This window comes from Calothrix sp. CBUCES-K 9914, assembly GCF_059640475.1.
The window spans coordinates 1-57,671 of sequence record NZ_JBXXZH010000015.1; the positions used below are offsets into that span (position 1 = coordinate 1).

Here is a 57,671-nt window from a genome sequence, read left to right on the forward strand (position 1 = left end):
TTGCAATATACATTTTGGCAGTTTTTGACCCCTCTTTCCTAAAACTTTGTGAGAAATCCGGGTGTAGTACTAATTAAGTGAAACAACACTATACTGAACTTCTATATCTAAACATGAGGGGACTTACCCCACAAAAGCCCAGCTATTATAACTGGGCTTTTTGCTTAATATTTCTTTCTTAGTACATAAGTATGTTAACATTGATGGATCAGCTATCTGCCATTTCCTCAACCTGTTGCTGACCATCTTTAATAAGTTTGATCAACTCTTTCTTCGACTTGCCGACCATAAAACCCTGGTCTTCCAGAACGGTGGGGGACATTCCTTGCTCCAGCAGCATTTTGTTCAACACTAGGAACATTATAAGGCGCCCGTTGGCATCTTTGAAAGGGTGGATGATACCAAGCCCTCGACAACAGTCTATAATGGCGCCGATGATGGCATCTTTGTTTTTCCCAGCAGCTTTGATCTGCTCATAAGCCTTTTCGATAACATGATTCATCAGCATCTCAACAGTGTCCGCTAGCTCTTTTGGCGACTGTTTTGGATTCCCTGCCCTCCACTGTACTACTGTGTCCGGATCGGAAAAACGCGCCATGTCCTCAGAAAAGTAGCCACCTTCAATCAATTTATCGAGTTCTTTCCGCAAAGCTTCGAGTTCCTTCATACCAGCATCTGTGTACTGCTTGGTAACCCCCCATGCATTCGGGGTTTGCTTGATCCCCGTCTCCTGAAAGTTACGTGTTTTAATTGCAAAACCATCTGGAATAACTGACTCATTAGTAACAAGCTCGGTTGCACAGAGGTGGAGTTCCTTAACAAAGTCGGTATCCAGAGGGCGATCTATTTCTTCCACAATCTGTGCAAGCCCCTTCATCATCGAACCCATGTAGCCCTTGGAGCGATCGTAGATGTGTTTGTTGTCGTCCTTATGCACTTTGCTGTCGATCAGAATTTTCCAGTAGTTTTCTTTCCCCAGGTTTTTTAGGCTGGAAAGCTTAGGATTCTCGGATGATACCATGCCCTCAATCAAATCTTCGAGGATTTCGGTTTTCTTCTCAAAACAAATCTGATGGGTTGCCACCATGAGCGGCGTTTGGGAAAAAATCTTACCGTTAGTTTCCGCAGCATCCTGGCTTTGTGCAAGTATGTTTTCGATATCCTCGATAGTGTCGTGGGTTTCTTTAGTATTGGGAAGTTTCTCAACAATCTTGCGGAATGCGTCCGGGTTAAGAAGAAGAACTCTGCTGATCGGGTTGTCAGTGGACAGCAAAGTCGAAAATGCCCCAGCAGAATTTTTATGGTCATTCAACATAGTGTCAAGGTTTTGCCTCAACCGCTTGAGCTTGGACTCCGTGAGCTTATAAAGATTAGTCTTCGCCTCACTCGCGTCCTTTATCGAACAGTCGAGGTCGTCAACAAGAGTTTTGAGCATCAGTCGAATCTGATCCCGACGACCCTTTAAAAAGGGGTTCGGTTTGCTAAAGTGCAGCAATATCTCCAGATCTATTTCTTTGTCTTCTCTAGAGGGCGGTAGTGCCTCCCGATCCGTTTCTGTTCCGCTTATATTGGATAATTCATCAAGCTCCTCGTCTTCGCTCTTTTCGCGAGTTAATCGAGATGGAGGCTTAATTTCACTTTTGCGATCGCTAGAAGATTCGTCGGACTCGTCGTCTTTTCGCTTTTCGCGAGCTAGTCGAGATGAGGACTTAATTTCACTTTTGCGATCGCTAGAAGATTCATCGGACTTTTTGTCTTCGCTCTTTTTGCGAGCTAATCGACGAGGTTCACCTTCATTCTTTTTGCGTGCCCGACTTGGTGCATCGCTTTTCTTTTTCCCTGCCGTTGTAGTTTTTTTATGTGTTGATTTCATACTGCGGTAGTATATTTTAAGTATGGTTGTGACTGTGTTAGAGTTGATTCGTAAACAAAAGCTTAAGAGGCTAATTAAGATTACTTTAGGTATTAAAGTATGAAATTATCATCGTGCGGTCTGGGTTAAGGATGAGTCGAAATGCATAGTTACGGTTCTGAGTCGCCCAGTTATTATTGCGATTAGGGTCTTGCTCCATTTCAAGCGGGAACATTTGATTAATGCGGCTGTTTAAGTCTAGTATTGATTGTACGATATCGAACAGTTTAGAGTACGGAAGTCCATGATCGGCATTTTGAATCAACCAATCGACTATAATTTCAGGCCCGATCATAAGTTGTATTTTGTTGCCGTTGCCCCAGCTTGTATTACTTACCCCAATCTCGATGTGCGGCATCAAAACCTGAGTTCCTCCAGCAATATTGCCTACTCCATCTCTTGTACGTGGCCATCTTTGTAGATCCCAGTTAGTAACTTTAGCTCCTTGGATTAACGTGTTCAAACGTGTTAGTGAGGCTAGTGAGAACTTATTTATCGGACCATTTGCGTCTTCTACAACCGCGTGAGTTAAATTGAGATTCTTGTACGTTGCCCGAGCTGCAAGTCCAGTTCCATGAACAGTTTGTAAGTTTGCAATAAAGTTTGTTGCATCTTGTAATTTTGTATCGTTATCCGCAATTTCCTCCGAGATCGTATTAGCATACTTTAATATATTGTAGAGTTCGCCTGGGCTTGGAAGATTTAAGGGTTGGAGAGCTTGACTATGTTGTGTGAGAGTTTGTTGAGCAGTGGTAATCTTTTTTCTTACTTCATCAATGTCTGTTATGTGCGTTGTTAAGTTGGCTGGAGCGTCCATAGCTAAGTAATCTCTCCACTGAATTAATTGTTGCTGGAGATTTGTACTTGTTGTTAGCTGATTCGTAACTTGGAGAAGCAATGGATTCACTAGCTGTCGAGTAGTTTCCATGCGGTCGTTTGGAATTTTTAATTGTAACTCTCCTAACTCTACTATTTGCTGCCTTTTCTGTTCTAGCTTGATAAACTCTTGTAGTGTTTTGTCCTTTGCCTGTTTTTGTTGTTCTTGCTCACGATCTACTCGCGCTTTTAACCGATTTGCTTTTTGGCGGAGTCTGCGCTCCTCTACTAATTGCCTCCTCTGCTCTAGGCTGGTATGATCTACCTGATCGGTGTTTAAGTGTTTTTCATCCCGCTGCTGTTGTCTTTGCTGTCTGAGGCTGGTTCTGCTTTTTTCTGTTTCTCTTTGCCTTTTATTATTGATCTTGCCCTGTTCTCGTACAGTGCTTTTCTTTTTCCCTGTCTTTGTAGTTTTTCTGTGTGTCGTCATACTACGGTGGTATATATTTTGAAAATTTATAATGTTGTTTGTTGCTATGTTTGAATTTTTGCTAAAGAATTATTTATCCAACAATAGCTTTGTAGCTTAATACAAGACCAATGTTGTTAATAATTTCCTTGTTGCCATTCAGGCTCAATGTCCAATCTGAGCCATTGCTACCTATGCTTAATCCATTTGTCAGTAGGTATTTTCCGTCTTTTAAAGTTAAACTTTTATCGTTATTTAAAACCATGCTTACTTGTCCTTGGTCAGTTAATTCATACTTTGTGTAGATACCCGCTATTTTATTGCTGCTCATATTGGGAAACATATCGCGCGTGAATGTCAGCACAAGTTCGGGGTCGTCATTTTCCAAAAATTCTTCCCATTCATCAGGAAATTCATTCGCCACGTTAAAGAAGCGCGCGGTTTGATAAGGTTTAAGCAGCCCTTTGACAGCATTAGCAAACACTGTTCCACCTTGCAAAGCTGTATACTTAATATTAATTGTTACATCTTGAAGTTGATTTAAATTGTAAGAACCCTTTTTGCCATTAAGCTCCAGGCGCCAGGTGGATACAGCACCAGTCCCTTCAAAGGGGAGGTAACGGTCGTCGTCAAATCGCAACTCGAATAAACCGTTGTTGTTTTCGTTCTCATTGACATGGGACAGGGCAATTTGTTGGTTAGTTTTCCAGTCGCTGCGTATCGAAAGGGGTGGCTGATCTTTGGCGTTAAGGAGGTACTTGACGGCTTTGGCATCTGGTTCCAAGATGGTTTTATGGCTCAACTGCGTCAGCGTTGCATTTACCGTTTGACCTTCACCTGCATTAAACGTTAAGGAAATTGTTTTGACTTGTCGGCAATAATGTCCCTGAAAGTCATAGTCAAATAGCGCTTCAGTCAACGAAAATTCGCAGGCACCCTTGGTTTTTAATTGCAACAAAGCAACCGGGTCAAGGTCAAGTAGAGAAATGTTCTTCGAGATTTCAAATCGGCGGCTATTGGTTTCGATGTAAGCCTTTTCCATTTTGTCAATATCCATGCTCAGGCTTTCACCGGAAAGTAGTCCTTTTTTCAAGTTATCCCAATAAAGAGGCTGGATATAATTAACATCGCTTTCTTTATACCCCTGCTCAAATTGGAAGGCTTTTTCCGCCGACTTCGCCATATCATAAGCCATGTTGTAGGTCTGGAAATACATACCCGAAAGTTTGCTGACCATCCATTGATAGAGTTGAGCACTAGTAAATTTATCCTTCATAAATGTCTTGATGGATTCGTTATGCTCAATTTCTTTTTCCAAGATGTCTATTTCGCGCTGGGCAATTTTTTCCTGCCACCTAGCACCATTTAGTTGAGCGGTTATCTGGATCACATCGCTTTCAACCGCAACAAGCTGTGATTGCCAATCTTCCTTCATGCGATCTTGGCTTGCCTGCATACCAATAATTTCGCCGGTCATACTTAATGCTTCTCCCAAGATTTCCGTTGCTTCAGCAGCACTGGATACAGAATCACCTAAATGTCTCCCTCCTGTTTCAACACCTAGAGAGAACGGACCCAAAGTAGTTTCAGGAACTACGTATATAATCCCCGACGCGATTTTTAAAGCAACAGAAGCATACATTAAACTAGCCCCTGCTATCATCAGATCGAGTTGAGTTTTCTCTTTAACTGACAAGCCTGCTGCTATCAACTTCTGATAGTATCCCACCTGACTTTTGGCATGACGAAGACTCTCTTCCAGCACTTTGACTGATTCGCGAGCTTCTTCGAGTTGCGATTTTTTAATGTCGCGCGTCATTGCTAAAATCACACCGTCCTGCCTATTTTGCAGCAGGTTAAGTTCTTCTGCGTCTTTCTTTTCCAGGGCGCCTAGCAGATCGTTGCCAAACTGGTTCAACTTTTGTACCAATTCCTGTGCTTTACGCACCATGAAACTGAAGCGATAATGTGGAACGGAAATATTCATACTTGCCAATGCAGCGCTTAATGCCGCACCAGAACTCACAGCTTGTACTATTGCCATTGGGTCAATGGGTGGCTGGAATAATGGTAATGGCTGATTAATCCCCATGATGTTCTGGCAATGCCTGATTTTATATAAGCGGTCTTCGACTCGATCCCAATAATCAGCAAATAAGGAGTTGTCCGGGATAAAGAAATAAGGATTAGCGATACTATCGTTCGGTGTTCCCGGAATGATTGTAATTGGCTGACTTCCAACATGGGGAGTAGTTGCTGGGGAGATCAAGAAATTATAGTCATCAGACGGATTTGTTAATTCGCTGTATTTCTTACTTGTTGAGAGTACTTTTGTACCTAAATTAGCAGGTTTTTGACCGAGAAGGTCATATGCCAAAATATACAACATACGAGCTTCATTAATGCTTTCTCTTGTATACTGACGAAACAGCATATCTCCCCAATCGATTAAATTATCAACGTAGCCCATCACAATCGATTTACGATAAACAGTTGTACGTAAAGACGCGATCGCATGTGGGTCGAAAGGGTCATTTAAATAGGCATTAATTTCAGCGTCACCAACTTGCATCAGTTGATATCTATACCAAAGCTTCTCAATTACCCCTGTTAGTTCACTGAGTTTATTGATTAATTTACTAACTTGTTCGTTGTCCGCGTTCAAAGAACGGACTAATTCCTCCAAATCATCTCGAATGTTTTTTAAATTCAGGGATTTAAGATATTCGCTTTCCGTAGCTGATAATTGGCGAAGGTACTGAAAAACATCAACTAACGGTTCTAACTTAGAAAATATAGTATTAAGGTTGGTCTCAACTTTGGTTACATTAATACCCAGTGCTTTTAGCTGTGCGATCGAACTTCTACCTGAGTCAACAATCGCTTGTATATCTACCGCTAAGAATGGTAAAAATTTCCAATAGTTAGCAGGTTCAGTTGGGTCAAAAATATATTCGTACCACTCTTTAGCTTCTTCAAATTTCTGACCAGTATTCAGTGATTGGGCAATCAGGAATGGTGCATGAAAGAATACTTCCCAATAATAGATTCCATTAGCACTGTTAAAATCAAGATGCGAACTAATCGGTAGATTTTCGATTTTTCCTGTTTTCACCTTAATATTTGTCGCGGAAGATTCTTTATCACTAAATGAAGGCAATTCATCAGTCTCCTGTGTGCTGATGTTTAATAGTGCCTGTACACCACCAGAAAGTAATTTTTGATTCAATTTATAAGCCGTGCTTGTGGTTAGCCGGACAATTTCATAGTTGACATCCCCTAGTTCATATGGTTTAGCACGACGAGCGTCAGTGATATTTTCATACTTGATGTATCGATTATTTTTGAAGAAAAATAGCTCATTTCCTCGATGAAACGCTGCATCAAATCCTGTCCTCAACTCATAAGGTAAGTTGCCCCAGTTGCCTTGAATGTATTTAAATTCAGTCAGCGTATCAATTTCGTTTGAACCCTCCAGTTTAAAATATCGGTCATTCGAGAATAAATAAACTTTGCCGTTAAGACTGAAGGATGCATCAATCTTACTAATTCCCCATATATTTGTTACTTTTTTAGGGTTTTTCCAGTCAATATCATTAAATGTTGCAGGTATTTTACTTGATTCTATGTATTCATTACCTTTAAACAGGTAAAATTTACCTCCCGCTACAAACGCTGCATCATAAGGTGAGCTTGTTGCTTTTTGCAAGGCGCCTGCTTCATTTACATAAGCAAGCTGAAAAGAGTTGCTAGAAGTATCGAGGGGTGTAATGCGCTTATCGGTTAATGAACACGCTAATACATAACCAGGAGAATAAATGTAAAGTACCTGGTTATAGACATAGGCGCCATGAATTTGTAAGTTCTGGTAATCAGGAGGAACATTTGCAAAGCCCATGTCGTTCAACAAGGCGCCTAGTTTACCAGTTTCCCTCCTGCCCTCACTAAAGACGCGATCGTCAACTTTGGTAAATTTTAGAAATCTGTTTTCTCCAACAAGATAGGTTATTTCATTGTAAACAAAAGCCCCATAAACTTTTGTTAAGCCCAGTAAACTGAAATTTTTGTGATAATCCTTATCAACAAATTCACCGGGTTCATTCCCGGAAGAAAGCGTATATCGAATGAATTGGTTAGCACTTGTTAGAAATAACCTATTGCCATTAATGTAGGCGGAATCTACAATTCCAGTTTCTGTGAAATTATTTCTGACGATTCCCCATCGTTCCTTAGTAGATTTTCTTTCACTTAATTTGCCAGACTCTACAAATTGTTTGGCTGCATTATCAAAAAAGTAAATCTTGTTATCTATAGTTTTAAATACTGCATCAATTTTATTCCAGGCAGGAAAACCTTCACCATTTGTTATAATTGGTTTTGGGTATCCTTCATCTGCCAAATCGTAGTTTGTAGAATAAACCAGATATTCATTTCCACTAAAAAAGTAGGTTTTACCGCTATGAACAAATGCGGCATCAACTATACCTTGTTCAGCAATACGGTTGCGTATTCTTCCCCATTTTCCACTATTTGCTTTGCTATCAGCCCATTGATTAATCTTATTAACTATTACTTCCGTATTAATTCCTATATTTGGAAACACTATGTATTCTCTATTTCTAAAGATGTATATATTCCCATCTTTTCCAACCAATGCTGCATTTACAGAAAAGTTTAAAGGAGTTGTGGTTTCTCTACCATTTGATACAGATAACCGATTCTCCTGAAATATGTATTTAGTATTGCCTATTGCAAAAGCAGCAGTCCAGGCGCCTGTAATATTTGTCTCTGATATATTGCCATTGCTAAATTCATAATTCTTGCGACGATTGTTTTGGCTATGTACACACGAGAAATATACAGTTGACCCCATATCCAGGGCGGCAGTAATATCTTCATCTCTATATAAATTATTGTTGTTTCTACATCCTAAGTCTTCTAATACAGTATAAAGATTACTCGGTTTAGGATAGCCATTTTCAATAAATTGGTAGTCACTATTTGCATATTTAATAAACTGCTCTTTATTTATTAAATATGTATAGTTGCCAAATACAAATGCTGCATCTACTGATGGTTCGACTAGTGAAGAATTAATCCTGTAATCAGGTGCAGTAAAGGAATTTCTTATTTTCCCCCATTTTGAATTGGTCGCAATTGGTTTGTTCAAATTGCTAGATTCTACAAATTCTTTTCTTGTTTGATTAAAAAAATACGTTTTCCCATCAGTTCCTTTAAATGCTGCATCAATTTTATCCCATTGAGGTAGACCTTCTGTATTACTATTTAGTGTTTTAGGATAATCGGAATCTGCCAGTTCGTATCCATTTGTATAAACTAAGTATTGATTCCCGCTGAAAAAGTAAGTTTTGTTACCATCAACGAATGCGGCATCAATGATTCCAGTTTCGGCAATATTATTGCGTACTTTACCCCATCTATACTGAGTTTTAGATGTAGTTAGCCCGTTTGGACCAATAATGGCGTAATTTCCTGAATTATTGAAAAAATAGGATTTGCCATCAGGTGCCTGAAACGCTGCATCAATTTTGTCCCATGTAGGTAAAGAATCTTTATTATCACGCAAATTCTTCCAGACATAGTTTCCCAAAGGAGTAACATCAGGCTTACATAAAAAGCTACCCCCTTTATGATCGAAACTAAACCATAAGCCTTCAGACGATTTTTCTGCGGTATTAAACATGACCACATTGTTATCATCTATGATTTCCGTATCATCAAATATAGCGTTGAATACTTCTTTACCATTGTTATCAAATTTTGGTTTATTGGCTTTTTCGGTGTACAACTCAGGTGTTAGGCTAAACGCCTCATTAAATTCTTGTTTTTTGACTTGATAAGTACAATTAATAATGATGTTTTCGTGTTCTTTAATAATTATCTTTTTGTCTCTTTCATCCTCAACTGTAATCTGCAATCTATCAGAATTTTCAACGAATAACTTAACATTTTCAATCGCAGTTTGCTCTTTGATTTCAGCAGTCAATGTTTGTGCCGGGAGCCACTCTTTGTTTAGATTGTAGAAAGAGTAATAAATTTTTATAATATATGTTGCCTGCGAATTTGACGCTATCGTTTGGGTATCGTTACTCTGCTTAGTTGTAATAGTGGTACTAGTCGAGGTATCGACAACAGTTTCTACCTTTGTCCAGAAAACAAATACTCGCTCAAAGGCGAATACCGGATAGACCTTATCAGCATCGATTTGGACATTCACATTCAGCCAAGGACTCCACGAAGTAGAACCCTTTTCTCCACCAAAAAACTCAGCTAGACGATAGTAAAACCGTGCTGGGTCTGTTTTTGTTCGTCCAAACAACACCAAACGTTTATTTTTGCCGTTTGACCCAGGTAAATCATATACATAGCCTCCTGCTATTTTTAATCGAGATACTTCGGTATATTCATCAAGGTACTTTTTGTAAACCCTTTGCACTGTTAATGCGTTTATCTCTCCTTGCAGCAAATCTTCTTCTAAAGTTTTAAATGCTGGTGTTTTAGTATCACGAAGTTCCGGACGAATATAATTTTCTGGATATAGAAAAACCTTACGATTGGCTTCCCAAACGCGATAGTTCTTCATCCATTTCCACCAGTTTTTTAGTTCTTTCCTTATCTCATCAGGATTTTTGCCTTCTTTAACAGAAATTTCTTCCAGATTTACAAAATATCTGTGAATATACAATTGTACTGCTGCAATAGCCTCTTCAATTTTAGATGTCGTGCCGCAACTTCCCATCTCCACGTCGAGCAGGAACTGTTCATATAAGTTCCGAGCATTCTCTATCCCATCTTCAACCGATACGACATAAGGCACCAGAGCATCTCGCTTAATCACATTAAGCTCATCGTTCAGTTGTTTTGAAAGAATATGCCAGTTTTTTTCGTTATTTAACATTGGATTTTAGATTTTGGGATTTTAGATTTTGGAGTGTTCAGATTTTACTATTAGCTGTTGATCAACCCAAGGAGCTTGTATAATGTATCGGATGCGGCGCCTAAGTCATCGGGTGGATACATCTTCTTCCAAACTTGTTTGTACAATTCTGAAGGGAATGTGCCCATTTTTTCAGTAATAGAAAATACCTCAAAGAACTTAATCACCATTTCCAAGTTAAACCGGACTTCAAAAAGGTTGTCAGTCATTAAAAACCCATTGTTCCGCTTTAACCATTTGACTTCATCAATATCCCAACCAAAAATTTCAGAGAGCATTTTGTAGGGGTCTTTCACCGAACCTTGCTGAGTATATAAGAAATCGGTTAAGGTATATTCTGTGTTGCTATAAGTTTCCTGTAACTGCTTAAACCGAGTGATTGTTTTGATATCGCTTAAGAGATAATCAGCCCAGTTGCCCCACCTGTATTTGAATTTTTGGGGATAAATACTATCTATGTGCTGATAGCTATGATCTGAGTATCGCACATAGTCATCTACTTTGAGCAAGTAAGTTTTTCCTTCAAAAACAAAACCTCCATCGATAGATTTTTCAAAGTTGACGGGTAAGTTACCCCAGTTGTCTTTGATGAATTTTGGAAACCCTTCGTCTACAAATTCTTGTTCAGAATCTGTATATCTAATATATTGATCTCCCTTAAAGACGTATATCTTCTTGTCAGGGGAGGCAAAAGCCGCGTCTATTGAATCAGGGTTACTGATGAAATTGTTTTTAACTTTTCCCCATTTATCTTTAATTAATTTAGGGTTAGAATCGGCACTCAGGTAATTTTTATCTTTAAATAGATATATATTACCATCAGTCCCTCTCAGCGCTGCATCAATGCCATACTTGAAAGTATCTGGAATGTTTTGTATTCCAAGTTCATTAGAAAGCACAGTTGAGATAGCTTTCGGGTAGCCGTCATCTACATATTCGTATGTATCATTGGAATACCTAACACACTGATCGCCGGAGAATAAGAAAGTTTGCCCGCTATTATTTACAAAAGCAGCATCGACTTTATTGTTTTGAACAATATTATTCTTAATATTACCTATGATATCAATATCATAAACAAAGTCTAGGCTTTGCGATACGATGTAACAGTGACTACCTATAAATACATAGATATGACTGTTGTTGGAAATGACGGCATTGATAACAGTATTGACCTTATTTGAAATCAGGTTAACTATAGTATCTTCAAATTCTTCAGGTAGATTTTTAAAACCCGCTTCTGTTCTCAGATTATTTGCAATGATTTTAGGATACCCCTCATCTACATATCGGTAATTCTTACCTGAATAACGTACATATTGATCGCCTGAAAATAAATAAGTTATCTCCTTTTGGAAGACAAAGGCAGCGTCTATCTTGTTTCCCCGGCTATTGTTAACAAAATTATTATGTACAATTCCCCAATAGTCCTTAATAGGCGCCGGAGCATTAAATGTGTTATTTTCATACTTAACGTAATATTCATCAGAAAAGAAATAAGTGGCGGCATCACGTCCAGTGAAAGCCGTTTCGATACTTTTAAATGAGTCCTTATTAAAGGGTATGCCACGCCATATTCTGTCAATTGGTTTTGGGTATGCCCACTGATTTTCTTTAGCATTAAATTGAATATAGCGATTTCCACTTAAAAGGAACATATTGTCTCCTTCCACAAGCACAGCATCTACCTTGCTGAAGCCATCTTCTGTATAAACAGAAGGAATTTCCAAAAAATTACTATCGGCAATTTGTGGAAATCCTCGGTCTGGTTTGGAGTAATCTTCAGTTGAATAGCATACGTAACGAAACTTTCCTTCACTGTTTGGTTTCTCAAATAGGAAAGTTTTTTCATCCTTTACGAATGCCAAAGTAACACTGCTTAATCCTCCCCAATGCTCTTGAATAAGTTTTGGAATACCATCGATTTCAGCATTAATATAAGAATTGCCTGAATAAGTGAAGTATTGCTCACCACTAAATAAGTAAGTCTTCCCGTCAAGTCCAACAAATGCTGCATCAATTGTGCTATGAATATATATGTTATTTTTTTCCCTGCCCCATTCTTCGCTTAATGGATATTGTTTATTCAATAAAACATTAAAGCAATCTTGACCTTTAAACAAATAGGTATTGTTATCAATTCCCTCAAAAACCGCATTCAGCCCAGTTTTAAATTTGGTAGGAACATTTCTTAAAACAGGAGGTTCTACCAATGTTTTTTGTACTATATGACCTTCTAAGCTGCTATATCGGTTCCAGATTGTATTTTCTTCCAGAAATAATGCACCGTCATCAAGGAAGGCACAACTTGCTGTAGTAAATCCTAGGGCTGCATATTTTTTGTATAATACTTCGGAAACTCTACAACATTTTGCATCTTTAAACAGATAAATATTACGCTTGTCGGCAAATGCTGCATCTATACCATTATCATAGGAAATTTTCAGGTTTTTGAAACGTGGTTCTTCTTTGAGAGAACTCACAATGTACTTTGGATACCCTTCTTCGACCGCATTATATTGATTGCTTTGATAACGGAAATATTGATTGCCAGAGAAGAGATAGGTATGTACGGTAGACTGCTCAATACCATCTTTGATTTCGTGAGATTCTACAACAATAGCTGCATCTACTTTTCCAGTTTTAGCGATGTTATTAACCACATGACCCCAATATCTATTAGTAATGTTGGGATAGCGATCTTCAATCTTACTGTAGTTTGAACCAGAATACCTAACATATTCTGTGCCAGAGAAAATATATGTTTTGCCATCTCTTCCCGTAAAAGCATCATCTACTGAAGCAAAAGGTATACTATCCCATCGAGTGCTTAACTCTTCTGGTTCAGACCACCAGCGCTGCTGATTATCAAAATATATAAACTTGTTACCAGAAAAAAGGTAGGTTTTGTTGTCACTGCCATTGAATACTGCATCTACTTTATTAAAATCGGCGCCTTCCTGAACCAGGTTAAAGGGTAGGTTCCACCAATTATCGTTAGGCGCCTTGGGATAACCCTCATCCTGTTTCGTATAGTCATTTTTGGAGTAGCGAACATAGACGACTCGACTAGTATCTGTAGCAAGTTTGCCGAAGAGATAGGTTTTACCGTCAAGAACAAATGCAGCATCAACGGTATTTAAACCACCCCAGTCATCTGCAATAGTACGAGGGAATCCCTCATCCACCTGGGAATAATCACTACCTGAATATTGAAAATACTGGTCGCCGCTGAAGAGATAGGTTTTACCTTCGAGACTAACAAATGCAGCATCTACCCTGCCATTCTCAATGATGTTATTTTTGACAATGCCCCAACGCCCCTTTACATCCTCCAATGTCATTGAAGCATTGGTAGATTCAAAATTCGCAACCTTAGCATCTTTGAAAAGGTAGATTTTTCCATCCTGCCCCTTAAAGGCAGCATCCACCCCATCTTTAAACTCAACTGGCAAATTGGAATAATGTGATTTTAAACTCTTTGGAAAACCCTCTTGTACCTTAACACAATCATTTTCGATACTATCTTGGTAAAGAATCACCTGGTTTCCTACGAAAACAAAGAGGTTGCCACCATCAGTATAAGCAGCATCAACTTTCTTTAACTCCTTAAAGTTATTTTTTACTTTTCCCCAGGTTTGATTAATGTCCATCTCTTTGGACATATCGGAACATACATATTTACTGTCTTTGAATAAATATGTTTTGTCGTTTGTACCTTGGAACGCAGCATCTATAAATTTTTGAAATTTATTAGGCAAGAAAGCATTGCTCAATTCATTTTTCCAATTTTCCTCAATCTTTAAGGGATATCCTTCATCTACTTGGCTATAATCGTTACCCGAATAACGGATATATTGTTTGCCAGAAAAGAGATAGGTCTTACCTTCCTCATCTTGAAAAGCCGCATCAACTTTTTCAGGGTTATCAAAGTTACTTTCCAATTTGCCCCATACTCTGTCTTTCTTTACCCACCTGTTGCTTCCTTTTTCTTTATAATAAAGATTATTTCCAGAGACAATGAATGATGTTCCCTTGTTATCTGTAAAAGCAGCATCTACCTTTGATAGTCCTGCAAACTTATCAGAAAGTGAGGTAATGTTGTTGTCTTTGGTCTTAAGTAGGTTATAAGTTTCCGCTGAATAAGCCCAATATTTGCCGTCTTTAAAGAGGTAAATTATATCTTCAGTTTCTAGTAAGGCATCAAACCTATCAATTTTTTCTGGAAGTACTAATTTCTCAGAAAATTTTTCAACTAAGTCTTGCTCGTAAAAAGCGACCTCCGTCTCTTTTTTGTCAAACCTCAATTTAGAAGCCAGCACAGCAAATTGTTGTATTCTTCTATATGCTAAATTGAATTTGTGATTATTTGGCTCTACCTTAATAGCATCATTCGAGTCAACTACAGACAAAACAGGCACTAAAAACTCTTCTACAATATTTCCGGCGCCTCTAAAAACATGTTGACAAATTACTTTTACAATTTCGGTCTGTATGCCAAAAGCATCTTGTAAAGCATCAAGTAGAGTAATTTCTTGTTGTTCTGCCAGTTCTTTCATCTTTCCTGAAATCTCACGCATACTGACATCTATCTCTTTTACAATAGCATGTAGCACAAAGAAGATGTCTTTATTGTAGTCTTCAAATGAATCTAAACTAAAATCAAGAGCATTGTTAATATTGAGGAAATATGCGATTTTACCTTCAGGTATTTTTCCGTTTTCGAGAATGTAGCCATTTGTTTCCAATACTTCAATTAACTCTTCTTTCTCTTCGAGATTAAAATCTAGATCGTCGAGAACCGTGGTTGTCATCTGGTATTTTTGAGAAACACTGATAATATTACCAATGGTATTGAATACTATTTCAGCATCATTGCTTGTAAAATAGGAGCTAAGTCTGAACTCTCCCACATTCTCTTGGTCGAGGAAAAAGTCTTTTTTATCCTGTTTTACTATTCCATTTTGGAGGTATTCAGCTTCTATGCTTTTGTAGACCCGTTCAGCCACAATTTTATCGGCTATTTCAGCAATCGATTCCTTCGCTATAGTATAAAAACTAACTTTAAACTTATCTATCAATTGTTTGATTGCATTGAGTATTTTATGCCGATATGGATAGAACGCTAAGGCGAGCTTAAATGCTTCTACCTTCAGAACTAAAAATTGAGATTTATTAGTAAATATATACTCTTGATTTATATATCCGTTGAATTTCAAGTTCTCAATCAAGTCATTGATCTCAAAGTCTTTTAGCGGTAGTTCCGAGAAAATATCTTCATCAAGAATAAGACTCTCTTGATTAAACTTGTTTACTTGTGAAAATATGAGGTTGAAAACATTAGTCGAGCAAGCTGCTATATTAGCATTGACTTCAAAATTAGAAGAGTTCTCTGTCGAGGTAAAAAAGTCAGGTTGTAATATATTGCCTTCCTCATCAAGATAGCCATTGAAAATCAAATTGTCGTACAACTCATTTCGATGCGCTTCTGAAATTTCAAATACTTCTAAATCGGAAGGGTAAACTGAAATTTCCAGTTCGGTTTCTATATCTTCATCTTCATCAGTCAATAAATCATAGATAAGGGTGAAAAGCTTTTCTTGATAAGCACTGAAATCAGTTTCTAGTTGAAAATCCCCAGATGACTGAGGAAACTTTTCTTCTTTCAGGCGCCCTTCAGCAGTTATGTACTCTTTAATTATAAGATTATTAAAGATTTTATCTAATATCTTTTGTTCAAGACCTAAATTGATAAAATCTTCTTTGCTAACAACTTCTAGCTTGTGCAAAGCTTTGTATACCAATTGTTCTGCAACGCTTTGGTCATATGTCACCAGTCTAATATCTTTTTTTGAAACAAGTTTGCTATCTGTTTGGGTTAATGCAAAATGAATTACCTTAGTCGCACGACTATCAAATAAATCAGACCGTAATATATCTGCACCAAACATCACTGATTTAAAGCTTTGATAAAGATTGTTCAAAAAATTAATCTTTTGTTGCCTGTTACTTTCCTCTTCTGTTGGGTTATTATACCTACCTATTAATAATAGCTTCAGTTCCTCACTTGTAAAATCGTTGGAGCGCATCCAATTCGTGACTGCAAATAATACTTGCACCAGCCACATTGAAGATTGTAGATTATTTTCCTGAAGAATTTTGTAACAATTATGTTCCTGAGTGTTATGATTGATTAGTATATTGAAATTGCTACGTGTTCTAATTGAAGGGTCTTTTTCTAATATATCCAATAAATTAAATAAATCGTGATATGATATGTCAAGAATTTCAGTTAGCTTACTAACACGAAATAATAATGATAAAGCAGGTAGACCTATATCCCGACCACTAGCCAATAGTGACGTATTAGATTCATCAATTGCTCTTTCCCTAAATTTGATGACTATATTAGTCAAATCTTTGTCAGAAATATTTAGGGTTTTACTCAATCGCATTCTATATTCTTTATTATTTAAAGACAGTAGGTCTCCAGAACAAACAAGTTGTGTATAATTGGAATATTTTTCAGATATAAATTCAGAAACAAGGATATATTTTTTATCAAAGTTTGCGAATTTTGAATTAAAAATTTTATTGAACAAATCTTGAGGTTCGTCGTCGTTTCCTATCCCTAAGATATTAATGTCACTGAAAAAGCTACAAACTACATCAAAGGGTAGTTCATATAAATCATGAAGCTGCTTAATTACCGCAATATTTCTAACCGCTTCAGCATCCAATTTATTATTACAGCAACTCCGAAGAATAATATCTAAATCAGTAAAAGATATTCCTATTTTTTTGGCTATCCTGATAAAACGATTTACCCGTTCATACCAAGAAACAGGTATTGGTATCGTAATTTCGTTTTTATCTAATTCTTGCCATACTATATTTTCTTCATTATCATCTAATTTTGCATAGCCATTTAGTTGATAATTAATGAAAAATTGAGAAGCTTTGACTTTTTCTGGCTTTGGCTTTGAAGCAGTATCTTTAGTACTCTCACTTAAATCCTGGTATAGAAGTTCCCTTAACTCTTGACCCGACAGTTCAGTTATACTTAGTAACTGTGTCACTTTCTTTAAATCATTAAATGGTGTATCTTTATAATACTTTTTTAAGGTTTCTTTATTGATAACTCGTATCATCAAATCATATTCTTCCAGAGAACGCCCTAAATATTCTCTTGCAACAACATCTGGGTCAACTTGGAGAGAAAACAGTTTATATAGCTGTTCCGATTTAATATTTAAATAATTAAGAATTTTTTTGATTCTTTCATTATCAAAGTTAAAAGGTAAATTAAACGGATATTGTGCAGTTTTCATCTTGTCATACACATTACCGCCTATTTCCGGGTTATTTTTTAACGCATTTTCTAATACCTCATTTACAATATTGAGGTATGGAATAGAGGTGTATGTATTCTCGGCATCAAGAAGTAAATTTTTTATATCTGCTCTTCGTTTTACTTGATCAAACTTTGCATTTTTAAACTTATCATCTAAAAGTTGAAGTAAATCTGCTAGATAGGCTGCTGGTGAATATACAGAACGAGCATCATTACCTTTTTTAAAGTCTAGTTCTCCAAATAGGTCTTCATAACTTGGTAAGTCTGAATTTGTGTTCATAGGGATTGACCATTTATTTAGATGATTGTAAACATAAGCTGCTTACACAGTTACGAAAAGCTGACACCTGGCGCCAAAAAGAGACTTTAACTATAAAAAATAGAAAGTCATGCAACTTTCTTGCGTGGCTTTGTACTACTAAAAATTAGTTCGTAAGGTTAGACTAGATGTCAGTTCTCACTAGAGCTTTCGGCGCAAGCAATATATGAAAAAAAACGCAATTTCTCAAAACATTTGTTCTATAAGGGTTTTCAACTGTGTTTTTCTTCATAAAGAAGTGTAATTTATAACCAAAGACACAGAAACTTATTTTAATAAATATTTACCATAATTTGTCATAGGTCTTATAAATATGAATTGCATTTGCCTGAAATCAAAATCTAATCGGCTTCTCGTCAACTCACGTAGTTTATTTAACAGGGAACTTAAAATCACCACAGGCGCCAATGCCAAATATAGAGATAATGAGCAAAAACCCAATGCAGTACAAAAGTGTTTAATAGTACATAATAATTTTGCTCAGTTAATACCTGCACTTCTTGATCGAGGTGATAAAAACGCGCGTACACTCGTAGAGTTTTTCATGAGCTAATTCCATGAGCTAATTCTAAAATTCCAGTTTGTGACATAAAGCTGTTTTAGCTGTTTTCAATATAATATATTAGTACTATGCCAAATATCTACTTTTAAAAAGGTTTTTAATATATGGTGTATTAGTAAGTGAGGCAAAATATACAATAAGTAAGTTGAAACATAATGGCGCCTGAATCGTATGAGCCAAGCTGAAGTTGAGACCAAAAGAAAAAGAGCGCAGCTAAAAGTGGTGTACGAAGAGTTGCCCATGAAGGAGAAAAAGGTGGTGCAGCTGTTTTCGGTTATTTATCACCCGGTAAGCAAAAATTTCTTCTTTCTCTGTTTCACCAAAACAGGCGCCCTTTTGAACGGTTCCGAGAAAATTAATAAATCTTTGACAAAGAAAACTCTAGATGTATATATAGATGAGTTAGTAAGAGCAGAATTATTAATCAAAGATGAAAGCTTGGAGCTTCAATGTAATCCACTACTGGTAGAAATTGCTACTCGTGATGCAGTGTTAACAGGAAGTTTTGAGGTTTTTGCGACCACAGTTGAGACGGTGATACCGATAGACACTCTTGTTGAACACGGACCAAGGTTTTTTGAAGATAATACGGAGTTTATACGGCAGGTTCGCATCGGTCTTTACCATCATGACCTTGCTTTTATCAAGCAACAGATTACTGATTATAACCAGTATAGTTCGATTAAAGAGAAGATATCTTTACAAGATGTTTTTTATTTGGTATGCAATAACCCGTTTGACTCACGGTGGTTTCAAACTTTACCACAAGAGTTATATGAACATTGTATGCCTGTAGTTTTGTCTCATTCCATGCTACAGCTATCTCCTGCTTCGGAAGCGTTTGAGTTGCTTCGACAAGAGTGTTTTAGTGGTAGTACACATTCTTCAAATTATTTAAGGTTAATTTTAACAGAAGAACTATTACTGCGAGGTCGTTTACAAGAAGCGCAACAGTGTTTAGGTTCTTTACCTAAATCTTATCAAGATAATACTTATGTTTTTTGGGGATGGCTGAGTTTTTTACGTGGTCATATTAATGAAGCAATAGAGTACTATACTAACGGACTCAAGGCTGTAAGGAAAGCTAGGGGTAGACGTTATGGATATTTTAATACTTTGGGTGGATTATTTTTTATTCTGGCTTTAATAAAAGAAGGTTCCCAGAAACGTTTAGAAGAAGCTTTGGAATATACAAGTATAATGTCGCGCGAGTCAGGTCATTGGTTACGCATGGTTTACTCGCAGTTAAAAATGTTACTGCAAGTTCGATTAGGTGATGTAACACAAAAGCAGTTTATTGTAACTACTGGCTTATCTTTTCCTGATAAAAATACTAGCATCGAAACGTTATTTTCTGCACTTTGCCATTACTGGGTAGATGTGGATAGTGCGAAAAAGTATTTACCCAGTTTGATAGACAACTTATATACGGAGGCTTTACTAAATGATTATAATTGGTTTGCAATGGAAAGTGCTGAACTTTTGTTTCGTCTGACTTCAGATGCTGATTATAATAAGCAAGCAGAAGCAATACGTCAAGAAGCTATTAACAGTATAGTTGGATTAATCGAACCTCAACCCACTTGGGAGTTATGTTTGAATGCGCTTGCCAGTTTAAAAAAAGAAGTACTGGTGCCTACAGTTAAAGACACTAGCACACGTTTGGCATGGTTTATTAATTATCATGCAAACAAATGTAATTTACAACCGCGCGAACAAAAGGTCAATAATAAGGGAGAATGGGGTAAAGGGCGCCCGATAGCTTTGAAGCGTTTAAAAAAGGATTTAGACGAGTTTAATTATTTGACATCTCAAGATATTAAAGCTTGTAGCTATATACAAGCTTACGATACGCATTACTATGGCAAAGTTGAATATATATTTAACGATAAAGCATTATTAGCCCTAATTGGACACCCTTTAGTATTTTGGGATGATGTTTCTGCAAACCGTGTAGAAATTGTTAAAGGAGAACCAGAGTTAATAGTCAAGAGGAATGACGGACAGTTGAGTTTGGAATTTTCTCCGAGTATATCAAACAAGCAGGGCATTTTAGCAGTTAAAGAAACTCCAACGCGCGTCAAGATAATTGAAGTAACCCCAGAACACCGACGCATTGCAGAAATTTTAGGTTCTGGTCAGTTAAATGTACCCGCAACTGCTGAAAAACAAGTTTTGGCAGCTATTGAAGGAGTTTCAGAAATTGTCACTGTACATTCAGATATTGGTGGTGGTACGATTGATGCAGAGTTCGTTACAGCACAAACAATTCCTCACGTTCATTTATTACCATCGTATGAAGGGTTAAAAGTCAGCTTTTTATCTTGTCCGTTTGGTAGTGGTGGTTCTTACTATCGTCCAGGTTCGGGTGGACGAACGGTTATTGCCGAAATTAATAGTCGGCGCCTGCAAACACAGCGTAATCTAGAAGAAGAGAAATTACTCACAAATAACGCTATCGCTGCATGTCCAACTTTAACTCGCATCTTCGATAATGATGGAGAATGGCAGGTAGATAACCCAGAGGACTGTTTAGAACTTTTATTAGAACTGCAAGCATTAGAAGATAGGGTTATTATAGAATGGCCTGAAGGCGAAAAGTTACGAGTTCGTCATCGCGCCGATTTGAAAGACTTCCAAATGTCAATTCAACGTTCGTCTGATTGGTTCGGTGCCACTGGTGAGTTAAAATTAAGTGATGATTTAGTGTTAGATATGCAGCAGTTGTTGGAACTGCTCGATAAAACTCCTAGTCGGTTTATTCCACTGGGTGACGGTCAATTTTTAGCTTTGACACAAACCTTCCGCAGGCGCCTTGACGAATTACGAACTTTTTCGGAAAAATCAGGTAAAGGTGTAAAGTTTCATCCGTTAGCAACATTAGGGTTGGAAGATTTTGTAGACGAAGTAGGTCAACTTCAAACAGATAAACACTGGCAAGAACATATTCAACGTTTGAAAGAAATTAAAAACCTGCAACCTGAAGTCCCAAGTACATTTCAAGCAGAACTACGCGACTACCAAAGTGATGGGTTTATATGGATGTCGCGTTTGGCACATTGGGGAGTTGGTGCTTGTTTAGCTGACCAGATGGGACTGGGAAAAACTATACAAGCACTCGCTGTAATTTTAAACCGCGCGACTTCAGGAGCAACTTTAATTATTGCCCCAACATCAGTATGTATGAACTGGGTCAGCGAAGCACAAAAGTTTGCACCGACTTTAAATATTATCCAGTTTAGTAATAGTAGTAATAACAGCAGTCGCCAAAAAATCCTCAACAACTTAAAACCATTTGACATATTGGTTTGTAGCTACGGTTTATTACAGCAAGAAGAAGTTTCACAAATGCTGGCTCAAATTGAATGGCAAACAATAGTACTAGACGAAGCACAAGCGATAAAGAATATGACCACTAAACGTTCGCAAGCAGCGATGAATTTGAAAGCTGGTTTTAAACTTATTACAACAGGAACACCAATAGAAAACCATCTAGGAGAATTATGGAACTTGTTTAGATTTATTAATCCTGGTTTACTAGGTTCGTTTGAAAGCTTTAATGAACGCTTTGCCTTCAAGATCGAAAAATTGCAAGATGCAGGCGCCCGTAACAAACTCAAAAAACTCATTCAACCGTTTTTACTACGTCGTACAAAAAATCAAGTTCTCGAATCACTGCCATCGCGTACCGAAATCCTATTACATGTAGAATTGAGTCAAGAGGAAATGGCGTTTTACGAAGCACTGCGTCGTGAAGCTGTATCAAAACTTACCGATACAGAGGCGCCAGCAGGTCAAAAACATTTGCAAGTGTTAGCAGAAATAATGAAACTGCGTCGTTCTTGTTGTAACGCGCGTTTAGTAAATCCCAATATAGACTTATCAAGTGCCAAACTGCAACTTTTTGGAGAGGTATTAGGAGACTTATTAGAAAATGGTCATAAAGTACTTGTATTTAGTCAATTTGTAGACCATTTACATATTATCAGAGATTATTTAGACAAACAAAAGGTAAAATATCAATATTTAGATGGCAGTACACCAATTGCAAACCGAAAAAAAGCAGTTGATGCTTTTCAAGCAGGAGAAGGAGACGTATTTTTAATTAGTCTCAAAGCTGGAGGAACAGGTTTAAATCTTACCGCAGCTGACTATGTAATTCATATGGACCCTTGGTGGAACCCAGCAGTAGAAGACCAAGCATCCGACCGCGCGCATCGTATTGGACAACAGCGTCCAGTAACTATATATAGATTAGTGGCGAAAGATACCATCGAAGATAAAATAGTCCAACTCCACCATCATAAACGCGATTTAGCAGATAGTTTATTAGAAGGCGCCGACATTAGTGGCAAAATGTCAACTGAGGTATTATTGGAATTAATGGGCGCATAAATAAGACTGGCAACGGATGTAACGGATGTAACGGATAAGTTATTGGTTATAGACAAAACTTATACTGCAAAAGGATTAAGGGACTTCCATATAAAAAAATCTCCAAAATTTTCTTGTGGAGCGGGCGTCCTCGCCCGCCTATATTTAGAGCAGGCAAGGATGCCTACTCCACAACATGAAGAATTTAATTTTTGGAAGTCCCTAAAATCTTATCTCTGCGATCTCTGCGTCTTTGTGGTAAAGAAAAATTAACCGCAAAGTACGCAAAGTACGCAAAGAAAGAATTATTAATTAAAGAAAAATTGTAATAAATGATACTAGAATAAGGAGTAAAGCAAAGTAGAAATGTTATTGAAATACTTTCTACTGCTTTTCGTTATTACCAAGTTAGCTTTTACAGTATATTCATCCAGCAACCTCAAGTCGCAGTAGGTGTGGTTGTTAATATTTTCTTTCAGGAAGCTCAAAGACTAGAAGTTTCAAGGGATACTGCTTGCTCTATTGATTTTGGCAAAGAGTTACCCCGTACCGCGCGGAACATCCCAAAGCGACAAAGACCGGCGCCAAATGCTAACCGCATTAGTAGTAAGGTAGGTACTTCTCGCAAAGATTTAATAAAACCAGCTACACCAAAACGCACCAGTCCTTCGGGTCGAGCTATTCCTTGCCAAATAGAGTCTAGCCATGAAGGAAGTGTTTGTTGCGTCCAGTCTGCTGTTATTACGTTTCCTTCAACTAGTCCCGTTGCCTCTAAAAGCTCGGAAAAACCCTCAATGCTGGAAAAAGCTGGATGCGACCACTGGTCTAATAGTTGCTGCATTACTGGTTTTTCCCAAAAATTCAAAGGTTTTTGACGGTCATCCCTTTGATTCCAGTCTGCCACAACAAGTATTCCACCAGGTTTTAACACCCTCATTAATTCTCTAGCAAAAACCGCTTTATCTGGCATATGTGGTCCAGCTTCAATCGACCAAACTATATCAAAACTAGCATCTGGGAAAGAAAGTGCCATCGCATCATCTACAACAAACTTCGCGTTAAGTCCCTCAGTAGTTAACTCTTGCGCGCGTTGGACTTGTTGCGGGCTAATTGTAACACCCGTAACTGCAAATCCATAATCCCGTGCTAAGATGCGGCTGCTACCACCAATTCCACACCCTACATCCAAAAGCGTGGCGCCTTTCTGTAACTTATCTAAACCACCCCAACGCACCATTTCATGCACAAAGTCAGATTTAGCAACCAAAAAATCCTTCCGTTGTGGTGGTGAACCATAATGACCTAAATGAATATGTTCACCCCAATAAAACTCTAAAATACCATCTTGAGTCCACTCGTCATAGGAATTAGCTACAGAGCTAGATGATTGATAACGGCGAGCAGTAATTAAATACAATGCCACTAAGAACATTGGTACTGTAACAAAAAGTCCTAGCCCAGAAAGAAACAAACTCATTCAAATCAAGCCTTAACATTTTTTTACAATTTTACCCTATAATCCCGTTATGGTTCTGCTGCCTATTTTTCTGATTCAAAATCAACGTTATCGTAGATATCTGCGACAGTAATTTCAAATGTGACAGAAGTTAACGAAATCGTTGCATTCTCATCATCATATTCGGATGCCCAGTTTCACCCACCATAATACCCCGTCCAGTCAAAGCGACATAAACCAAGTTTGGAGTACGCATATCAGCTTCCATATAAGTAATACCTGGAAACTGTAATGTATCAGGGTCACTAATACGACTCCAAGATTTGCCCATATCTTCAGATTTATATATTGCGTCTTTAGTCGCATTACCTACACGACCAAATATGTAAATATACGGCTGTTTATTTGATTTACCTTTGCCAAAAGCTATAAATTCACAGCTTTTGACAGATGGAACTTGATTAAAAGATTTTCCACCATTGGTAGAACGATACAACGGATTACCATTTACATCTTCAGGGTTTCGCGCGAAACTTATCCACACATCACCTTGTTGTGTAGGGTTACTGACAATTGCAGGACGAATTAGCCAACCAGGAAAATTATTGGCGCTTGCTTTATGCCAATTGGCGCCACCATCATTACTATAATAAAAGCTATTGGCATTGAAGTAATAAAAAGTTTTACCTTGAGGGTCTTTTCTATCTGCGGCTAAAATATATGAACTCAACCAAGGATTAATAGTATTTGACCAGGACTTTGGTAAAGCTTGATAGTGAAGATGGTCGTTGTTTTTTTCGTCAAACGGTTGAGGTGGGGGGTCATTATCTAAATTACGTGCGAGTCGCCAAGTTTTACCACCATCTACCGTATAGTGAGTCCATGTACCCCAAGTCGGCGCCCATACCATATTTTTTGGATTTGTTGGGGACATAGCAATTTGTCCAGCTATAGCATAAACTTTTTCTTTCCCTGACTTATCACTTTTCCAAAGTTCTTCTGTGGGGATAGACTCAAATGCTTTCCAAGTTTTACCGTTATCATTAGTTACACCATGTATACCCCAAGACCCTTGCCATTGATGAAAACCTACAAAAGCGGCGTTATCAGGGTTATTATACGAAAAATCCATTCCTGTTGCACCTGCGACGTGAGGAAATGGAACGGGATATACGCGCCAGTCAGGGTTTGCCCATTTATAACTCGGATTTATTGCTATACCCTGTGGGCTAATACTTTTTGTTGGTACTTGATAACGACTAACATGGCGAAACCCAATTTTATCTTGTGTTGCGCTCAATAAGTCGGCGCCTCCTTGTGCTTTTGGTTTGGGTGGAACTCGCACCATGTTGACATCTAATTCTTCTAAATTATTCATCAACCATTTATAAACAGGTGTTTTGACTGTGACATCATCACTACTTGCGACACCCCAACCATTTGTCCACCACACTTTTTTGAAATTACTTGGGTCAATTACGATTGATGCGGCGCCTGTTGAAGCGTAAGATTGATAGTATCCTGGTGCAGTTGGGTTGATTTGATATGACGGATTGTTTGCATCGTAGGCGCCCATATACATTGTTTGTTTATTCCAATTTTGTCCACCATTAGTAGACATATAAACAAACTTGTCGGCAACTGCCATTACTGTGTTAGGTTGATTTGGTTGCACGGTGATAGCTGAATATACTTTTCCTTCTCCATCAGGTGTGATAGATGTCCAACTACCATTACTATATTTGTGGATACTTCCTGATGTGTTTTGACCGTTACCACCCCAAGTTCCAAACACTACATATAATGTTCCATCACTAGCAACCACCGCGCGTAGAGGATTTTTGGCACCACTATTCATATTTTGCCATGAATTACCACCATCAGTACTGCGCCAAACTCCACTACCATGAACACCTACATATGTAACTCTTTTATTTTTATCGAATACAACAAACGTAAAACCAGCTATATCTTTATTGTCTTTACCGTCTTTTTGATATTCTGGTAAGCTACTTGGTTCGGGTAAATTACCTGTAACGCGCGTCCAATCATTATTACCGTCTTTTTTCCATAAACCATCACGTCGAGAAGCAAAGTAAATTAAGTCAGGTTTATTAGGGTCAACAGCTAACCGTTCTCCTGTATCTGAACGGTATGCTTGATTAGGACCAACGTAAATATTATGCTTTCCCAAACCAGTTGGTTGCCATGTATTACCTTTATCATTAGATACTAAAACTTCACCCAAATATTTATACTTTGGTTTCTCACCATCTTTGAAAATTGAATTCTTACGATTTACTGCAGCATAAACACGACTTGTCAATCCATCAACAGTAATACTTTCTACACCAATTCCACCACCAGAAAAATTAGTATCAAACATATCCATCAACGGCAACCACGTTTTATTCTTACGGTCGAAACGATAGGCGCCACCAACATCAGTACGAATATATACATCGTAAGGTGAAGTTGGATTAATTACTAAACCAGTTACATAACCCATTCCTTGAATATTCACATTGCGCCAAGTAAACATATTACTTGCTTGTGCTGACCTGGGTGTGCGTATTGGTGGCGCCTCTGCACGTACTAAAGCCGGAGTTTGTACTGTTTCATTTTGTATACTGTTAATAATAGGAGCAGTTGTACAACCGTGTAGATTGAATAGTACTAACACGCTTACTGTCAATCGTAACAAGAATAATGTTGGGCGCCGTCTCATGCACTTACCTGAATAGTTAACGGAAATAACTTACCAACTCTCGAAAATCTAGGTGAGGCTTTATTAGATTTTACTTCTTTAGCTGATTTACAGGCTTGGTTGGAGGCTCAATAAACCTATTTTATAAAGCCCTCTAGACATTGGGGGCTTTAAGTAAAAGTAAAATTTCAAACAGTCACGTCCGTCCTGAAGATTGGACACCCATCCCACAAGCTTACTATTGGGCGCCTAAGAGAGTGCTGATATTTGAGATTTACTTGTTTTTAACCTTTGAGGCATTTACTAGCATCTAGAATAAAAAAAGGATTGATGGTAGGTAAATTTAAGTAAAAAGTAGTAATAAAATACAATGCCGTAACTATCCGAAAAATTATGTAAAAAATGTTACAGAGAATCGCTATGAGAATTATCGTAGTTGAAGATGATGATTTAATTGTTGGGAAGTTGGTCAAAGTTTTGAATGACCAGCATTATACCGTTGATTTTGCTCCCGATGGTCAAGCAGCTTTGGAGCTTATAGATTGCTTGAATTATGACTTGATATTGCTGGATGTAATGTTACCTAAGCTTGATGGAATTAGCCTTTGTCGAAAATTACGCTCACAAGGCAACAAAACACCAATTCTTTTATTAACAGCCCAGAACACCAGCACTAACAGAGTTATGGGTTTGGATGCAGGCGCCGATGACTACCTTGCCAAACCCTTTGATTTTCAAGAATTATTGGCTCGTATACGCGCTCTATTGCGTCGAGGTGGTTCGACGTTGCCACCAAAGCTTGTATGGCAAAACCTACAACTCGACCCAAGTACTTGCGAAGTTACCTGTAACGGAAAACTTTTACACTTAACACCCAAGGAGTATAGCTTACTTGAGCTTTTTCTCCGAAACACACAGCGAGTATTTAGCTGCGGAATGTTAATTGAACATTTATGGTCATTTGAAGAACCTCCTTCAGATGATACAGTACGTTCACACATCAAGGGTTTGCGTCAGAAACTTAAAGCTGCGGAACTAAAGAGCGATTTAATTGAGACTGTTTATGGAATTGGTTATCGTTTGAAAACAACCGATAAAGAAGTCGAAAAAACAGTCGAAAAAACAAAGAAAAAAAATCTCAAATCCAAAATCCATAGTCAGAAGGACTTGCCGCAGGATAATCAAATTGCAACTGGTGTTTCTCAAGTATGGGAGCAGGTCGCAGAAACTCTCAGCCAGCGTGTTGCTTTAATTGAAGAAGCTTCCACAATTTTATTACAGGATAAATTGCTTGGTGAAGAGTTGCGAGCAAAAGTAAAACAAGAAGCTCACAAACTAGTTGGTTCGCTAGGAATGTTTGGCTCAGATAAAGGTTCTTGTTTAGCTGGTGAAATAGAATCTTTGTTTTTAAATGAAGAAATGCTCGATAGTTCTCAAATAATTCACTTTTCTCAATTAGTTGGTACTTTGCGTGACTGTCTGCAAAGTATAAATACTGAGAATATTTGCGAGTTATCAGACCAGACAGGCTTAAATAAACGTCCTTTATTGCTGATTATTGACCAAGATACTGAATTTACACGTAGTTTAATAAACCAGGCAAGTAGTTGGGGTATGCAAGTCCAAGTTACTCCTAACCTTATTGCAGCCAAGCAGCTAATTATAGATATTTGCCCTGATGTTGTATTGCTTGACCTTTCCTGGGATGATACAGAAAAAGCTTTGTCTTTGCTCGAAGATTTAACAAAACGCACTTCTCCATTACCTGTTATTGTTACTACTGCACAAGATAGTTTAATTGACCGCGTAAAAATCGCGCGTTTTGGTGGACGTAGGATTTTACAAAAGCCTGTATCAGAACCTCAAGTTTTAGAAACAGTTACTCAAGCGCTGCAAAATCAAAATCAAAGCGCGGCAGAAGCGAAAGTAATGATTGTAGATGATGATCCCCGCATATTAACTACTCTCCAAACTGTACTTACACCTTGGGGTTTGAAAGTTTACACCCTTGATAATCCTTTGCGCTTTTGGGATACAATAACAGCCATAAATCCAGATTTATTAATTTTAGATATAGAAATGCCTGGAGTTAATGGTATCGATTTATGCAAAGTTGCCCGTAGTGATCCCCGTTGGAGCGCATTCCCAATCTTGTTTTTGACGGCACATAAGGACACTAAAACAAGGCAGCAGGTATTTGCAGCAGGCGCCGATGACTACATTAATAAGCCAATTGTCGAAGTTGAATTAGTAACACGTATTTTTAACCGTTTGGAGAGAACCCGTTTGTTGAAAAGTTTAGCTGAAACTGATGCATTAACTAGTCTTACTAATCGTCCTAAGTCTATCCAAGAAATAACTCGTTGTATACAGTGGTGCCAAGACTATCATCAATCATTTTGTTTTGCAATTGTGGAAGTGGACAGCTTCAAGCAAATTAATCAGCAGTACGGTTATACTGTGGGAGATTATATTTTATCGCGTTTAGGTAAAATTTTACGGTTAAATTTCCGCAGTGAGGACGTGGTTGGTCGTTGGGGTGGCGCCGAATTTGTGATTGGAATGTGTGGTATGACAAAAATGGAAGGTAATAGGCGCCTGTCTGAAGTAATCAAGAATTTACGTCAATTGGAGTTTACAGCCAACAGTGGCGAACAGTTCCGCGTTAGTTTCAATGTGGGTGTTGTTCAGTATTCTGAAAACGGCGCCGATGTTGAAACTTTGTACCAAACAGCAAATGCAATTCTTGAACAAACAAAGCTAGCAGGTCAAAATCGATTGTTAAGTAATTGAGAATTATAATTAAAAATCATAATTAAAAATCATAATTAAACTGCTATATGTCTGAATTATTACATAAATTTTTTACAACAAACTACTTTATTCCTCACGGACACTGCTATCTTTGGAAACCGGGACTAGTATCACTGCATGTAATGTCTGATGCGTTGATTGGAACAGCATATTATTCAATCTCCGTAACCTTGTTTTATTTCGTCCAAAAGCGTCATGATTTACCGTTTAACTGGGTATTTCTACTGTTTGGTGCTTTTATTGTCGCTTGTGGAAATACTCATTTAATGGAAGTTTGGACGCTTTGGCATCCAACTTATTGGCTATCAGGAATTATCAAAGCTATTACAGCTGTTATTTCGGCATATACCGCAATAGTGTTAGTATATTTAATCCCTCAAGCTTTAGCACTACCGAGCCCAGCACAGTTAGAAACAGCGAACCAAGAGTTACAACAACAAATCACAGAACGGCAACATGCGGAAGAAGCTTTACGCAAAACTCATGATGATTTAGAAATTCGAGTTAGGGAACGAACTATAGACCTAGCAACAGCAAATGAAGAATTACGGCACCAGCGTCAAGAACTAATACGCTCGCAAGAAGAACTACGCGCGATGAGTAACGCGCTTTCATGTGCATTAGAAGGCATTTCTCAGTTGGACACTTCTGGACGTTATATAAAAGTCAACCCAGCGTATGCGAGTATGCTTGGTTATCAACCAGAAGAATTAATTGGTGTGGAATGGCAGCTAACCCTTTATCCTGAAGACCTAGCAAAAGTTATTACTGCCTACCATCAAATGCTCACTACTAGCAAAGTCGAAATTGAAGCTAGAGCTGTACGGAAAGATGGTTCTGTTTTTGACAAACAAATCGTAATGGTCAAAGCTTACAACCCGCAACAGGAATTCATCGGTCACTATTGCTTTATGAAGGATATTAGTGACCGTCGGGAAGTGGAACGTCTTAAAGAGGAATTTGTCTCAGTTGTTAGCCACGAGTTACGAACACCGCTAACCTCAATTTCTGGCGCCTTAGATTTGTTAGCAAGTGGTATACTGCAAAATCAGCCCGAAGAACAAAAGCGGATGTTGAATATTGCCGCCAATAATACAGATAGATTAGTGCGCTTAATAAACGACATTCTCGATATTGAACGTATCGAGTCTGGTAAAATTCAAATGGTAAAACAAATCTGCAATATTGCCGACTTAATGACTCAATCAATAGAAGTGGTAGAAGAAATTGCAGAGCAAGCAGAAATTGTATTATCAGTTTCTCCTCTTGAAGCTAATATTTGGGCAGATAGCGACCGCATTATTCAAGTTTTCACCAATTTACTTAGTAACGCGATTAAATTTTCCCCTCGTGGTTCCACAGTTTGGTTAAGCGCAGAAATAAAACAAAATAATCGCTACATTCTGTTCAAAGTTCAAGACAAAGGACGCGGTATACCCAATAATAAATTAGAATCCATATTTGAACGCTTTCAACAAGTTGATGCTTCTGACTCGCGTCAAAAAGGTGGAACGGGTTTAGGTTTAGCAATTTGTCGCAGCATCTTACAATATCATGACGGACAAATCTGGGCTGAAAGCACATTAGCTGTAGGCAGCACTTTCTTTTTTACCCTGCCAACGCTACCTGAACCCCAAAACGAAACTGTAAATTTTGATGAAGGCGCCCCACTAATACTACAATGTGACGACGACCCAGATATTAGGGCAGTCGTTCAAACCATGCTAAAACGAGAGGGCTACCGTGTATTGTCAGCAGCATCAGGACTACAAGCGTTAGAGATCGCAGTTCAACAACATCCTGCCGTAATACTTCTTAACCTAATGATGCCTGGTATAGACGGATGGGAAACTTTAGCAGTTCTGAAACAGCGAGCAGATACTCAAAATATTCCAGTGATAATCCTCAGTGGATTATTTCCTGACTCTCATGAGAACTTACCTGTGGGTGTTAGCGACTGGATAGTCAAACCACCGAATTTAAAGTTATTGTGCCAAGCATTAGAGAAAGCACTAGCTAAAAATAATCAGAGTCTCAAAGTCCTAATTATAGAAGACGACTGGGATTTAGCGCAGGTGCTAATTGTCATGTTCAACCGTCACGGTATCGAAACTTTCCATGCACCTAACGGAAGAGAAGCGCTTCAGGTTAGTCAAAACATTATCCCTGACTTATTAGTACTTGATTTAGGATTACCAGAGTACGATGGTTTTGCGGTAGTAGACTGGTTACGGCAACATAACAGCCTATGTCGCGTACCTTTAGTTGTATATACAGCGCAAGATTTAAATGAAAGTGACCGCCAAAGATTAAAACTTGGTCAGACTGTATATTTTACCAAAGGACGTATTTCTCCACAAGAATTTGAGCAGCGAGTAATTATCTTGCTTAACCGCATAATTAAAGGCAAAATTCAAAATTGAAAACTAGTAAGGTGCGTGACGCCACTAGACTCGTGCTTCGTTTTAAAATTTTGGTAGCGTCACGCACCCTACTTATGAAACACGTTCTAATCATTGACGATGAATTTGATATTCGAGCAGTAGCTGAACTTGCCCTGAAAGCAGTAGGTGGTTGGAAAGTTTCCACTGCTGCTTCTGGAAGTGAGGGTTTAGCAAAAGCTAGTACAGAACAACCAGATGTAATCCTGCTAGATGTAATGATGCCTGATATGGATGGTATTGCTACCTTCAATGCATTGCAGTCAAATCCTACAACTCAGTCTATACCCGTAATTTTATTAACAGCCAAAGTACAAGCCGCAGACCAACGACGATTTGAGGAACTGGGAGTACGAGCAATTATAACAAAACCCTTTAAAGCAATGAAGCTACCCGCTCAGATTACATCAGCCCTAAGATGGAAATAGCTTCCTTCAAATCATTACCTTTTGTAAAGGTGCCTATCATTGATAGGACTAAATTCTAGTTTAATGAATTATTACATCAGTCTTAGGTCGTAAATAACAATATTAAAATTGTAAAGTTTTGTGAAGGTAGACCTATCTCCACAAGTTCTGCATAATTGGTCTTTAAGCTCAGAGGTAAGCGAAAAGAAAACAACTTTTGCTGTTAACGCCTGCATATAACAAATTTTTATAGCTGAGATTTAGGTAGTAAAATTATGTACGCACAAAATGACTTAGAATTATTTAACTTCAGCCTAACGAAAACAATTAATGTTCTGAAAATGCGCGATAAAACGCGCGTTGAGTCTTGCGAAAAAACATTTTGCGCTTTATTAGGCTCTAATTATACAGCAAACGTTTTCACAGCGGCAATCCTTGAATTATCTGAAATAGATATTGCGGCTTTTCATTGGACTATAGAAAACTTTCCCAATCTCAAAGCCTGTAATTACATACTAGAAGCAGTAAGTGGAATAACAATAAAAAAACTATTGCAAGCCGGATTTGTACTTGGTAAAGATTTCAGTTCTAACTCCTGTGGACAATTATTAGTCAATGAAGAAGCAAAAAACTTACTCATGGATAGTAACTCCAACACCGAGCGTCTCCTAATTGAGAAATTATTGTTGCCTGCTTAGTTGTTGCCTGCTTAAAAGTACAACCAAATTACCCATTACCTGTTAATTCTGCATATTATGATTAATCTTATCTTATTACCTGTTCGTCAATGGCTGGAATCAATAAAAATTAACGATTTCCAAAAAGCACATTTTCTTTGCCAACTCATACCCGCTACTTGCCCATTTGAACGAAACATTACACTCTTCAAGCGTACAATTCTTCATATTCCCCCTCTATGTAAACTAAATCCTTTCTACGAACAATTAATAGAACTTCGTTTTAAAGCTTTGACTTATCTCGCTGATTGTGGGGAAGACATCACTATTTATTGTTAACTAAATTTTCCTCCCACATCACCCCCATCAACTTAAACAAATAATCTATCCCGTAGCACAGGCGTCCCCGCCTGTGCATTGTCATAATATATTAAGTACAAAGTAATTATTTTTACCACACCCGTCACGTAGAGACGCGATTAATCGCGTCTCTACACAGAGAAAGGTGCCGAACTCATCATTAGTACTTTTACTCTCTTCTTCGTAATTTGACAATCTCACATTTAGTTGCTAATATGAAGTCATAACGATTATGAGTTAGTTGTTTGAGGAAAAACTAAAGTCCTTAGTACTGTTTAATGAGTGATAGATTATGGTGAAAATTGTCGGAATTGCGGGTAGTCTTAGAAAAGATTCATATTCGCAGATGGCTTTGGAATTAGCTGCACAACGAGTTCAAGCACTCGGCGCCGAGGTTGAGATATTGGACTTACGGCAGATAAAATTACCATTCTGTGATGGTGGAGATGAGTACCCAGATTATCCAGATGTGAAGCGGATGCAGGATGCAGTTAGCGGTGCGGATGGGTTAATTTTAGTTACTCCTGAGTATCATGGCAGTGTGAGCGGAGTGCTGAAGAATGCTCTTGATTTAATGAGCTTTGAGCAATTATCTGGCAAAGTCGCAGGATTTATTAGTATTTTGGGTGGACAACAAAATAGTAATGCACTTAACGATTTGAGAGTGATTCTCAGATGGACTCACACATGGTCTATCCTTGAGCAGATAGCTATTGGTCAAGCATGGAAAGCTTTTAGCCCTGAAGGTAAACTTTTAGACGAAAAACTTTCTCAAAGATTTGATCAATTTGCTCAAAGTTTGGTTGACAACACTCGTAAGTTACGAGGAGTAAGTTAGTTGGATGTAGAGGCGTAAGTTTAAAAGAGTATTCCAATTAAAAAAACATCCCAAATAAATCATGTAAGATAGGCGTCTCGCCTGTCCGTTCATCTGTAGGACAGGCGAGACGCCTATCCTACGGATAATTTAATTTTTGGATTACTCTAAGAGTTTTTCCAAGTACCATGAAAACTGTGAGGTACGGCGCCTGGTAATTCAAGTTTACAAACAGGTTCATCGTTTAATCTGTCTGCATCATAAATCCAAACCTGACTAGCATCAGATTTTCCATCATACACAACGGTAATTACCCATGCTTGTGATGGGTTTTCTGAGTCTTTGACACAAATTGGTTCAGAAGGGTAACGATTTTCTCCCACATCAGCCATTGTAAAGGTGCCCTTCTGATGGTCATAGCGTCCAATTGCGTTTAATACCTCTTTACTAATATCAGTTCCTGGTCGAAATGTTGATAAATACGTGTAGCGTGACTCTTTGCCTACATATTCAGATGGAACAAGCGGAAATTCACACCCCCCTTCAAATAATTTCTCAATTTTGCTGACTTTACCAGTTTGAGGGTTGAGACAAACGCGCGATAAGTAATTTTTTGCTGCTGTGTGTGTTTCACCTGTTGCGACTTCCTTTAAATATTGATTTGTTTGGAAGTCATCATACCGAGCAATATCTACAATTACGGCGCCCGAACCATCAACATAACCATTCCCAAAATGCCACTGAAACCAAGGTTCAGTTTCACCACGACTCACTATATCGAGCGTTTGACGGTCAATAACTATTATTTGAGTACCTTTACTTGGTAGCCACTCGATTGCATCGCTAAAGCATTTTGAACGAGTAATTGCTGCTAATAAATTCACCCGTACAGGTGAAACAAAAAATACTAAGTACTGTCCAGCTAGAACAAAATCATGGACTAGGGGCACACCATCAATATGATGCTCCTTTGACTGAATAATTCGACCGCTGGCAGTACTTTTATATAGATGTAGTGTTGAATTTAAGCTGGGAGTAACACCAAAATTATAAATTTCACCTGTATCTGCGGCGCGCTTGTAGTGAGCAGAATAAGGTAGTTTATCACCCAAGGCGCCTAAGTTTTCTTCTCCATAAGTTTCCAGTGTCTGTAAATTTAAAGCGTGAGGTCTACCACCTTCCCATAAAGCTAATAATTTATCTGGCAGTGCTAGAACCGAAGTATTAGCAGCATTTTTCAGACCTTTGAATAACTTATTCCAAACTGAACCAGGTGCCAACATTCCATAGTTACCGTATATTAGCTTATTGGCAGTAGATTCTTCTTTGTAACCAGCAGTTTGAACATAGCGATAAACTGCACTGGCGCCAGAATTTGTGAAGTTGACGGCTAAAATGGCGCCGTCTCCATCAAACCAATGTCCCATACGAACACCACCACGCTCCAATCTACCTGGTCCGTTACGGTAAAGAGTACCACGCAAGCCCGACGGTATTTCACCTGAGATAGTAGGTAATGGAGTATGAGTAAATTCTTTTGCTGGTTGGGACATAACATTTGCCCAAGCTTTCTTGTTGGTAGACGAATTTATAGTAGCAGTCATGGTAAGGAGACTTAAGGGGTGTAACAACTATGATAGCGATTGTCAACTTTTTGGTAGTTAGTTAATGCGTGCTTTCTAGTTCGGGCAAAAAACACACGTGTTACAATTAGTTACATTGATGTTGCACAAATTCGTAGTATTGATAATAGCCGAGTTCTGAGTTTAGCAGGAGTCTTGGAAGAAGAATATTGGGAATCGATTGCAAGAGCGTTGAACATAGTGCTGAATTTTTAAATTACATATTAAATTGTATAGAGTGAATTAGGTCAATTATTTGCTTGACAAAGTACTGCTTCGTAAAAACCTGTTGCAAACGCGCGCTACACTACCCTTAACCGAGTGGCGTGAAAAAAGTAATAGCATCTGCGCGCAGTTGGTTAACTCTAATATATTGACAGAAGCCAAAACAATCCTTGCTTACTTCAGTTTCCGTAGCGAACCTGATTTGAGTCCTTTATATTCAAACTCTAATTACCGTTGGGGTTTTCCTCGCTGCGTAGGAAAACATTTATCTTGGCGCCTCTGGAAACCTGGAGACAACATCAACATAGGCGCCTACGGTATCACTGAACCAGATAGCAATGCTCCTGTAATTGACAGTAGCGAAGTTGACCTGATTTTAGTACCATGCGTTGCTTGTGACTACAAAGGATATCGATTAGGTTACGGTGGCGGATATTATGACCGAATGCTTAGTATGTCTGAGTGGCAATCTATACCAACTATCGGCATTGTGTTTGAATCCGCATATTTACCACAAATACTTATTGAAACCTGGGATAAACCATTACAATACATCTGCACTGAAAATGTGATTTATATAACTTTTCGGTAAGATTTCCGAGTTCTTCAAGCAGTCTGAAATCTGTAGCCAAAATTTTATTTATACTAAAAATACTTAATTTAATGATGTATTATGCAATAATTATCACATTGAATCGAGCGTGTTTGCAAATTGCAACAAAAGGGTGCCAAGTGTCGTGCGGTTAAAGTTAATTCCGTTGAAAGTTGTATACAGTTTATGAAGCATAAAAAAATTGCCTTTGTGCATTATCCACATCACGTGAATGCAGCAAGGCTAGATACAATGCCCTTTGCGTTGAATTCTGTGATTTATTTAGCAAAGATGGGCTGGAATATAGACCTTTACCTTTGGGAGGAGCAAATTGCTAACTATAGTAATTTGTTACCAGATACAGTTAATATTAAGTATTTCAAAGAACCTAAACTGCCTCTGCAAAGCAAACTAAACCAAATTAAGTCTATTTTTTTAGCATTCCAGTTCCAATGGCCAAGCAGCTATTATTGTGTATTTGGCTTAGGTCAAATCGGTGCTTATATTGCAGACATTATTGCTAAATCAAGTAAGTGTCCATTTATTTACTTTAATGATGAATTTCCTAGCTGCTGGCCTAACAATCATTGGGCTAATTTAGAACAGCAAGCAGTTAAAAACGCGGCAATGCTTGTACTGCCAGACCCGCAACGTTTTTATTATTTGAGTAAAGAACTCGATGTCAGTGCAAAACCTAATGCTTTTTTACCTAATATACCAATAATGAACGCTTGCATTGAGGAAATAAATTGGCATGAAAAGCTACGAATACCAAAAGACTCTATACCACTTTTACATGCGGGTTCTATTGATGAAAATAAGCAAATTCCTGAAATTCTATGCAGTGTCCCTTATTGGCATGAAAAAGCAGTTTTAATACTTCATAGTCGATTTAGTGAAAAAATCGAAACTTATCGTAAACAGTTGTCTCATCTTGAAGTCGCAAATAAAGTTTTTTGGAGCTATGAGCCAATATCAGAAAGTCAACTTAATTCTTTAGTTTCATATTGTGCCGGAAATTTTGCACTTTACCGTAATACAGGTCTAAATATTGAATACACAGGCTTTTCTTCTGGAAAACTAATGCGTAGTCTCGTTTTTGGCTCTCCTATAATTGCTTCTAAACTCTCCTCTTTCTCCTTCATCCAAGATTATCAGCTAGGTGTTTTGGTAAATCACTCATCCGAAATTCCTGCTGCAATAGAAGAAATTATCCATAATCGAACAGTTTACAGCAGCAATTGTTTAGATTTTTGTAATAAAGTCTCTTTTGAGAGTGCTTGGCAAAAGTTTTGTGAGCAGTTGCAGCATATCAATATAACATTATAAATAATACCATGTCCGTAGAGACGTTAAATGTAACGTCTCTACATTATTATTGATAAACATTAAACAAATGCTACTAAAAAACTCGCTCGTTAAAACTTTATTAATGTACACAGTGTTGAGTGTTAGCGCTTTTGTAACACTCTTCCCCTTACTATGGTTAGTCGGTACTGCTTTTAAATCGCAAACAGAAAATATATTTCAGACACCACCGCAGCTACTACCCGCACAACCGACATTCCAAAATTTCATTACAGTGTGGCAAACTAATCCGTTTGGACAATATATGTTCAATAGTACTATAGTGGCGTTGCTTACTGTTAGTTTAAACCTTGTCTTTTGTGCTTTAGCTGCTTACCCGCTAGCTAGATTATCTTTTCCCGGACGCAACTGGATTTTTACTGCTATTGTTACAACAATCATGATTCCATTCCAGATTGTCATGATTCCCTTATATATATTAACAGTAAAAATAGGGTTGCGAAATACTTACCTGGGAATAATTTTTCCTAGTTTAGCTTCTGCCTTTGGCATTTTTCTACTCAGACAAGCTTTTTTAGGTGTTCCCAAAGAACTTGAAGAAGCCGCGCGTATGGATGGTTGTTCAGAATTAGGTATATGGTGGAATATTATGCTGCCAGCAATTCGTCCTGCACTTGTCACCCTCGCAATTTTTGTATTTATTGGTGCTTGGAGTGATTTTCTGTGGCCACTTATTGTTATCCAAGATGAAAATTTATACACGTTGCCGCTTGGAGTGGCAAAACTCGCAAGTGCGTTTTCACTCGACTGGCGCCTAATAGCTGCTGGTTCTGTAATTTCGATTGCCCCTGTTATGATACTATTTTTATTTTTACAACGCTATATCGTTCCTACCGATGCTGGCAGCGGAGTTAAAGGATGATAGAGTTCTAAAATCTAAAACCTCAAATCTCAAATCTCAAATTTCTAATATGCTCCTGAAGCTTTTATCACTACCAAAATGGTTTTGAAAATAAGCTTCAAATCGTATATTGGCGACCACTTATTTTGGTAGTCAATATCCATTTGAACTACTTGCTCAAAATCTTTGATGCTCGAACGACCATTTGCCTGCCATTGTCCGGTCATTCCGGGTTTCACTAACAAACGTGTCCAATGATGTGGCTGGTACTGTTTTACTTCATCAACGGTTGGTGGACGAGTACCGACTAAACTCATTTCTCCCTTGAGAACATTCCAAAACTGTGGAAGTTCATCCAAGCTCGAACGTCTCAATAATCTACCTACTGGAGTAACACGTGGATCATTGGCACACTTAAATATATGCCCTTGAGCTTCGTTCTTTACCAAATGTTTAAGTTTGTCAGCATTTTCAACCATAGAACGAAACTTCCAAATCTTAAAAGTTTCTCCGTGTAGTCCACAGCGAGTTTGGCTATAAAATATGGGTCCTCGGTCGTAAGATAAATTTGCTATCGCTACTGGTATCATTACAAAAGCCGTTATTGTTAGACCGACGAGGGCGCCGATAATGTCAATGAGCCTTTTAGTATAACTTACAACAGAGGGGTGTACTGGCTGTTGTAAGTAATCACTCAAATGTAGGCTGTTATCAAATATCGCTTTACGAGCAATAGAACTCGGTGTATCAGGAATATATGCAGACACAGTGTTTTCTTTCGGCTCTTACGTAGGTTTTTCCATCTCACTCAATCATAGTCAAGCGAAATTACTAATGAACACCCAAAAGCCGAAAATTTACCTAATCTTTCAATAAACCCATAGAAATGTAAATTTTAAGTACCTGAATTGTAAAGTTTTTATTAAGACACGTATTATTACCTGACCAATAAAGTTTTCTGCTTACTTAAGAAGATTAATCATTAACATGCATTGATACTTGTGTCAATCTCTCATTCGTATCAATTTTTTTGATCGTAGAGACGCGATTAAATCGCGTCTTTACACAAATCGCGTCTCTAAATTTCTACAAAGCAACACCAACAGCGAAGTTAACCGTGTAAGGTTCCTCCAAAGATTGTTGAGTGCTAGCTTTCACGATATCAAGGAAATTACGCAGGTACTGAATTTGCTCGATGTTCGGACGATATGTAAGACTACCTTGTTTTTCAAATAACGGTGTACTCAAAAGCGTTTTGTAATCGAAGTTTTCCATCGAAGCTTGAGTAAGCCATATTGACTCGGTGCTACCAGGTATCAAACCAGCTGGTAATTCACCCTCTAAAAATGCTAGCAGTCGCTGCTGACAGTTACGAGTGTTGATACCACGTTCCTCAAACAATCCAATTACTTCGCCAAATGATAAAGCATGTTCTGGCAAAACCCGTAGTAGTTCTGTAAACAGGAAATAATCTGTATACTGCTGTCTTGACACTTCCAAAACTTGCGGGTGCAGTGCTAACAAGCTTAACCCATAAGCCACACGGCTACATGTAGGGGCACCACTATCCCCAAGATACAAGTCCTGAATAATTCTCGCATTTGGAAGTTTTTGCCGCAACCACCTACTGACGGCGCCTAGTGTTGCAACTCCACCAGTCAAAATACTTTGATTAATAGCTTCGGTAGGAATACCACGCGCGACTAATAAACGGTTTAGTTCGCGGTTCAAACGACGAACAAACGGCACAAATACTTGACTTTCTAAATCACGCCGTTGCAGTAGCCAACGTTGATCTGCCAACTCAAACGAGAATGATTCTTGATGTTGTAATATTAACTTCATAGCAGTTGCAGCATCCAAAAGCGCTTGTCCAAGACGCGAGCTTTCAAGCCGTTGTAATAGGCGGATGCGTTCAGCAATATCTGGTTCCCCTGGTCGTGGTAACGTTAACTCCTCCCACTTCAAACTTGATAGCTGCGTATTTTCTAAACCTTGTATACTTGGTTGCCAGTGCAAAGGATTACTCGATATAGATTCTCCTGACTGCTTTTCGGAAACAGGTTGGCGCCATTTTGGTGGTAGCAATAGCTGACAAAGAATGTCTATTTCGATACCTTTTCCACCGTATGCAAAGCTGTGGAGCATAAAGTCGTTGTGGGATAGCGTAAGCAGGTTTTCGGGTAACTCAACTAACGCCATTTCGGTGGCACTGGCGCCAATGTTCATAATCAAAGTATTACCATCTAAAGGATGGTCGCTACTTTTAGCCGGACGCGCACCAGTACGAGTGTTCAGCTTAACTTCCTCACCGTTGGCACCATCTAACTCGCTCAGTAAACTAGCAATTGCTTCCTCAACAAAAAATACTTGCTGGGGATGATATATCAATTTTGATAGCAGCAAAGCTTCACGAATATTAAATCGATATTGTTCTGACCAATTGGATGGGCATGAGCAAACAACACCAGCAATATTATCGATAATACGACCAAAGCTCTCTTGATTGATACCTATTGCCGTCGCGGTTAAACCTAAAGTTGTGCTGTTTCGGTCAGACTTGAGAGTCAAGAGTAGCTTCGACAGCGAGCGCACCATCCATACTAAAGGTACAGTTGCAACCTCGTTTAATTGCAGCACTGGTTCCCATTTATAAGAAGGTTCCTGCTTGCTATCTTCTGAGCTTTCATGTTGAGTTTTCTCGCTTCTATAAGCTAAAGCTACCTGTAAGTAAGGTTTTAGTTCAGCGGAAAACAGGTTTTGTGATGGAGTAATAGGAGAATCTGTATTTTGTTCGCTACCTATTGGTACTCCTGCACTAGCAGGTAAGTAGACTTCTGCGGGTAAACGGAATGAACGTTTGGCGCCGTTTGCATTAATGTCGGTTTCAGTAGACCAATAAACAGGATAAACTTCGGCGGTCGAACGATTTAATAAAGCAGCAGAAATTCCAGTTGTTCCCAAGTCAATACCCAAGTACCACGCTGAGTCTGCGGTATCAGCAATATTAATAGAATCATCTATCGAGTTCAAGGTTGGTTGCTGAGTTTCGGCGCTCGAGATAGAAGGTGCAGTCGCGGATATTGCTGGTTCTTCTGGTGGAACAGGACTTTCTTCAACTTTTGGCTCAGTTTTTTGTGGACGAGAATGGCGGGAACTTATTCCTGTTTGCTCATCGCTATCAAAGTTTTCTAAATCCTCGTCTAATCGTTGTATTTGGTCATCATTGAGTGAAATATTGGGCATTGCTGCATCAATGACGGTAGCTTGGGGAAGCAAAACTTCGTTGGGAGAAGCGGCAATAAAGTTATGCTGCTGAAGTTGATTTTCTTCTTGCGTTGCAGCACTACTTAACTTAGGTACATCTTCAAAAACTAAATCTGTTAATGCAGTAATAGTATCAGCATCCGTTGGCTCAACAGCAATATAAGCGTTATCTATATTAACAAAAGCTTCCCACGCATACGATGTTTGGTCAGCAACGCTTGTTTTTTGATCTTGAGTTTGTAAGTCGTGCAAATCTAAAAGTTCTGCATCTCCATTATCAAGCCAAGGGTCTGGAACAAATGCTGTTGTATTAGTTAAATCTATTGTATCATTATGATTAGCTATATCAAGCGTCTCAGTTTCTGTATTTGTTTCAACTGATGTATCTAATAGCTCGTCTAATGATTCGGACGGCACCGTTTGTGTTGTAATATTAATAATTTCTGTTTCTGTATGTGTTTGATTTAAAACTACTATTGGAGGAATTGGTTCTTCCTGTTGATTTAATGTAGTTGTATTTACTAATTCTGTAATCGGCGCCGATGTTGGTTCTATGGAAATAGTAGAAATAACAGTTTCAGATTTAGTATCAGCTTCCGTAACGATTTCATTAACAGTGTCAACCGTATCAAGTGTATTAATAGTGTTTAAAATTACTTCTGATTGAGTAGACACTGTTACCACTTCTGGTGTCGGTAAATCTTGTGTTACGGTTATTGGGTTACGTCCAGGTGGTGTAACTGGAGTCGAAACAGCCACATCATCGGCGCCGAATAAGCTAGCGTAGAGTAAGTCAACTTCATCACTCTCAAGCTGCTCAGTAGTCGCGGCAACTTCTTTAACTTTTGGCTGACTATTAAATTTGTTAGTTTGCTGAAGTCCAATTGAACGCGCTTGAGATACAGAAGTATCATAACTATCCGCATCCGGATTTAATTCCAAAAGCAAAGCATCTAAATCAGGAGTAGCATTAACGTCATCAACCAAGCTACTGTCTACATCCGGAAGGGAAACTGTGTTCCTCCCAGTAGCAGCTTGTATTGGATATTGTACTATTTTTTGTTCTAAATTAGATTGTACAACCTGCGATTTATTTACAAGCTCTGAGAGAAAAACATTTATAGACTGCAACTGCTGCATCAAATTTTCAATCCAATTTTTCAGCAATTGCTCACCTTGCGTACCGTCGTGTTGCATTCGCGCTACACTGGCAGATAAAGACTCCTGATAACTGTTAAGATGACGCTGCAAATCCTCAAACGAATTGATATTGGAATCTAAATCAACTATTTTTTTATCTAGCTCACCGTAAGAACTGGAAATACGTTCTATCAGCTTGGAAGAGGCATCAGTTTCAGTAGTTGTAATGGTAGTACTTGTTTGTGTAAGCGTCTTTACGGGATCAACTTGTAATCCTTCTTTAGAAACACGATTAGCTAGCACCTGTAAAAATTCTGCTATCATTTGCTCCTGGTTGGCCATTTGGTTTGCCAAGGAGTAATTATGTAAGCGCTGTTGTTCGAGTTGACGAATTTCTTCAACTAGATTTTTTCGTTCTTTCAAAAGACCCTGAAGCTCGATATGCAAAGGTTCCATCAGCGCTCTTAACTCGTTTAATGGCGCCTGTGGAGTCAGATTTTGGTTAGGTTGATTTTGATTGGTTTGATTTTGAGAATTATCATCAGTATCTTGGCCGATATACCTAGCAACCAATGGAGACAATAAAGCAGCCGAGGATTGTGCGTCTGATTGTTGCAACTCCTGATCGATTGATTCCAAGAAATTACGAATTCGCTCTAATACTTGTCTTGGCTCTTGTCCTTGATTATTGGCAAGAACTCTTAATGCGCGCTTACCCTTATTAGCAAGTAAGCTATCAATATCTGCAATCAGCGTTTGAATTTCAGTTGAGCGGGAAGTCACGATGATTTACCTTAGCTAGAACTGGACAAGGGTTTGGTGCTATATTAAGTGAGTGAGCTTGTCGATACGCCCGTTGTGAGCGTGTTGTGTCTCGATATCGAGATTAACGGTTCTAATTCCTCCTTTTACCTTCTTTCATAAGTTTCCTTGAAACCCCGAAGTATTTAATAACTTCTTGAGTTGAGCGTTTCGGGCACGTAAAATACATGCTTTGTCTCTAATCGCTACTAGGGTACAGCATTATTTACAAACTTTCCGCGCTTTGTTGCCAAAATTATATTTGAATACCTGAAAAATGCTCAGGAGCGCGCGCATGCTCAGGGGGCGCCAGCACGTGTATTGAGTATCATTAATTTTATCAGTATCAGTAATTTACTAATTATATTTGCAATACACTGCTTGCTAAAAAAGGAATTACACTAGATACAGAGCTACTTCGAGTCAGCACTTTGCGTTTTTTATACCGTTAGATAAAATCTGTATTATAAAAAAGACTCGATTATTGTTCAAAGTGACATTCTTTAGCTTTATCTTTGAAAGCAGTTATGCTTTGATAGCGTAGGCTTAAGTTTAACGTTAGCTCGTTTATGCACGTAGGTTGCTGCTTTGGTAAAAAATGTTGTAATGGAAGACCGATATAGTTTACTCTCCCCTGCCAATCCTACAATTATCACGTCAGCTCCCTTCTTTCAAGGGTTGCCAGAACCTGCTATAGAATTGGCGCTTACCCACCTAGTTACCCGTACTCACCCAGCAAATCAAGTTATTTTGCTTGAAAATGATTGGGGAGGCTCGGTATATTTTATTATTGAAGGATGGGTAAAAATTCGGACTTATAATTTAGAAGGTAAGGAAGTAACTCTCAATATTCTTGGTAAAGGCGAATTATTTGGCGAGATGGCAGCACTAGATGAAGTTCCTCGCTCAACCGATGTCATAACTTTAACAGGTACAATGATTGGTAGTATGCCTGCTCAAGATTTCGTGAAGTTACTTCATACAGAACCAATGGCGGGAGTTAGGTTATCTCAACTAATGGCACGAAGGTTACGACAAGTAAATCGGCGCCTACGGTTGCGCGAATCAGACAGTCAGTCAAGAGTCGCTGATACGTTAATATTCTTGGCAGAAGGACAAGGGATCAAGGGCGCCTCTGGAACCGGGATACCGAACTTACCGCATCGGGAATTAAGCAGTTTAAGCGGACTAGCGCGCGAAACTGTGACGCGAGTTTTAACAAGGTTAGAAAAAAAAGGATTAATCAAACGCGACCAAGATATAATTTGCATTCCCGATTTATCAGCCTTAGAAAGGATGATTGTTTAACATACCCCTAAAGAACGAGAGCTTCCTAAGAACGAATCATGGCATCCGAAAAAGAATGGTCTCAAAAAGATGAAGATGAAAAAGAAATTTTTGCAGCTCCCGAAGTGAAAGTTGACGCACCACTACGAATGGTGGAAACTGCGTTTTTGGCTAGCACAGGTAGTCTAATTTGGTTTATTAGCTTTTATTTTCCGGCATTTGCCCCTATTTTGCGAATATTTTTCCCTGTCCCAATTGCTTTAGTTTACTTACGACGTGGTACGCGCGCGGCTTGGATGGCGGCAGTAGTATCTGGATTACTGTTATCAGTACTAATGGGGCCTATTCGCAGTTTACAGTTTGTAATGCCGTTTGCATTTATGGGGGTATTACTGGGATCAGCGTGGAACCGTCGCGTTCCCTGGATAGTGTCGATAAGTTTAGGAGCGCTTTTAGGAACATTAGGTGTATTCTTTAGACTTTGGTTTTTATCAGTGTTAACTGATGAAGACCTATGGGTTTATTTAATTAATCAAGTAACTGATATAATCGAGTGGATTTCTTTGAGGCTGGGAATTTTATCAACACCTAGTTCCTTCTCTATTCAAATTGGCGCCATTATATTTGTCATCTTCAATAATTTTCTATATTTATTTTTAGTCCACGTGGGAGCTTGGTTCTTGTTAGACCGTCTGGGTAATCCTATACCCCGTCCTCCGCGTTGGGTACAAGTTTTGATGGAGTATGATTAGTATTTATACGCAAATACCTCTTGGACAAGCGTGGATAAATAAGTATCAGCATCGTCTACCAACATTTGTTTGTGTATTAGGTTTTACAGAGACTGCTTTGATCCCCGGAATATCAGCAGCAGGTTTGACACCTCAAGACCGTAAATACACAGCTTGTGCGGATGCAGAATATTTAGATTGCGGCGCCCGTACATACCCTAAATATCCTTTACCACCACTTACAGCGGGAGCATCACCTGTACTAATTTCGCGCGCGGTAGTCGAAGAACTCAAGTTACCTGTTCATATTTTTAATGCTGGATTAATTGAGGCGCCAGTTAGAGCAATTGATTTAGGTGGTACATATGCTTTGTGTTTGAGCAGTGGAAAAGCAATGAAGCTAGAAACAGTGCGTCACCTATTTGAGCAAGGATTAAAGTGGGGAGAAAAGTTAGCGCGTTCAGCGGATGAGGGGTATTTAATATTAAGCGAGTGTGTTGTTGGAGGAACAACAACAGCTTTAGCGATTTTAACGGGTTTGGGAATAAACGCGATTGGAAAAGTAAATAGTAGTCACCCAGTTTGTAACCACGCGCAAAAATGGGCAGTAGTGCAAATGGGATTAGAGAAGACCAATTATAGTTATAGTGCAGACCCACTCGAACTTGTTGCATCGGTAGGTGACCCGATGCAAATAGTTGTTGCGGGGATGGCAATTACTGCCAGTCGTCATTGTGGGGTAATGTTGGCAGGAGGAACACAAATGCTAGCTGTATATGCTTTGACTCGCGCGTGTGCCTCATTTTATGATTTGGAGTGGCAACCGAACCAAATTATAGTAGGTACTACCCGCTGGGTTGCAGAAGACGCAACTGGTGCAACAGTTGAATTAGCTGAGTTGGTTGGTGATGTTCCTCTTATTGCTACCCAATTAAATCTATCTCACTCTCGCTACGAACAATTACGTGTATACGAGCAAGGTTTTGTCAAAGAAGGTGTAGGTGCTGGCGCCGCTTGTATAGCAGCATATCTATATCAATACTGGCAGCAAGACCAGCTATTAAAAGCTATTGAAACACAACTTGATAAATTAACCAGCTTGTAGGGTGCGTGACGCTATTAGACTTGCTCTTTGTTTCAAAATTTTAGTGGCGTCACGCACCCCACATAATATGGAACTTAATAATGAATTCGCTTTAGTAGCAATTGTTCTTCAAGAGCAGCAATACGATTATAAGCTGCGGTTAGTTGTGCAGTTAGCCTTTGTATTTGAATCTCAGGCGTTAGATGCCTGTCTCCCCCTTGAAGATTGATATCAGAATATATTCCATCAGCTAGAACATCTTTGTGTTCTAACTCTGGGTTGGAGAGTTGATGTCCTTTCAACTGGTAACTACCAGTTTCGGCTATCCCTCGCAAATTGTCTCTTAGTGGGGTTTCTTGTGTATTACACGTAGATAAAACTTGAGAGACTTTAAGCTCAAGTTGCTGAATCACCTGGTAGAGGGCATCGACCTTCTGGCTTAAGGTCAAGACCTGTTTTTGCAATAGCTCCATTGAATACCCTCAGCGGTATGTTTACTCTATGATATTCAATTCAACGCCAATGTTAACTATACTTCTGAATTATTTAACTATTAGTATTTTTTGTCTGAATTCTATACACATCGAATTAAATGAAAATACTTCTAAAGATTTCTTAAAGCATTCACACTAAACGATGTTGAGTAAAGTTAAAGATATAATTAAATATATTAAAAATGTAGACAATACCCGAAAAAATGGCTTTATTGGCTCATTCGTAAGATAAACAGAGATTCCTAGCTTTCAATGCAGAAAAGCAGCCAATTAACGTCAATAATGCTCTATTCATCTTATTGCAACATTCAACTACCATAATTTACGTATTATCACTAGTAATTAATACGCTTTGGCGCCATTCGACCTGCCTTTTCACGTTATGTGGAAAACGCTACGTAAAACCTAACCCCATTCCATACGAGGGAATTTCTGAGTACAATTGCTCTGATTAGAACAATTCAGCAATTGGAGGTGTAGCATAAATTTATTGCGAGAATACACCAAAGGCGCCTGTTTAACAGTTAAAAAGAGGTTAAGATTTAATTCTTAGCTTGCATAGCGTCCTTCCTTATGGAGGGGCGCCTTTTGTACTTCCAAAAAAATACGTAATAACATGTCCGTGTACATAACCATAATAAAACCATCGTAGAGACCGTATTAATTCGGTCTCTACATTGTCGGGAATTATGGGCAAGCAACCGGACATGATATAACAGGCATATAGCCTGTGGTATATGTCAGGCGGGACACCTAACCTACATGTCATTAGTTTTTGCAATATATTTATTTACCACAGAGACCTTTACAAAACATCGGAACGTTGGGATTTGAACCCAAGACCTCCACTACCCCAAAGTGGCGCGCTACCAAGCTGCGCTACGCCCCGAAGAATACAATCGTGATTCTTGTACTCTTTAACTTAGCTATGATAGCACAAGTTTAAAGAAAAATAGCATCTTTAATTAAAAAACCTTGAGCGTACTGGCAGCTAGCAGTAAACCAGGAACAGCAGGCGCCTCCCACTTACCTTCTGCACACCGTTCGCTATTAAGGATAAACCGCAAGCTATAGGAGTGTGGATAACCTTCTACTTCCATCCAAACTAAATCACTTTCGGCTTCGCAAGCAATTTTTTCAGAGTCCATTAACTCTGATGTCAGTTGTTTCATGGTGTCGGCAAGCTGTGCTAATAATCGACAAAAATCATCTAACTCAGCTTGTGTCAACTCAACAGACCAGTCCGATGTGCCAACTAACCCCTGAAATTTAGGCGCTTCGGGGTTCCAACCAATACGCCAGTTGGCGCCAGTTTTTATTACACGTTGCATTAGAACAATAGATAATAAATGTAACTGGTGCGTGACGCTACTAGATTATTACTTCGTTTAGGATTTTTGGTAGCGTCACACACCCTACTTTCCTGAAAACGCATCAGCTAAAGCTTGTACCAAAGCATTACGTTGACTACGAGTCAGCTTTTTTACAGCAGCCCTATCCCCATCAAAAGGGTTGGTTCTTAAATTATCATTTCCAGGGTAGCTGTAATCGTACATTACTTCATTAGCATCAAGGTAATCTGCTAAAGTTAACTTCCAATCTAAACGAAAGTTAGGCGCCCGTCCTTTTACATAGATATGATACCGAATCATTCGACCTACCAAGGTGTTATCAGTGGCAACCTTACCACCTTCTCTTGCTTTGTAAGTATTTTCCTTGGGTAAATCGGGTAATTTCTGATAAACTTTTTGCCAAACGTCACCAATAACAATACGCGGCTGTGCTGCTGCGGATTGAGTACCAAATAGACTTATATTAGGACTTATATTAGAAAGATTTGTACTAACTTCTGCACTACAAAGTACCGCGATTAGAACTGTGATAAATAAGGCTAAATATATAATTTGACGCGCGGGGTATAAAAAATACAGTTTAGATTGGATGATTGAGGGGATAGGGTTTTTTTCCATTGTTGGAATTGATTTATTTAGTACCAATATTTTATTGATTGATCCCCTCTTCCACGTATGAGGTTAAGGGGGATCAGATTAAACTTCTACACCTCGCCAATGATTTCCGGTTGAGTTAGCTCATCTGACATCTCAATAATTGCACGCAACACAGGCTTCATGAGCGTGTCATCTGCATTATCAAAATCTTCGTAACGGCGCCGTTTAGCACGGTTAGCGACTTGAACTGTAATGCGATAACGATTTGAGGCTGCATGTATCAAATCCTCAGCACGGTGCATAATCTGAGACTGAGTTGTCTCGAACTTTGAACGCTTGAGCATAATCACTGGTTCAGTAGAACAATCTTTAGTTTAACACCAGCAATTCATTACTCCAGGTAGAGGATATACATACAGCCTCAATTTTATAAGTAGCTTGTTGTAATATCATTCCTAGGTAAGTGACTCATGGCTAACCTTTTAGAAACAGCGAAGAGCGCAGGTAATTTTAAAACTTTGCTCAAAGTGGCTGAAACTGCTGGATTAATCGATACTCTTGAACAATCAGATTCTTTAACGCTGTTTGCTCCTACTGACGATGCGTTCGATAAGTTACCTAAATCAACTTTAGATGAACTTCTTCAAGATATTCCCAAATTAAAGAGAATAGTTGCATATCATGCGGTCTTCGGGGATGTGCGTTCCGATGACCTAGCTCAAATAGATGAGGCGCCCACTGTAGAAGGTTCAATTTTAGCAATCGAATCTTCTAACGGTAAAGTCAAAGTGAATAATGCCAATGTACTAAAAACAGATATCTTAGCAGATAATGGTGTGATTCACGTTATTGATGAAGTACTAGTTCCTGCACTAGTAGCAGCAGAATAAATTATCCGGTAGGATAGGCATCTTGCCTGTCCGTCTTATTCGTAGGACAAGCAAGATGCTTATCCTACAGAACCCATGCGGGTGGGTTAGGTAACATTCTATAAAGCTTGCTCAATTCCTCAACGTCACTATCAAACCAATTTTTGATCCATTTATTATAGTGTTGAACAGCCTGTTGTTCGTTTATCTTACCTGCTGCTTCTGACGTGATTAAATGTCCTGCCATCATTCCCGACATAATAGCTTTTAACACTCCGTGTGATGATGCTGGGTCAAGAACCATTGCCGCATCCCCGACCATAAAGTACCTTGTTCCTGCGGGTTGAGAAACTATACGCCAAGTTACATCACTCCCGCGCGTCTTTTGGTAAATTTGTAATTGCTCAAATTCTTTAGGGCGCCAATTAAGCTCAATTTTCTCATGGTCTAATGTCAAGCGCGACCATTGGTATAATTGGGGTTTAACTTTTGCAGTCCACGTCCAACCGCGTGAGTCTGCCACTATTGCAGGCGCCTCATCACGCGCGGGACATTCGCCTTGTGCATAACCGTAATATGCTATGAGACGAGGAGAATGATAGTTTATTGGTAGTCCTAGTTGTTTAGCTAACCAATGATTACTGCCTGACGCATCAATAATTTTTGATGCTTCTAATAATCCTTGGGATGTTTCAACAGTAATTTTATCTTTATCTGCTTGTGTAATTATGCGGGATGCATGACAAGGTTGTAATACTTTTACACCTAACGATTGCGCGCGCTTTAGTAAAATAGTATCGAAGTCAGCGCGAACTGCTTGGAATCCTTGCCATGTTTCTGTATGGTATGAACCAAAGGGAATAAATTTATTTTCTCCTTCCCATTGTACCCAGTTACCTTGGTGTCTTATAAAATCAGCTTTTAGGATATCTTCGAGAACTCCTAATTGTTTGAAAAGAGGTTCTGTGCCAGGATGGAGGGTTTCACCTGGATGAACGCGCGGGAATGGTTTTGCTTCAATTAATGTTACTTTTAAGTTTTGTAAAGCGCACGTAATGGCTGTTGAGGCGCCTGCTGGTCCGCTACCGATAATAATAACGTCAGATATTTGTTTGTTATACATGTTTATTTAATAATTTTTAGGGAAATTGTAGAGTGGGCATCCCATTGGGAACAGGCAGGGATGCCTGTTCTACAAGATTAAATGCGTCTACTTACCCAGGCGCCGTTTCTTTGTTTGAGTAATACATTAAGAGGGGAAATATATAATGTTGTAACTTCATCAACTTCCAACGTGCATTTACGTGGGTTGTTTGGAAGTAGACGGGGTTGTTTGCCGTTACGACGGTAAATTTCAAAGCGGTATATTTTACCTTGGAGTGTGGTACGTGTTTGTGTTTGCGCTTGTTGAAGTTCTGTATCTGTAGTTGTTATTGCCCGGAAGGATAATACTCCAATGTCTCCTCTTTGCCCGTTGGTGATACCCAAGACGCGATAAACGTTTGCCATTGCTAAAACTCTGGCTTCGTACTCACGCACGTCTACTTTACCTGTTAACGAAAGTGAGAATTTTTTGTTTAACGAGTTTTCAACGTAGTCGGCGTGGTCATAATCAGTATATTCTAGGACTACTTTTCCATTGTTTGATACAACTTTAGGACCAGGAATTCCATCCCAAGGTAAGTTACCTGTTTGACCAATTTCTGCGTCAGTAAGTGGGCTAATTGTTGGCCATGCTGGATTTGGGACAAAAGTACGCGCGGCATCCGGCGCCACAGCAGGCCAAAATGTACTGAGAGCAGCGCAAAGTTTCGAGTCTTCAGGGAAGGGACTACCTAAACCATATGCAGCTAAGTGTTCAACATTGTTAAATGTATCACGGCTTATATCCCAACCAGGTGCAAATATTCCTGCGGCGCCATCGGGTAAATAAGTGTGGCGCATAGTTTGCCGGACATCGAGGGAAGTTTGGCGTATTTCTGGACGGTTAAGCGGTAATGCAACAATTGCTGTAACTGTTCTATCTTCTGCACGGAAATTGGCGCCTTTAATTTGAATATTTGGTGCAATGCGTTCGTCAGATAAAGATTCTGGTGGAATTCGCCACAAATTTTGGCGAAGCGCGCTAGGTACAGATTGTTGTGTCCAGTCTAAAAGTTCACCTTGGTCGCAGTTAGGGAAAAAGTCGGGAGCAGTTACTAGCGAATATGCGGGAATATTGCGAGGAATTTCTACAGCTAGTTGAGGACATAAAGCTTCTACCCAACCATCACCAGTAAAGTCGATGTAGTGTAGCGCATCATAACCACCTCTTTTCACTACTTCGGTGACATTTGGTAAATTGTTGAGATTTTCAATTTGACCATTCGGTAATACTCTATGACGTGCATGGACATATTCAGGAGCATGTCGGTCATCACCATCTGAAGGAATTAAAACACTTGAAGAAAGCGTTGGACTTGATGCTGGAACTTTGTATGTGAGAGGTTTTCCTTTGTATGTAGCTGCTTCAACCAAATTTGAATGCACAACAGGTAACAATAAACCGGCGCTAAAATCAGCATTTGTTGGCAACTCAGCTATACCTTCGGTAAAAATAAATGGTGCATTGCTAATATCAGGTTCACCCCATCCAGCATTTTTAAGAACCAAGTGAATACGTCGTAGCTTCTCATTTACATGATGAGCATTAAAATTCATCTCTAAATCAAGACCGCGAATACACTCATTACCAGCGAAAAGTTTATGTAAAGGAACCCAAAAATTTAGACTACCATCACCTGGTTGAAATCGCATCGGACCAAATACATCTTGATTTCCTCTGTTTTGAACTGCTATATATGCAGAATAACGCACAGGTAAAACGCGGAAAGCACTTTGATCTCCGTCAACAAAAGGTGTAAACCCACGTTTTGCAGCATCATATAATGGTTGAGCAGTACCAACCCGCGCGACACCAGTCCGAGAAAAACACATATCCGCGTGCTTACGGTGAACAGTTTCAGGCGCCGGACGGTACTCGGAAGCAAAAACAACAATAGCTAAGGGTTGTCTACCACTACGCGCGCGCAACTCTAAAAGAGAAGGAGCTTGAACACCATATATATAGTTCTCAACAACCTCAATCTCTGCCAACGTCGGAAACCCTTGTAAATCTCTACCAGCAACACCTTTATTAACATTGCAAGAAGCCAAAGCATGAAACAATAAACTACGACCAGGATAACCCGCTTGAATACCGCGCGTTCCCTCACGAGCAAAATCTTCAAACCCAGGAACTCGACGATTAATATTAGGTAACTCTTTAACTAACTCCCGTTCTAAATCAGCAGCAGTAATATCCAAACCATGCTGAAGAAGTAAATCACGCCATCCCAAAGGCGCCAGACGGTTACATATAACTCTGACCTGTTCAATAAGTCGCATAATTATTAATGAATTGATTGTTTGTTTGCACTTTTAGTTACCACAACGCCTAAACCAGCAATTAAGGAAACTAACCACTTAAATTTGTAATAAAGTATAAATAGTACAAAAGCACAAGTAAAACCAGATACCCTATTAAAATTACACTTAAAACCGCTCAAGTAGCATTTATCGTAGGGTGTGTGACACCATAAAAAAATTAGAACGTAGTAACAAGACTTGTGGTGTCACGCACCGACTTACAATCGTGACTTCAAGTGAATTAATGTCAGAAAAATTACAAGTATAAACATTTACGTAACAAAGATAAAACGAGTATACTTATTACAAGTAACAATGTTTTCATTATTTTATATATTTAATTTCATGCGCGCGCACTAACTTAACATTTACTTTTTATATCAACCTTTGGACAAACCAAAGTAAATCCTGTACAGTACAAGAAAACTACCGAAAACATTTGGAAACAAAGTAGAGAACTTAGTACAGGGGCAAGATGGTCAATATAATTCAAAAGCCAATAGAGCAACTATCACAAATCGAAGCATTAGCTTTAATAAACAGATGGCTAAAACTACCTAACTATTTTTGGTACGACGACAAAGATATACTGTATTCAATAAAAGAGAAAAAGCTAGCAACTTGGTGTCAATCAAAAGAAATGATTGTAACTAGAGTAGTCACGCGCGATACACCAGTATTTAATTTAATGCGGGAACAGGTTGCCAAGCAAGGAACAGATTTATCATGGTTAGACTATTTAGGATGTGATTGGCATGACTCGTTAAATACACATGATGACTATGAACATTTTTCTGCATTACGTCAATTGGTTAATGATGAGTATCAAAGATTAAAAAGCGAAGAACAGTACGCGCGGGAATTAGCTGATTACAACGTCAAAAAGCAGAATTATTTAGAAGAGTTTAAACAATATCAGCGTATTATGTCAGAAAGGCAATACCTGCAAAATTAGTATAATAATCTACTTCAGGGATATGAAGATGGATTATACTCTAGTTTTTGGCAATATCTCAAAACATTTTTATGCTAAATATCTTTTTACAAATATTTAGTTTAATTATTCTGAATAAGTTAAGAAAATTATTGATAATATTATCTCCTTATTGATAATCATTTCCCTCCTCTAACGCCACCTTGACTGGGCTGGGACTTTACAACCAAATGATTGGCAGCAAGTTCGTCAGCGCATTCAACAAATATGGTTATCTGTTTGACACGACCTGCGATAGAAACAAAAAAGTTGAGATATGTTGCTCCCAACTTTTTTATACTTTAACTGATTAAACGACTGATTTTGTTGAATCTATTGATTTAACCAAGTCTCTAAGTCAGTTAAGGCAGAAAAATCTAGTAATGCCTCTGCCAATGCTTCCAACTGTTCTGTAGACAGTAAACGAACTCTTTCAACTAGTGATGCATCAAGTTCACCAAAACGCCGCGAAAGTAGACGTAGTACTAAACGTTGTTCTCCTTCCTGTACTGCAAGCTCACGGTCTTGTTGGTAAAGTGGCGCCAGTCTCATAAGTAACTCCGGTTCTCCTGTATCTTCTGTTTTATCTAATTCTAGATTTTGCTTGAAGTTGTATAAACATTGTAGCGTTGCCTGCTTGAAAGGGTTGTCATCTGGCAGTGAGATAAATTCATCGATGGCTTTGGTTTGCACTGCGTCTCGACCCAGCATCCTTAACCATAATGTATCAGGTGTTTCAAGCAACTCGTGGATGACTACTATTCCTGTTCGTAAAGCTTCGGGTCCAAAGTATACTCCAGGCGCCCAGTTTGTGTCTGGGTCTGCTTTAAACTTAGATAGTATTTCATCTGATAGGGTTGGCGTTAAAACCCATAGTTTAGGTATTGCTGTTTCTTTGAGAACTATTTTTTTAGGCTTTGCTTTTCTTTTACGTGATGTTTTTTTGGGCTTTGCTTTTCTTTTGAGCGCATTTTTTACTTCCAATGCTTTAATTATACAGTCACAAATGTCGTCTTCTGGCGCCGCGTTGCGAAACTGCTCAAATATTGCGGGAAACTCGGCAAACTTTCCAAGTAAACCTAACGACGCAAGTTTAGGGTTTTGTAGCAGCTTGGGAGTAAATAAAACATCAATCTGTTTTACTTCTGCGGCAACACGCTTTGGCGCCTTTACCACACCAAAAGGTTCTAGCAATGCTTCAAGAAAATCTTTGCTAAACTCATCGTGTATAAATCTTGTCATGAATGTTTTGCTGCTTATTAAACTGTTTTATTTAGATAAATACTAAAGTATTATCTAATAGAGTATTTATGTATTAAAAAATGAAGAGTCTTTGTTAAGTGTTTGTGTAGTTAATTGATACCAACACAACCATGTAGAGACGTTATTAATCACGTCTCTACAGCGGAATGGCACTTATTTAACGTATTAATGGTGCGTGAAAGCACTTTATTTTGCGTTACGTTGATTGCTTGTAATAGCTTTCACGCACCCTACCTAATTTTATTGGCGCCTCCAAATGCTTAAGGGGCGCGACATTCATCTCTACAACGTCTGTATTTATATAATAACTGGGTAACTTTTCGGTTAAACCTACTAAGCTACCCACTGGAGTTTGATTTTTGGATACTGTCACCAGCATCGCAGGAACAGGGCTGGACTCTTCTCTGACACTCCCAACGAATTAAATAATTCGCCAGCTCTCGTACAGAAGAGCGCTCGCCACACCACCACACACCACCCGAAAACCAATGAGGTCGTCGAGGAAGTCAGCGAGTCCGGGATGGAGCATGTCGCGACAAGCAGAGCGGCAGTTTCGCGGATTTTCTTTCCGCGCACCGCCGCGCAAGGGATAATATTGATTATCATTCTCACTATCTAATTCAACCTTCTCTTGAATCCAAGCACTTCCATCAGTAGGTGCTTCTAAGTAATTTTCATGCCAAATGTCGGCACACCATTCCCAAACATTGCCATGCATATCATACAAACCAAAAGCGTTAGGTGGAAAACTTCCTACATCGGTTGTTTTCTCTCTATACTCACCTTTCGGAGCATCGGCGTAGGGTTCTCGTGTACCGTCAAAATTTGCTAACTCGCTTGTAATAGTTTCACCAAAATGGAACGGAGTAGCAGTTCCAGCACGGCAGGCGTATTCCCATTCAGCTTCGCTCGGCAGTCGGTAATTGCGTCTGCTGTAATTAGTTAGTCTATCACAAAACTCCATAGCATCATACCATGATACACACTCTACAGGCAAGTCATTTCCTTTAAAAAGTGAAGGTTCAAGTTCTAACTCACGATTTATTTGTGGTAATGCTGCAACCGCGCGCCATTGTGCTTGAGTAACTGGATATTTGCCCATGAAAAAGGGTTGAACTGTAACTTCATGTTGCGGACGTTCACTATCATAACTACCTTCTTCATCTTCCGGCGCCCCCATTAAAAATGTACCACCTGGTATAGCGACCATATCGAGAGTGACGTTATTGCCAAGGTTTTCTGTTTCTTGCTTTTTATTACCAACAATGGAAGTGG

Annotated in this window: 35 protein-coding genes, 1 tRNA gene and 1 pseudogene (1 of these 37 running past the window's edge); 18 read left to right on the top strand and 19 right to left on the bottom strand. The window is 38.8% G+C overall.

From position 1 onward, the window contains the following. Positions 1-208: 208 nt before the first annotated feature. The 4 genes from AC2JBO_RS05145 to AC2JBO_RS05160 all read right to left on the bottom strand — a co-directional run bounded on the left by AC2JBO_RS05145 (position 209) and on the right by AC2JBO_RS05160 (position 17,789). Positions 209-1,873, bottom strand: a complete 1,665-nt coding sequence (locus tag AC2JBO_RS05145) for a Fic family protein (protein ID WP_496952557.1) — start codon at positions 1,871-1,873, stop codon at positions 209-211. An 85-nt stretch (positions 1,874-1,958) separates the two neighbouring features. Next, complete coding sequence (locus AC2JBO_RS05150; RefSeq protein ID WP_496952558.1) at positions 1,959-3,218, bottom strand: hypothetical protein; 1,260 nt, start codon at positions 3,216-3,218, stop codon at positions 1,959-1,961. Between the two features lie 73 nt (positions 3,219-3,291). After that, a complete protein-coding gene (locus AC2JBO_RS05155; protein ID WP_496952559.1) occupies positions 3,292-10,116 on the bottom strand; it encodes a Tc toxin subunit A-related protein in 6,825 nt (2,274 codons plus the stop codon). 50 nt (positions 10,117-10,166) lie between these two features. Continuing rightward, positions 10,167-17,789 carry a hemopexin repeat-containing protein gene (locus AC2JBO_RS05160; protein ID WP_496952560.1) on the bottom strand — a complete coding sequence of 2,541 codons (7,623 nt, stop codon included), beginning with the start codon at positions 17,787-17,789 and terminating at the stop codon, positions 10,167-10,169. 352 nt (positions 17,790-18,141) lie between these two features. Here AC2JBO_RS05160 and AC2JBO_RS05165 point away from each other — a divergent pair, with 352 nt between their 5' ends. Both AC2JBO_RS05165 and AC2JBO_RS05170 read left to right on the top strand, forming a co-directional pair. Further along, on the top strand, positions 18,142-18,381 hold the full coding sequence (locus tag AC2JBO_RS05165) for a hypothetical protein (RefSeq protein WP_496952561.1): 240 nt from the start codon (positions 18,142-18,144) through the stop codon (positions 18,379-18,381). Between the two features lie 180 nt (positions 18,382-18,561). Then, complete coding sequence (locus tag AC2JBO_RS05170) at positions 18,562-22,785, top strand: DEAD/DEAH box helicase (protein ID WP_496952562.1); 4,224 nt, start codon at positions 18,562-18,564, stop codon at positions 22,783-22,785. A gap of 463 nt (positions 22,786-23,248) precedes the next feature. Here AC2JBO_RS05170 and AC2JBO_RS05175 read toward each other — a convergent pair whose 3' ends face one another. Together AC2JBO_RS05175 and AC2JBO_RS05180 are read right to left on the bottom strand one after the other, a co-directional pair. Then, entirely contained in the window at positions 23,249-24,241 is a 993-nt protein-coding gene (locus tag AC2JBO_RS05175; protein WP_496952563.1) for a methyltransferase domain-containing protein, read from the bottom strand. 130 nt (positions 24,242-24,371) lie between these two features. Then, entirely contained in the window at positions 24,372-26,948 is a 2,577-nt protein-coding gene (locus AC2JBO_RS05180; RefSeq protein WP_496952564.1) for a WD40/YVTN/BNR-like repeat-containing protein, read from the bottom strand. Between the two features lie 30 nt (positions 26,949-26,978). Here AC2JBO_RS05180 and AC2JBO_RS05185 point away from each other — a divergent pair. From AC2JBO_RS05185 to AC2JBO_RS05215, 7 genes and pseudogenes are all read left to right on the top strand, one after another. After that, positions 26,979-27,062 (top strand): annotated as a pseudogene (locus tag AC2JBO_RS05185) (DUF4351 domain-containing protein); the annotation flags it as partial. A 285-nt stretch (positions 27,063-27,347) separates the two neighbouring features. After that, positions 27,348-29,720 (top strand): response regulator, encoded by a 2,373-nt coding sequence (locus AC2JBO_RS05190; protein WP_496952565.1) that lies wholly within the window; start codon positions 27,348-27,350, stop codon positions 29,718-29,720. 47 nt (positions 29,721-29,767) lie between these two features. Continuing rightward, positions 29,768-32,164, top strand: a complete 2,397-nt coding sequence (locus AC2JBO_RS05195; protein ID WP_496952566.1) for a response regulator — start codon at positions 29,768-29,770, stop codon at positions 32,162-32,164. Positions 32,165-32,238: 74 nt separating this feature from the next. Beyond that, positions 32,239-32,610: a response regulator gene (locus AC2JBO_RS05200; protein ID WP_496952567.1), complete on the top strand. Its 372-nt coding sequence runs from the start codon at positions 32,239-32,241 to the stop codon at positions 32,608-32,610. 254 nt (positions 32,611-32,864) lie between these two features. Further along, on the top strand, positions 32,865-33,287 hold the full coding sequence (locus AC2JBO_RS05205; RefSeq protein WP_496952568.1) for a hypothetical protein: 423 nt from the start codon (positions 32,865-32,867) through the stop codon (positions 33,285-33,287). A gap of 57 nt (positions 33,288-33,344) precedes the next feature. Beyond that, the gene (locus AC2JBO_RS05210) at positions 33,345-33,605 is read left to right on the top strand and encodes a Mo-dependent nitrogenase C-terminal domain-containing protein (RefSeq protein WP_496952569.1); all 261 of its coding nucleotides are present in this window, start codon (positions 33,345-33,347) and stop codon (positions 33,603-33,605) included. Between the two features lie 313 nt (positions 33,606-33,918). Beyond that, complete coding sequence (locus AC2JBO_RS05215) at positions 33,919-34,464, top strand: NADPH-dependent FMN reductase (protein ID WP_496952570.1); 546 nt, start codon at positions 33,919-33,921, stop codon at positions 34,462-34,464. A 146-nt stretch (positions 34,465-34,610) separates the two neighbouring features. Here AC2JBO_RS05215 and AC2JBO_RS05220 read toward each other — a convergent pair whose 3' ends face one another. After that, positions 34,611-36,047: a carotenoid oxygenase family protein gene (locus AC2JBO_RS05220; protein WP_496952571.1), complete on the bottom strand. Its 1,437-nt coding sequence runs from the start codon at positions 36,045-36,047 to the stop codon at positions 34,611-34,613. Between the two features lie 105 nt (positions 36,048-36,152). Here AC2JBO_RS05220 and AC2JBO_RS05225 point away from each other — a divergent pair, with 105 nt between their 5' ends. The 4 genes from AC2JBO_RS05225 (at position 36,153) to AC2JBO_RS05240 (ending at position 39,112) form a co-directional block, all read left to right on the top strand. Next, the gene (locus tag AC2JBO_RS05225) at positions 36,153-36,281 is read left to right on the top strand and encodes a type II toxin-antitoxin system PemK/MazF family toxin (RefSeq protein ID WP_496952600.1); all 129 of its coding nucleotides are present in this window, start codon (positions 36,153-36,155) and stop codon (positions 36,279-36,281) included. A 40-nt stretch (positions 36,282-36,321) separates the two neighbouring features. After that, the gene (locus AC2JBO_RS05230; RefSeq protein WP_496952572.1) at positions 36,322-36,882 is read left to right on the top strand and encodes a 5-formyltetrahydrofolate cyclo-ligase; all 561 of its coding nucleotides are present in this window, start codon (positions 36,322-36,324) and stop codon (positions 36,880-36,882) included. Between the two features lie 186 nt (positions 36,883-37,068). Continuing rightward, positions 37,069-38,211 carry a hypothetical protein gene (locus tag AC2JBO_RS05235; protein ID WP_496952573.1) on the top strand — a complete coding sequence of 381 codons (1,143 nt, stop codon included), beginning with the start codon at positions 37,069-37,071 and terminating at the stop codon, positions 38,209-38,211. A gap of 103 nt (positions 38,212-38,314) precedes the next feature. Next, a complete protein-coding gene (locus AC2JBO_RS05240) occupies positions 38,315-39,112 on the top strand; it encodes a carbohydrate ABC transporter permease (RefSeq protein WP_496952601.1) in 798 nt (265 codons plus the stop codon). Positions 39,113-39,156: 44 nt separating this feature from the next. Here AC2JBO_RS05240 and AC2JBO_RS05245 read toward each other — a convergent pair whose 3' ends face one another. Beyond that, positions 39,157-39,858: a sugar transferase gene (locus tag AC2JBO_RS05245; protein WP_496952574.1), complete on the bottom strand. Its 702-nt coding sequence runs from the start codon at positions 39,856-39,858 to the stop codon at positions 39,157-39,159. Between the two features lie 319 nt (positions 39,859-40,177). Beyond that, positions 40,178-44,281 (bottom strand): hypothetical protein, encoded by a 4,104-nt coding sequence (locus AC2JBO_RS05250; RefSeq protein ID WP_496952575.1) that lies wholly within the window; start codon positions 44,279-44,281, stop codon positions 40,178-40,180. Between the two features lie 624 nt (positions 44,282-44,905). Here AC2JBO_RS05250 and AC2JBO_RS05255 point away from each other — a divergent pair. From AC2JBO_RS05255 to cobT, 3 genes are read left to right on the top strand one after another with little or no spacing between them, the layout of a single operon-like run. Next, positions 44,906-45,607, top strand: a complete 702-nt coding sequence (locus AC2JBO_RS05255) for a Crp/Fnr family transcriptional regulator (protein ID WP_496952576.1) — start codon at positions 44,906-44,908, stop codon at positions 45,605-45,607. Positions 45,608-45,645: 38 nt separating this feature from the next. Then, positions 45,646-46,338, top strand: coding sequence for a DUF2232 domain-containing protein (locus AC2JBO_RS05260; protein WP_496952577.1), 693 nt, complete (start codon positions 45,646-45,648; stop codon positions 46,336-46,338). Then, positions 46,331-47,422, top strand: a complete 1,092-nt coding sequence (gene cobT, locus AC2JBO_RS05265; RefSeq protein WP_496952578.1) for a nicotinate mononucleotide-dependent phosphoribosyltransferase CobT — start codon at positions 46,331-46,333, stop codon at positions 47,420-47,422. Before AC2JBO_RS05260 ends, cobT begins: the two co-directional genes overlap by 8 nt. Positions 47,423-47,496: 74 nt before the next feature. Here cobT and AC2JBO_RS05270 read toward each other — a convergent pair whose 3' ends face one another. The 5 genes from AC2JBO_RS05270 to AC2JBO_RS05290 form a co-directional block, all read right to left on the bottom strand. Continuing rightward, positions 47,497-47,874 carry a hypothetical protein gene (locus tag AC2JBO_RS05270; RefSeq protein WP_496952579.1) on the bottom strand — a complete coding sequence of 126 codons (378 nt, stop codon included), beginning with the start codon at positions 47,872-47,874 and terminating at the stop codon, positions 47,497-47,499. 836 nt (positions 47,875-48,710) lie between these two features. Then, positions 48,711-48,784, bottom strand: a tRNA-Pro gene (locus AC2JBO_RS05275). A gap of 76 nt (positions 48,785-48,860) precedes the next feature. Further along, entirely contained in the window at positions 48,861-49,226 is a 366-nt protein-coding gene (locus AC2JBO_RS05280; protein ID WP_496952580.1) for a DUF1818 family protein, read from the bottom strand. A gap of 84 nt (positions 49,227-49,310) precedes the next feature. Then, positions 49,311-49,865, bottom strand: a complete 555-nt coding sequence (locus AC2JBO_RS05285) for a hypothetical protein (protein ID WP_496952581.1) — start codon at positions 49,863-49,865, stop codon at positions 49,311-49,313. Between the two features lie 86 nt (positions 49,866-49,951). After that, a complete protein-coding gene (locus AC2JBO_RS05290; protein WP_026093591.1) occupies positions 49,952-50,188 on the bottom strand; it encodes a DNA-directed RNA polymerase subunit omega in 237 nt (78 codons plus the stop codon). 126 nt (positions 50,189-50,314) lie between these two features. Between AC2JBO_RS05290 and AC2JBO_RS05295 the strand changes: the two genes are divergently transcribed. After that, positions 50,315-50,734, top strand: coding sequence for a fasciclin domain-containing protein (locus AC2JBO_RS05295; protein WP_496952582.1), 420 nt, complete (start codon positions 50,315-50,317; stop codon positions 50,732-50,734). A gap of 64 nt (positions 50,735-50,798) precedes the next feature. Here the strand turns inward: AC2JBO_RS05295 and AC2JBO_RS05300 are convergent, their stop codons facing one another. Then, positions 50,799-51,836, bottom strand: coding sequence for an NAD(P)/FAD-dependent oxidoreductase (locus AC2JBO_RS05300; RefSeq protein WP_496952583.1), 1,038 nt, complete (start codon positions 51,834-51,836; stop codon positions 50,799-50,801). 77 nt (positions 51,837-51,913) lie between these two features. Then, on the bottom strand, positions 51,914-54,139 hold the full coding sequence (locus AC2JBO_RS05305) for a hypothetical protein (RefSeq protein ID WP_496952584.1): 2,226 nt from the start codon (positions 54,137-54,139) through the stop codon (positions 51,914-51,916). Positions 54,140-54,635: 496 nt separating this feature from the next. Here AC2JBO_RS05305 and AC2JBO_RS05310 point away from each other — a divergent pair, with 496 nt between their 5' ends. Beyond that, positions 54,636-55,115 (top strand): hypothetical protein, encoded by a 480-nt coding sequence (locus AC2JBO_RS05310; protein WP_496952585.1) that lies wholly within the window; start codon positions 54,636-54,638, stop codon positions 55,113-55,115. Positions 55,116-55,466: 351 nt separating this feature from the next. On the opposite strand, the gene AC2JBO_RS05315 is transcribed toward AC2JBO_RS05310, so the two are convergent. From AC2JBO_RS05315 to AC2JBO_RS05325, 3 genes are all read right to left on the bottom strand, one after another. After that, positions 55,467-56,375, bottom strand: a complete 909-nt coding sequence (locus AC2JBO_RS05315) for a DUF4351 domain-containing protein (protein WP_496952586.1) — start codon at positions 56,373-56,375, stop codon at positions 55,467-55,469. A gap of 217 nt (positions 56,376-56,592) precedes the next feature. After that, positions 56,593-56,775 (bottom strand): hypothetical protein, encoded by a 183-nt coding sequence (locus AC2JBO_RS05320; RefSeq protein WP_496952587.1) that lies wholly within the window; start codon positions 56,773-56,775, stop codon positions 56,593-56,595. Positions 56,776-56,817: 42 nt separating this feature from the next. Further along, on the bottom strand, positions 56,818-57,671 hold the 3' portion of the coding sequence (locus AC2JBO_RS05325; protein ID WP_496952588.1) for an SAV_2336 N-terminal domain-related protein. Its footprint extends 1,591 nt past the window's final position; only the last 854 of its 2,445 coding nucleotides appear in the window; the start codon falls outside the window, past its right edge — the gene reads right to left on this strand; it ends in the stop codon at positions 56,818-56,820.

Excerpts from the sequence above, each read along its gene's own strand:
- AC2JBO_RS05145 (WP_496952557.1), bottom strand. The coding sequence starts at position 1,873 with ATGAAATCAACACATAAAAAAACTACAACGGCAGGGAAAAAGAAAAGC.
- AC2JBO_RS05150 (WP_496952558.1), bottom strand. The coding sequence starts at position 3,218 with ATGACGACACACAGAAAAACTACAAAGACAGGGAAAAAGAAAAGCACT.
- AC2JBO_RS05155 (WP_496952559.1), bottom strand. The coding sequence starts at position 10,116 with ATGTTAAATAACGAAAAAAACTGGCATATTCTTTCAAAACAACTGAAC.
- AC2JBO_RS05160 (WP_496952560.1), bottom strand. The coding sequence starts at position 17,789 with ATGAACACAAATTCAGACTTACCAAGTTATGAAGACCTATTTGGAGAA.
- AC2JBO_RS05165 (WP_496952561.1), top strand. The coding sequence starts at position 18,142 with ATGAATTGCATTTGCCTGAAATCAAAATCTAATCGGCTTCTCGTCAAC.
- AC2JBO_RS05170 (WP_496952562.1), top strand. The coding sequence starts at position 18,562 with ATGAGCCAAGCTGAAGTTGAGACCAAAAGAAAAAGAGCGCAGCTAAAA.
- AC2JBO_RS05175 (WP_496952563.1), bottom strand. The coding sequence starts at position 24,241 with ATGAGTTTGTTTCTTTCTGGGCTAGGACTTTTTGTTACAGTACCAATG.
- AC2JBO_RS05180 (WP_496952564.1), bottom strand. The coding sequence starts at position 26,948 with ATGAGACGGCGCCCAACATTATTCTTGTTACGATTGACAGTAAGCGTG.
- AC2JBO_RS05190 (WP_496952565.1), top strand. The coding sequence starts at position 27,348 with ATGAGAATTATCGTAGTTGAAGATGATGATTTAATTGTTGGGAAGTTG.
- AC2JBO_RS05195 (WP_496952566.1), top strand. The coding sequence starts at position 29,768 with ATGTCTGAATTATTACATAAATTTTTTACAACAAACTACTTTATTCCT.
- AC2JBO_RS05200 (WP_496952567.1), top strand. The coding sequence starts at position 32,239 with ATGAAACACGTTCTAATCATTGACGATGAATTTGATATTCGAGCAGTA.
- AC2JBO_RS05205 (WP_496952568.1), top strand. The coding sequence starts at position 32,865 with ATGTACGCACAAAATGACTTAGAATTATTTAACTTCAGCCTAACGAAA.
- AC2JBO_RS05210 (WP_496952569.1), top strand. The coding sequence starts at position 33,345 with ATGATTAATCTTATCTTATTACCTGTTCGTCAATGGCTGGAATCAATA.
- AC2JBO_RS05215 (WP_496952570.1), top strand. The coding sequence starts at position 33,919 with ATGGTGAAAATTGTCGGAATTGCGGGTAGTCTTAGAAAAGATTCATAT.
- AC2JBO_RS05220 (WP_496952571.1), bottom strand. The coding sequence starts at position 36,047 with ATGACTGCTACTATAAATTCGTCTACCAACAAGAAAGCTTGGGCAAAT.
- AC2JBO_RS05235 (WP_496952573.1), top strand. The coding sequence starts at position 37,069 with ATGAAGCATAAAAAAATTGCCTTTGTGCATTATCCACATCACGTGAAT.
- AC2JBO_RS05240 (WP_496952601.1), top strand. The coding sequence starts at position 38,315 with ATGTACACAGTGTTGAGTGTTAGCGCTTTTGTAACACTCTTCCCCTTA.
- AC2JBO_RS05255 (WP_496952576.1), top strand. The coding sequence starts at position 44,906 with ATGGAAGACCGATATAGTTTACTCTCCCCTGCCAATCCTACAATTATC.
- AC2JBO_RS05260 (WP_496952577.1), top strand. The coding sequence starts at position 45,646 with ATGGCATCCGAAAAAGAATGGTCTCAAAAAGATGAAGATGAAAAAGAA.
- cobT (WP_496952578.1), top strand. The coding sequence starts at position 46,331 with ATGATTAGTATTTATACGCAAATACCTCTTGGACAAGCGTGGATAAAT.
- AC2JBO_RS05270 (WP_496952579.1), bottom strand. The coding sequence starts at position 47,874 with ATGGAGCTATTGCAAAAACAGGTCTTGACCTTAAGCCAGAAGGTCGAT.
- AC2JBO_RS05280 (WP_496952580.1), bottom strand. The coding sequence starts at position 49,226 with ATGCAACGTGTAATAAAAACTGGCGCCAACTGGCGTATTGGTTGGAAC.
- AC2JBO_RS05285 (WP_496952581.1), bottom strand. The coding sequence starts at position 49,865 with ATGGAAAAAAACCCTATCCCCTCAATCATCCAATCTAAACTGTATTTT.
- AC2JBO_RS05290 (WP_026093591.1), bottom strand. The coding sequence starts at position 50,188 with ATGCTCAAGCGTTCAAAGTTCGAGACAACTCAGTCTCAGATTATGCAC.
- AC2JBO_RS05295 (WP_496952582.1), top strand. The coding sequence starts at position 50,315 with ATGGCTAACCTTTTAGAAACAGCGAAGAGCGCAGGTAATTTTAAAACT.
- AC2JBO_RS05300 (WP_496952583.1), bottom strand. The coding sequence starts at position 51,836 with ATGTATAACAAACAAATATCTGACGTTATTATTATCGGTAGCGGACCA.
- AC2JBO_RS05305 (WP_496952584.1), bottom strand. The coding sequence starts at position 54,139 with ATGCGACTTATTGAACAGGTCAGAGTTATATGTAACCGTCTGGCGCCT.
- AC2JBO_RS05310 (WP_496952585.1), top strand. The coding sequence starts at position 54,636 with ATGGTCAATATAATTCAAAAGCCAATAGAGCAACTATCACAAATCGAA.
- AC2JBO_RS05315 (WP_496952586.1), bottom strand. The coding sequence starts at position 56,375 with ATGACAAGATTTATACACGATGAGTTTAGCAAAGATTTTCTTGAAGCA.
- AC2JBO_RS05320 (WP_496952587.1), bottom strand. The coding sequence starts at position 56,775 with ATGCTGGTGACAGTATCCAAAAATCAAACTCCAGTGGGTAGCTTAGTA.